This is a genomic window from Corynebacterium occultum (assembly GCF_009734425.1).
GTDB classification, from domain to species: Bacteria; Actinomycetota; Actinomycetes; order Mycobacteriales; family Mycobacteriaceae; genus Corynebacterium; species Corynebacterium occultum.
Genome location: NZ_CP046455.1, coordinates 1 through 57,671, shown reverse-complemented (window position 1 = coordinate 57,671; position 57,671 = coordinate 1). Strand labels below are relative to the sequence as shown.

Here is a 57,671-nt window from a genome sequence, read left to right as displayed (position 1 = left end):
ATAATGCTTTGAATCATCGTGGGTTCCTGGAGATGCAGACTCAGCCGCGGGGTCAGATCACCGCGGGTGGTCAGGTGTTGGCTTCTTCCTGGCAGGATGAGGGTGATATTTTCCACCGCACCTATGATGCGGGCCGCCCTGAGGTGTGGGGTCCGATCGTCGGTTATCTCTCCGATATTTATGGGGCCGCGGGTCTGGAGGCCAGCCAGAATGACATTCTCAATGGCACTGATTCTTCCCTGGCCACTGCACGTTGGTTGGATACTTTGACGGGTGCGGAGAATAAGGGCGCCAATGTGGAGACCACGTTGATTCCGGCGGTGCAGGAGGCGGCCTATGACGCCCTGACCCGTAATGGTTATCAGGGGGCGGTGGTTGCGATGCGGCCCTCCACCGGTGAGATCCTCGGCCTGGCCTCCACCCCGGGTTATGACCCGAATGGGCTGGTTAATCCGGAAACCGCTCAGGACACCTGGTCGGCGTTGAATAATGATCCGGATAATCCGCTGATCAACAATGCCACCCAGGACACCCTGCCGCCGGGTTCGATCTTCAAGATCATCACCACCGCGGCCGGGCTGGAGAATGGTTATGGTCCGGGTTCTCCGCTGACCGGGGCTTCGGCGATCACTCTGCCGGGTACCACCACTCAGTTGACGAACTATGCCGGGCAGAGCTGTGCCGGTGGTGGCCAGGTCACCCTGGAGACAGCTTTCGCACTGTCCTGCAACACCGCTTTCGCTGAAATGTCGGTGGCGGTGGGTGCGGATGAGATGCAGGAGACCGCTGCTGCCTTCGGTGTGGGTGAGCAGTACAACCTGGGTATTCCCACCTCCCCCGGCGCGCTGGGTGAGGTGCCGGATGATGCGGCGTTGGCGCAGACCTCCATCGGTCAGCGTGATGTGACCATGTCGGCGTTGCAGGCCGCGGTGATGGCCTCGGTCGTCGCCAATGATGGGGTGCGGATGGCCCCCTATCTGTTGTCCCGGGTGACGGGTTCGGACCTGCAGGAACTGCGCAGCACTGATCCGGAGGAGATGAACCGGGCGATTGAGGAGGAGACGGCCACCACGCTGAAGAATCTGATGCTCGCCTCGGAGCGGAACACCTCCGGTTATAACGGTCAGGACATCGCCTCTAAGACGGGTACCGCCGAGCATGGTGAGGATGCCGCGCCGCACACCTGGTACGTGGCTTTCGGGCCGAGTGAGGATGCGGATGTCGCGGTCGCGGTCGTCGTCAAGGATGGCGGCGGTCAGGGCAGCAGCGCCACCGGTGGTTCGGTGGCTTCCCCGATCGGTCGCGAGGTTCTCAACGTGGCGTTGAATAACCTGCCCAGGGAGTGATGCTGCGATGACGAATGAGAATAATGGTGAGGACACCACCGGCCGGGAACGTCTCCAGGGTCTGATCGGTGAGGACTACCGTCTGCAGTGGATCATCGGGCATGGTGGCATGTCGACGGTCTGGTTGGCGGATGACATGGTCCATGAGCGGGAGGTCGCCATCAAGGTGCTCCGCCCGGAATTTTCCGATAACCGGGAGTTTCTCGATCGTTTCCGCAATGAGGCGATCGCGGCGGAGTCCATCGACTCCGAGAATGTGGTCCGCACCTATGATTTCCGGGAGATCCCGGACCCGGCCGGCCACACCTTCTGTTTCATCGCGATGGAATATGTCCGCGGTGAGTCCCTGGCGGATCTGCTGGCCCGGGAGGGTGGTCTCCATGAGGCATTGGCCCTGGATGTGATGGAGCAGGCGGCGCACGGTCTGGCGGTGATCCACCGGATGGGTCTGGTGCACCGTGACATCAAGCCGGGCAACATGATGGTCACCCAGAACGGTCAGGTGAAGATCACCGATTTCGGTATCGCCAAAGCGGCGGCCGCGGTGCCGCTGACCCGGACCGGCATGGTCGTCGGCACCGCCCAGTACGTGTCCCCGGAGCAGGCGCAGGGACAGACGGTGAGTGCCTCTTCGGATGTGTACTCCCTCGGCGTGGTCGGTTATGAGATGCTCTCCGGAAAGCGCCCCTTCACCGGTGATTCTTCGGTGTCGGTGGTCATCGCCCACATCAACCAGGCCCCGCCGGCGCTGCCCACCTCGGTCAGCGCGCAGGCCCGGGAGCTGATCGGTATTTCACTGCGCAAGGATCCCGGCACCCGTTTCGCGGATGGTAATGAACTGGCGTTGGCGGTGGCGGCGGTGCGTAATGGCAGCCGGCCGCCGCAGCCGAAGTCGGCGGCGATGGCCCGGCGCGCCCCGGAGCCTTCCCCTTCCGCCTCGACGGTGGCCTTGGGCAATGTCGCCCAGCCGACGATGCTGGGGATCCGCGCCGCGCAGGGCCCGGTGGTGCCGGGTCAGGGTGCTCCCCGGCCGGTGGCCCCGGCGGCGATCGCCCCGGCCCGGCCGATACGGGGTTCGGGGGGCGGGGGTTTCCTCACCGGTCTGTTGATCGCGATGGGTTTGGCGGCTGCCGCGGCGGGTGGGATCTACCTGGCGGCCAATGGTGCCTTCGACCGGGATGAGGAAACCACCTTCCCCCCCTCCCCGGAGGTGGTGACGGAATACATCACCCCCACTGAGGAGCAGCCCGGCACGGTGACTTCCCCGGACTGGGATCCGGTGCCTCAGCCGACCCCCACCCGGGAACCGAGCGAGACGCGGGAGACCCGGCCGGACACCACCCAGCCGCCGACTTCCGCACCCAGTTCGACCAGGGATGTGCCCCCACCAACCCTGGAGACCCTGCCCTCCAGCACCGCGCCGGCTCCCTCCCCCGGGAATGGAACCGGTGGTAACGGAAATGGTGGCGGCGGCGACGGAGATTCGGGTGCCGGAACAACGGAGATGCCGCAGAGCGCCCCGGAGGTTTCCTCCCCTGCGGTTTCCCCCCGGGAACCAGGTGCAGACAACCTCGACCGGGATCTTCCCGGCGGGCTCAATGACATGATGGAAGGCGGTGCGCTGTGAGCATGATGATCGGTGACCGTTATGAACTGCGGGAGAACATCGGCAACGGTGGCATGTCCCAGGTCTACGCGGCGGAGGACACCCTCATCGGGCGTGAAGTGGCGGTGAAGATGCTGCGGGTGGAACTCGCCCGGGACGCCAACTTCCGTGAGCGTTTCCGCCGTGAGGCCCAGAACTCGGGCAGGCTGAACCACCCCTCCATCGTCTCAATCTATGACACCGGCGAATCTGAGATCGACGGTATCGCCATCCCCTATATCGTCATGGAGCGGGTGCACGGCCGCACGCTTCGCGACGTCGTGCGCGAGGACGGTCCGCTCAGTCCGGCCGCCGCCGCCGAGGTGCTGGAGCCGGCCTGTGCCGCCCTACAGGCCTCCCATGAGGCGGGCATCATCCACCGTGACATAAAGCCGGCGAATATCATGATCACCAACACCGGCCGGGTGAAGGTGATGGATTTCGGTATTGCCCGTGCCCTGGATGACAACACCTCGGCGATGACCCAGACTTCCGCGGTGATCGGTACCGCCCAGTATCTCTCCCCGGAACAGGCCCGCGGTAAACCGGCGGATGCCCGTTCCGATATCTACGCCCTGGGTTGTGTGCTCTATGAGATCATCACCGGTCAGCCGCCTTTCGAGGGGGAAACCCCCTTCGCGGTGGCCTATCAGCATGTTCAGGAGGAGGCGACCCCACCTTCGGAGCTGATCAGTGGGCTCAACCCCACCGAATCCGTCAACGTGGATGCGGTGGTGCTGACCGCCATGGCCAAGCACCCCGCCGACCGCTACCAGGATGCCAATGAGATGGGCGCGGACCTGGACCTGCTGGCCCGTAATGCGGTGACCAAGGCGGCACGCACCCACCTCACCCCGGAGGCCGGGGGCGGTGCGGAGGCTGACACCCGGGTGTCCCGGGAGGCGAACCCCACCGCAGTGGTACCCGCCGATGATGCCCCGACCATCGTGGCCGGGGGCGGTTATGGTGCGGCCGGTGCCGGGGTTGCTGCGACACAGGTGCCGGCGGCGACTGGGGGAAACCGCTCCCTGGAAGGCCGACGGCCCACAGGACAGCGTAAAAACCGCTGGCTGGCCACCGTGGCTGCTCTGCTGACCGTGGTGGTGCTCGGCATGGTTGCCGTCTTCGCCTGGGATGCCTTCCGCCCCACCAGTGGCCCCGGTGGCACCCAGACCATTGAGATGGTGACCATTCCGGATGTCATCGACAAGCCGGCAAATGAGGCCGTCTCCGTGCTGGAGGAACTGGGTCTCAATGTGGATACCGCTGAGGAACCCAGCCCCGATATCGAGGAGGGCAATGTCATCCGGGTGGAACCGGTGGTTGGTTCCCAGCTGCAGGCCGGTGCCCGGGTCACGCTCGTGATCTCCACCGGTGAAGAGATGACCAATGTTCCCGACATCACCGGGATGACCACCGAGGCAGCGGCCCAGGCCCTGGCCGAGGCGGGCCTGGAACTGGACTCCACCGTCCGGGAGGAAACGGATGACAATGTGCCGGTCGGCCTGGTCATCGAACAGACCCCAGTGTCCGGCACCGAGCTGGCGAAGGGCTCCCGGGTTTCCATCACCGTCTCCACCGGTGCGGAACAGGTCCTCGTCCCTTCCCTGACCGGAATGCAGTGGTCCCAGGCGGAAAGCACCCTCATTTCCCTGGGTTTCACCCCCCAGGCGGAGTACATCGACTCCCAGGAAGATGAGGACACCGTGCTCAACGTCGACGCGCAGGGCAGCAACCTGCCGCGTGGCTCCGTGGTCACCGTCCAGGTGTCAAATGGCCAGCAGATCCTGATGCCGGACATCACCCGAGTGGACCGCGCGGATGCGCTGCGGGCACTGCGTGATGCCGGGTGGAGTGCACCGGACAGTTCCCTGGTGGCCGGTGACCCGGTGGGCACCGCGGTCCTGATCGACCAGGATCTGATTGCGGTGAGTTCCCCGGAGGAAGGTGCGGTGATCACCAAGGACACGCAGATCAATGTGCGCTACTACCGCTTTGATCTCAGCGTGCTCAACCCCATCGGTGACTTGCCTTGAAGCATTCCTCCCCTTCAGCTTCCGCCTGAACTGCGGTTCTAGCGCTGAAGGATAGAAAGATGTTCGGCCCCGGAGTTTTCTCCGGGGCCGAACATCTTTCAGGTGGCTGGACGGCCGGGGATATGGATGAGCGGCGGGGTGGTGGGTGCCCCTGAGACGGTGAGCTGCGGGACAATCCGACTTCTTAGCTGATTGCTTGAGGCGGTGAGCTGCTAGCATGTTTCTCAGGAAAGCCTGCACTCATCACGAAGGCCGAATTTTTGTGATTCCCTGGTTCCGGCGCTCCGGCAGCTGAGTCTGCGGGGGAATTTCGAGGGAGTGCAGCCAGCACAGAGCGAACCGATCCACGAAGGTGTGAACATGCCCAAGGCAAAAATCTCCAAGAACTCGGCACCCCAGGTTTCGAGTGGTGCAGCCAACCGCACCCCGGTGAAGATCAACACGGGTGGCACCCCGATGTGGTACAAGGTCATCATGTTCGGCCTGATCCTGCTGGGTCTGATCTGGCTGATCGTCAACTATCTCGCGGGCCCCCAGATCCCCTTCATGGCGGAGATCGGCCCCTGGAACTACGGCATTGGCTTCGGTCTCTTCATCATCGGGTTGCTGATGACCATGGGTTGGCGTTAAAGGTTTTGTAATTCCGCTGCCCACCCTGGGTGGCGTGGGCTGTTGTGGCAGGGAAATCCCCGGATCTTTTGTGATTCGGGGATTTTTTCGTGCTGCTTTCGGGGTCTGGGCCTGGGTTGGTGGCGCTGGTGTGGACGTTGCAGGAGGCGCGGGCGCGGGCTGGTGGCGCGGGCAACAAAGTGGCTAAGCGCAGCGGCACCGGGCAATTTATGTCTAAGTTCCGCTGGCTGGTCTCGACATAGGAGAATTCTTGTCATTCACTCTGCCCACTCCCCTGGGCTTCGGATAATTCTTGCGTTGGGGGAAGAACCGCAACTGATGGGAAGACCCGCAACGGCGCAATCTTTTGTCATTCACTCCCCCAGGAATATTGAGCGCGCAACTAAACAGCGCCCCCTCGAATCGACGCTAACCCTCGCTGAGCTGGCCGATCATTCTGACTGCAGCATTGCGGCAGGAGTTAAAAAGGGGGCATCTGAGCAAGCATCATCTTTTGTCATTCTCCCCCTCCCTGTCATGGGAGTTCACGCCGATGGCGGAGCTGTCTCACTTTTGTCATTTGGACCTGACCTCAGGCAGGCCAAGGTGCAGGGCACCTTAAGAGTCGAAGATTCCTGTGATTCATGAGTGGGTTTCACATGGTGTCCTGTTGCCCACCCTGCCCTTCACCATCGGATTGTGTTGTCAGCGATCATGGGTCGCTCTTCTTAGCGGCAGCCCCCACGAACTACCCGGGCACTCCACAGTCTTTTCCTCATCGAGCCACTCAAGGTTGGTGCTACCCAACCCGGCGCGGCTATTGGGCGGAGGGACGAGGCACCCGCGCGGCGTCGATAAGGTCTTGTGCACCGGATTCACGGTCTTCCGAAGACAGTGCGAGCGTCCCGTTGTCTTTGATGGCGACAGTGATGATCCTCGGCCTCAGCGACACCCCGCAAATATGTCGGCCAGCGGAAGAACACCATGAATTTCCGATCCAGGAGAGCCGCAATATGACCACCGTGACATCCATCCCCGCAGAACTCCACACCGCCACCACAACTCGTCTCAGCCAGAATATTGGAGCACTGATTGAGGGGATCCACATTTCCGGTGATATCTCCGATGCCGAAGTTGAGTACATCCACACCGCGCTGGCGACCCACAAGGTGGTTGCCTTCCGCAATCAGCACCATGTCGATGATGAGGTGCAGTACGCCTTCGCCCAGCGCTTGGGGGTCCCCACGATTGCCCATCCGACCGTGACTTCCCGGGGCAGAGACCATCTGTCCATCGAGGGGGCCGCCAATTCCTGGCACACCGATGTCTCCTTCATTGACCGGATCCCCAAGGCCTCGATCCTGCGTTCACCGGTGATCCCCTCCTACGGTGGCGCCACCCAATGGGCGAATACCGTGGCGGCCTATAACAAGCTCCCTAAACCGCTGCGTGTTCTCGCCGATAACCTCTGGGCGGTCCACTCCAATGAGTATGACTACGCCTCCGCCGGCATCGAACGTGGTGTTCGCGGTGAGACCTATCACGAGAAATTCATCAGCACGTACTACGAAACCGAGCACCCCGTCGTTCATGTCCACCCGGAGACCGGGGAACGTTCCCTGCTGCTCGGGCACTTCGTGAAGAACTTCGTTGGCCTGCGCTCTTATGAATCCACTGATCTTTTCCGGATCTTCCAGGAGCGCATCCTCAAGCCGGGCAACACCTTCCGCTGGCAGTGGTCCGAGGGGGATCTGGTCATCTGGGATAACCACGCCACCCAGCACTATGGTTTCGCCGACTTCGGTGAGCAGGAACGGGTGGTCCGCCGGGTCACCCTGGCCGGCGCCGTCCCGACCTCCGTCGCCGGGGAGAAGTCCCGGATCATCGTCGGCGATGCCTCCCACTACTCCCCCATTGAGGAGCCTCACCCCATCCAGTACTTCGAAGGTGATATCGCCTCACGTCCCGCCACCGACTAATTTAGCCTCAACCCCCACCCGCAGCCCGCGCTTCCCCACTCTGGGCGCATCCTCATTTTTGATTGGCACATTTAGTGCCATTTTTCTTGAGGTGAACCCCTCCCCGCCCTTTTCGACCGCAACCAAAACACCCCCTTCTGCCCCGACCTCTGACCCAAGGATGAGGGGGTGCTTTTTCCTTTTTCTACGATAGGGCGAGCGGGTTCTTATTGAGGGTGGACCCTTGACAGGCTCGGTGATGACAAGTCTGTTCCGCTCGGAGCAGGATGCATCAGCAGCCAATGGGGATTCTTCTCGCCGGTGGTGGTCGTCAATATCAGAAAGTGCGTGCAGGCCCTGCCCTGGCACATAGCTATATGAAATCAGCTATTGACTACTACTTTCACCCCTCGTACGGTCTGGGCGGAAATCATCAGAAGCCCTGTTCACAACGTTTCGACAATCCCGATGAAGCACACCTAGCGCGTGCCACGGGCCCCGATCGCTTGCCTGCGAAACTCGGTGGGAGTGCATCCTTCGATTCGCTTGAACACCTGCCCGAAGTGCGATGGGTTCTGCACGCCCCACCGCTGAAGGAGCTTTTCGACTGGCACCATGGCGAACTCTTCCAGCGCCAGATCTGCTCTCACTCTCTCCATGCGCCGCAACCGGATGTAGCTGGCGCAGGTCATCCCTGACTGCTTGAAGATCTGATGCAGGTAACGAACAGAAATGTGAGCGGAGTCCGCCACCATCTGGGGGTTGAGTTGAGGATCCGACAAGTTCGCCTCAATGAAGATGAGGCACTGCTCCAGCAACTCCGCTGCAGGAGATTGAAGAGAATCTTCCTCGGACGGGTGCAGATCCCCCAGCATTGCCTCAATGAGACCGACAAGGTGGTTTGCTACCGCCGCCCGAGCCGACGATGTAAGCGTGGGTTCCGTGGGGTACAGCCCCGTCAGAAAGTTCAATATCGGTGGTGCCAGACCCTGATTGCCGTCAAAGGTCAGTGCCCCGAGCCCTTCCCACCGTTTTGACCTGGTGTTGAGGCGGTCAAGGGGAATGCGGACGCTATGGCTTTGGTAGTCGCCGTAGCACTCGAGCTGGGCCGGTTTGCTGGACAAATACAACCCGATCTGGCCGGGAGTCAGCTGAACTTGTTTGCCGTGCTGGGTGAGCTTCAGCATGCCGCCAACCTGGAAGGTGACGATGACATACTCGTCATCCTCGTTCCTGACGTGCTCGACAGTGCGTTCGGCGGTGTGATCCCTAGTCGCCATGGAGAAAATGCTGGCGCTGAGGAATTTTGCGGCTTGAAAGTCACCCTGAAAGGCGTTGTCGTCCTGGACCGCAAACCGGAACGGCATGACATCGTTGCCGACCCTTTCGCCCCAGGCCTCGAGATTTTGTCGGCGGCCACTCGATTCAATGCCCACCCCACCCAACCACGATTCATGCTTCATGACACATAAACCTAGCACTGTGCCGAAAATCATAAAGATGCACGGAATCGAGAGGGGTGCTCACGCAATCGATAGGGCAAAGCTTGTGACTCCGCTTACATTATGGGAACACCGCTACACCGAGAGACAAGGAAGACCATGACTACGACCTTAGGAACCTCGAACCGCACCGGCCTCAACCCGGGACACGAGTTTGAAGCGCTCATGGACCGCCTCGACGGAATCACCGACCTTTTGAGGGCCAACGGTGAGAAGAACGAGGAACTTGGACACCTGACCGATGAGAGCTTTCAGGCGCTTAAAGACGTCGGCGCTTTCAAGATCGGTATTCCGGAAAAACTCGGTGGCTACGAGCTAAAGCCCACCCAGACGATCGCGGTCCTGGAAAAGGTATCTCGGGCAGATCCGGCCTCCGGCTGGGTGCTCATGGTGCTGCAGATGATTTCCGGGACCACCGCCGCCTACCTGCCGGAGGAGGCGCAGCGCGAGCTGTTCCCCGAAGACGGCGAACACGCGCTCGTCGCCGGCCAGGGCACCCGGTTCGGCAAAGCCGAGCGTGTCGACGGCGGTTACAAGGTCAGCGGCAACTGGTTCTTCGGCTCGGGTATGCCCCACGCAAACTGGATTCATACCGGCGCCATCGACGAGGAAAACGGCCGCGTCATGATGGTGCACTTCCCCCGGGAGAAGGCCAGTCTTAACGGCAACTGGGACGTGCTCGGCCTGCGCGCGACCGGCAGCATCGATTACTCATGCGAAGACGTGTTTGTTCCGGATGCTTACGTCTACGAGCCCAACACGACCAACCCCCTGGCCGGTGGTGCCCTGTACAAAACCGGCTTGGCACTGATGTCAGGGATCTGTCACACCGGGTGGGCGCTCGGCGTCGGTCGCCGCTTCCTCGACGAGATGCAGGAGCACGCCGCCAAGAAGAAGAACCAGCCCGGTGCATCCACCAACACCGATCAATTCCACGCCGAATACGCCAAGGCCGAGGCTCGGATGCGCTCCGCACGCGCATGGGCGATGGAGGTGTGGACGGACAACGAGCGCATCCTTGACGCCGGTGAAAAGTTGACCATGCAGCAGGAGACACTGACCCGCCTCGTTCTCAATAACAGCACCTGGGCGGCCCACGACGTCAGTCAGACCGTTCACCTGTGGACCGCTACCGCCCTTGCCCGCCGTGGTGACCTCCAGCGCACGTTCCGCGACATGCACGTCGGCACCGGTCACGTCACCAGCGGACCCGTTGTCTTGCAGCAGGTCGGCAAGTACCTCGCAGGTTTGACCACCCCTGATTCCCACTGGAACTTCTTCAACCTCGAAGAACCCACCCCGTTCGAGTAACAGCCTAGGACGAAAGAGAATACCCATGACTACGATGACTGCGGTCCCTACCCAGACCCGCTCCGCGGAAATGTCTCAGGATTTCCGCAACGCCTTTCGAACGCACCCCGCCGGTGTCGCCATCGTCACCGCGGATCCTGGAACCGGCCCGGTCGGCCTGACCGCCACCAGCGTCAGCAGTGTCTCCGCCGATCCTCCGACGATCGCCCTCAACCTTTCCGCCCTTTCTCGTTCCGCCCAAAAGATCCGCACTGCAGAGCATGTGGTCGTCCACCTTCTCGGCAGGGAGCAACTCGACCTGGCTCAGCTGTTTGCCACACCCGGTGCCGATCGCTTCGGTGATACGTCCCTGTGGGATCGACTTCCGTCGGGCGAGCCGTACCTGCTGAATTCCCGTGTATGGATGCGTGGCAAGATCGTCGGTTCCATCGATGTCAACGGGTCCACGCTGGCAGCTATCGAACTGGTGGAAACTCATGTCGATACATCGGCAGAACCCACCCCACTGGTCTATTGCAGCCGAACATGGCACAAGCTGTCGGAAATGAGTTCCGTGTCTCCGACTGCGTGACATCAGTACGGCATTTTTCCACCCCTCAATTGCGTGAATCCAGGAGACCCACATGTCATTTGATGAAGCGACGAGCAGCTTTCTTACCGCCGCAGCGGAAAACGCCGGCGATCGCCCGCTCTGGGAGATGTCCGCCCCCGAAGCACGCGAAGCCACATCCGGTCTGGATGAGTTGTACGGCCCCGGCCCAGAAATGGACAAGGCGCGTGACTATCAGGTCACGGGTGAGGACGGCGGGGAATTTACCGTTCGCGTCCTACTTCCTTCCCCTTCCCCCACCGCCGTAGTTGTTTACTACCACGGTGGAGGATGGGTACTGGAAAATCTCACGGGTTACGACACCCTCGGACGGCAACTCGCCGAGAAGTCCGGTGCGGCTGTGGTGTTGGTGGAGTACCGCAAGGCCCCAGAACACCCTTTCCCCATCCCCGTTGGAGATGCGTGGGCTGGCTTGAAATGGGCGGAGGAAAATGTCGCGAAACAGGGCGGGCAGTTCCTTCCTCTCATGGTCGCCGGCGACAGTGCCGGAGCAAACCTAGCCGCTGTCGTTGCTCAGCGAGCTCGTGATGAAGACTCGTCCATGCTGCAGGCACAGATTCTGGTCTGCCCGGTCACCGACGCTGATTTCACCCGCGGCTCCTACCTCGCCGCGGAAAACCAGACGCTGGTCTCCCTCGACGCAATGCAGTGGTTCTGGGATCAGTACGCTCCGGATGTCACTGATCGAAGTAACCCGGCAGCGACCCCGCTCAACGCCCAGTCGTTGGCCGGTCTTCCCCCAGCATTAGTCATCACTGCTGAACACGATGTGCTTCGTGACGAGGGTGAAGCCTACGCGGATGCCCTGCAGGAAGCCGGCGTCGAGGTGGAACATCACCGGTGGGAAGGCCAAATGCACACCTTCTTTTCCATGGTTAACGTCCTACCGGGCAGCGCCGAAGCCATTGATCTGGTCACGAAGCGAATTAAAAACTTTGCAGGAAATGCTGCTGCAAAGCCGGTCCGGGTGACTATCGCGACCTAAAAGAAGTGATGAGCGAGCGAATCGAATCCACTTCACACCATGATTGGTCGATGGCGCAACCCACATCATTTCCATGATGGGTGCGCGGAAAGAACAGGGCAATGAGCTCCTTAAGTTTTACTCACGACACCCTCTCCCAACGAGTGGTGCTCGACAGTGGTCGGGTCATTGAGCGAGTCCTCAGCGAGGCAGCGCAGCTGGGAATGAGCAGGCCGATGCTCATCTCCACCGAAGGCACCCACGAGGTGGCCGACAAACTGGCGGCCGTCCTCTCTCCCGCCGAGCACTGGCGGGATGCCGTGCAGCACGTACCGCGTTCAGTCGCGGACGCCGCCACCACGGTAGCCCGGAACTCCGGGGTGGACGGATTAATAAGCATCGGCGGAGGCTCAGCCACCGGCCTGGCCAAGGCCATCGCCCTGGACACTTCCTTACCCATCATCGCGGTGCCAACAACCTACGCTGCTTCTGAAGCCACCCCAGTGTGGGGCATCACGGAGGAGCGCACCAAGACCACCGGGGTGAACCCGGTTGTCCTGCCTGCGGTGGTGATCTACGACGCCGATCTGGTGGCCACCCTGCCACCGGGCATGGCCATCGCCTCCGGGCTCAATGCCCTGGCCCACAGCATCGACTCCCTCTGGGCGCCGCAGGCGGACCCAATCAACCGGGCACTGGGACTCGAATCGGCTCGCGCCCTGGCGTCAGCTCTGCGGGCTCTGTCCGCAGACAGCGGACAGCAGGCCCGGGAGCAGGCGCTCTACGGCTGTTATCTCTCCGGGGTAGCGTTCGCCTCCGCTGGTTCCGGGCTGCACCACAAGATCTGCCACGTGTTGGGAGGGACCTTTAACCTGCCGCACGCCGAGACCCATGCGGTGGTTCTGCGCTACGTCGCCGCCCTCAATCTTCCCGCGATCCCAGAGATCTCCGAGGCCCTGGCCCAGGCACTGGGAGGCGACGACGCAATCACCGAACTCAACGGCCTCTACCAGGAAATCGGTGCCTCGGGGTCCCTGTCCGAACTGGGCATGCCAGAAAGCGGCATCACCGAGGCGGTGGACCGGGTGCTAGCTGCGGCACCGACCGGCAACCCCAGGAAAGTCACACATGACAACATCACCGCGCTGATCACCGCTGCCTTCCACGGCGATGATCCGGCCCGCATCAACGAATTCGTCGAAGGAAGAACCCGATGACCCAGACACTTCACACCCCCCACATCTCCGATGCTCAGCGTCAGGTGGAGGACGACCTCGTCGACCGAGTCGTCGCCTCCTTCGACCACTGCGAGAACCCGCGCCTGAAGCTGCTCATGCAGCGCCTGACGGTGCACCTGCATGATTTCATCCGGGATGTGCGCCTGACCGAGGAGGAATGGAACCAGGCCATCGAGTTCCTCACCGCCGTCGGACACATCACCGACGACAAACGCCAGGAGTTCGTCTTGCTGTCGGACACTCTGGGGGCCTCGATGCAGACCATCGCCGTCAACAACGAAGCCTATGAGGATGCCACCGAGGCCACCGTCTTCGGCCCCTTCTTCCTCGACGACGCCCCCGAGGTCACCCACGGCGGCGACATCGCCGGCGGCGCCCAAGGCCAGCCCGCGTGGGTAGAGGGAACCATCACCGACACCGACGGCAATCCCATCCCGAATGCCCGCATCGAGGTGTGGGAGTGCGACGAGGACGGCCTCTACGACGTGCAGTACGACGATAACCGCATGGCAGGCCGGGCCTATCTCCACACCGACGAGCAGGGCAACTACCGGTTCTGGGGCCTGACCCCGGTGCCGTACCCGATCCCCCACGACGGCCCGGTGGGCCAGATGCTGCAGTCCGTGGGCCGCTCACCGGTACGTGCCGCACACCTGCACTTCATGGTCACCGCCCCGGAGTACCGCACCCTGGTCACCCACATCTTCGTTGACGGTGACCCCCAGTTGGAGATCGGTGACTCCGTCTTCGGGGTCAAGGACTCGTTGATCAAGACCTTCGAGCAGCAACCCGCCGGCACCCCGACCCCGGACGGACGAGATGTGTCGGGGATGGGCGACGGGACCTGGGCGAAGACCCGTTTCGATATCGTGCTGGCCCCCGTCACCACATAGACAACTTTAGGAGAACTGATCATCATGACCACCACCACTTCCGCAGATTTCAGCACCGACGTTTTCATCGTGGGTTCCGGCCCCGCGGGCTCCTCAGCAGCCCTCTTCCTGTCCACATACGGCATCAACTGCGTCGTGGCCAGTAAATACGCCAACACCGCCAACACCCCACGAGCGCACATCACCAACCAGCGCACCGTGGAGCTCATGCGGGATATGGGTATCGAAGACCAAATCAAGGCCGAAGAAGTCCCCCACTCCATGATCGGGGAAACAGTGTTCTGCACCGCCATCAACGGCGAGGAATTCGGCCGCGTCCACTCCTGGGGTACCGGCCCGGACCGGGAGGGCGAATACGTTGCCGCCTCCCCGACGTTGAACTGCGATCTTCCCCAGACCCACTTCGAGCCGATCCTGGTGCGTAATGCCATGGCCCGCGGGGCGGTGTTCCGCTGGAAGACCGAATACGTCTCCCACACCCAAGATGCTGACGGCGTGCACACGACTGTCCGTGACCGGTTGACCGGTCACACCTACACTGTCCACTCGAAGTACCTCATCGGCGCTGATGGTGGGCGCTCTCAGATCGCCGCAGACCTCGAGCTACCCATGGATGGGGAAATGGGGGTCGGTGGGTCCATGAACATCCACTGTGACATGGACCTGAGCGAGTACTGCCAGGACCGCCAGTCCTCGCTGTACTGGGTCCTCCAGCCCGGGGCCTCTGTCGGCGGTATCGGCCTCGGCCTGGTGCGTATGGTCCGGCCCTGGAACGAGTGGCTGGTCACCTGGGGTTACGACATCAACCAGCCCCCGCCGGAAATGGACGATTCCAAGGCCGCAGACATCGTGCGTAACTTAGTCGGCATCCCTGATCTGGAGGTCAAGGTCCACCACTGGTCGCTGTGGACGGTCAACGACATCTACGCCACGCAGAACATGAAGGGACGCGTGCTCTGTGTTGGCGATGCCGTCCATCGTCACCCGCCGAGCAACGGCCTGGGGTCGAACACTTCCATCCAGGATTCCTACAACATCGCCTGGAAGCTGGCCATGATCCTCAACGGTAAGGCCGGTGAGGAGCTCATCGACTCCTACCAGGATGAGCGGGTACCGGTCGCCCGGCAGATCGTGCGCCGAGCCAACAAGTCCATCACTGAATTCGACCATGTTCTCGGTGCCCTCGGTATCGATCCGGCAGATGATGCCGAGGCCATGCAAGCGGCGATGGATGTCCGCAAGCAGCCAACCGAGGAAGGCGAACGTCGCCGTCAGGCCCTCCACAACGCTCTGAAGATCAAGAACTACGAGTTCAATGCCCTGGGTGTGGAGATGGGACAGCGTTACGAATCTACGGCCGTGGTTGCTGACGGCACCCCGTGGCCGGCCCAGGAAACCGATCCAGAGCTGCACTACCAGCCGACGACGCACCCAGGTGCGCGCCTGCCGCACGCCTGGCTCAGCTCGCCCAACCCCGCGGCACCAAAGATCTCTACTCTCGACATCTGCGGTGGGGGACACTTCACGGTGCTCACCGGCACCAACGGACAGGCCTGGGTGGACGCCGCCCAGACCCTTTCCGAGGAGCTCGGAATCGAGATCCCTGCGTACCAGATCGGCCCCGACCAGGACTACACCGACACCTACGGCGACTGGTTCCGACTCCGTGAGATCGCCGACGACGGATGTCTGCTGGTTCGCCCGGACAACCACGTCGGCTACCGCGAGATGCGCCTGGTTGTGGACCCCACGGCCGTGCTTCGCGACGCCCTCGGTACCATCCTGCACCGTAAGAACAGCGAAAACACAGAGCAGCTCATCGAAGACGGTGAGAGCCTGCGCCTTGCCCACCACGAGCTACAGACGGTGGACGCGCAGTAACCGGTCGTAGCTTTCCTTCATCACCGTGCGAGGGTGTGGGCAAGGCGCACAGCGGGTTCCGGATTCACCAGCACCTGGTGGAGCAACCATTTTCTACCAGGACGCGTGGATGTCGAACAAGCAAGCAACAACACCTAAACCCAACAACGCCACAACCGGCCTGGTTGTGGCGTTGTTTTCTTCGCCTGTTGTCACCAGTGTTGAGACGGTTCCGGCCCTTGCTGAGCCGATCAACGCCTGGGCCACCGGTTGGGCCCCTATTTCCGTGAACATGCCGCTGGTATCGCTGGTGTAACGCCTCCCCTGCCCCTGACTGGAGACATGGCCGCGTGGGCCAGCCAACACATGATCAATCGGGGATAGGTCCCAAAGGGCAGGCCGTAGGCCGAGGACATGCTGACCGAGAGATTACCGTTTTCAGCGATACAGATCGGTTGATGCTGTTTGCGGTAGGGAAAAGATACCTGAGGACCCGACCCCCAGATAGCGAGCTCTACAACAGAACGCAGATGCACGCGTTAGCTGCTGACACCGAACGCCTTAGCAATGGTCGAGTCATCTGCCACAACTTCCAATATGAAAGCAGCCAGATCACCCCGGGGAATGGTTCCGCCCTACATTTCCCCATCAGAGACCTCATATGCCCGCCACGTGCCATGAGCAGGAGCATCCTTCAGTCCGGTCGGGCGAACAATGGTCCAATTGAGTCCAGACTCCCGCACTGCATTCTTGGTTTCACGGCGCCCACCAAACAGGGGTCAGGTCCAAAGACCGCTGATTAATAACGACATCTAGCAGCTTTAGATCAGGCGCCGCTCCCGGGCGATGTTGATCGCTGCCGTCCGGTTTTCCACCCCGAGCTTCTGATAGATGTGCACCAGGTGGGTTTTCACCGTTGCCTCTGAAATAAACAGCGACTTGGCCAGTTTCTTATTCGATGCTCCGGTGGATAATGCCTGGAGAATCTCGATCTCTCGGACCGAGAGCATCTGCTGTGGCTTACCCACCCGCTCCATGAGCGCTGCGGCCACCTCCGGGGAAAGCGTGCGACGGCCATCGGCGGTGGCGATCACGGCATCGTGAAGCATGTGCTCGGGCGCGTCTTTGAGCAGATAGCCCAGGGCACCTGCTTCGATGGCGGCCACGATGTCGGCCTCCGTGTCATAGGTGGTCAAGATCAACACCGGCGGGCCACCGGCCTCGCTGAGTTTTCGGGCGGCGGTGATGCCGTCCATGCCGGGCATCTGGATGTCCATCACCACCACATCCACCTCCTCGGCTGGGGCCAGCGCTGCTTGGCCGGTAGCGCCCTCGGCCACCACGGTGATGTCAGCGAAGTCGTCCAGGATCGTGCGCAACCCAGCGCGAACCACCGGGTGGTCATCAATGAGCATCACGCGGATCATCAGATCTCCTTCTGGGACGAGCGGGCAGAGGTCAACGGAATCTGCACTGCCAGCACGGTGCCCTCTCCCGGTTCGGACTCGATCGCGAGATTACCGCTGAGCGCGGTTAAGCGTCGAGACAATCCATCCAGGCCGTAGCTATCCGCCCCCACGGCAGTCGGGTCGAAGCCAGTGCCGTCATCGAAGACATCCAAGGTCAGTTCTAGGTCCCATACGGCCAGGGTGACCACCACGGTGTCCGCGGCAGCATGCTTGACCACGTTCGTGAGTGCTTCCTGGCACACCCGTACTACTGCGGTGGCGACTGTCTCCGGCAGCTCCCGGCGGGCGTCGCCGGCCAGCTGCAGCGAGATCGCCAGGGGCCGACCCAACGCCTGCTGCCGATCCTCGACCCGCCGGATGACCTCCCGCAGCGCAGTCGGCAGATCAGTGCCCAGGGAAGGGGCGGCTAGATTGCGGACGAAGCGGCGAGCCTCCGCGAGATTATCGCCCGCCGCTTCTTCGATCGTCTTCAGCTGTTGGGAAGTGGCTGCCGTATCACCCTGGCGCAGGCTGTTACCGGCGGCTCGGGAAACCAGCAGAATCGAAGATAACCCCTGGGCCACGGTGTCATGGATCTCCCGGGATAACCGCTCGCGTTCCTCCAACCGACCAGCCTGGTGTTCACTTAACGCCAGTTCCTCGCGGGTGGTGCGCAGTTGCTCAGCCACCTGCTGGTGGTGACGGACCTCTGAATGCAGGGCCCGGTAGGTGTAATAGACGGCCACCGCGAAGACGACGCCGATCAACGGCCCGATGGCCGAGGAGATCCCCCAGTCCGCTGGATGCAGGAGCACCGACCCAAAGGCAGCGACCGCCCACAGCACCATCACCGCGATCAGTCCCATGACTCGCGGTAGCAGGTGCAGGAAGAGGAAGACCAGCGGAAAGAGCAGCCAGACGAAATCCTGGCTGTGGAGGACCAACCCGATCCACAGTGCCGTCACCGCCGCCAGCCACCATGGTGCGCCATACGATGGGTTGAACGGAGCACGTCCCCGAGCAAACCGATCCTCCCACATGGTGCCGAGCAGATATATGACCGCCAGTGTGCAGGCCAGCGGCAACACCGGAGTGGTGTGTGCGCGGTCCAGATCGCCAGCGAGGTAGCGCAGGAGTCCGAAGACCAGCAGAAACGCGAACATCATATGCAGGGCCACCCGCAGCAGTAACAACACGTGCACCAGGGGGCGGGCGGTGCTGTCGCGTGCGCTGGTGTGCATGGAATCGGCGCCTGACGCTGGGGTGGTGGTGGGGACAGGGGTGCTCACAGCACCTCAGGCTAGTCCACCAACGGGATGAACCGAATCAACCAGATGGTTGACCCAGGGTTCAACGAGATACCCGATGTATGTGCTGACCTGGCCGAACACAATGGAAACCAGCACGTAACCAGCTGTTGCATCAAGGAAGGCACCTCATATGTTTCTCGGTCTGCGCGACCTCGTCCACGCTAAGGGGAGGTTCACTCTCATCGGCGCGGTCGTGGGGCTGATCACCCTCCTGTTGGTCATGCTCACCGGTTTGACCGGTGGACTTGGTCAGCAGAACACCTCCGCTCTGGAAGAACTGGATCCGGATCGCTACGTATTCACCGCCACCAACCCGGACGCGGAGGACGCAGACGTCTCCTTCACCGATAGCCAGGTCAACAGTGAACTGGTTGAGCAGTGGCAGGGCATGGTTGGAGTTGACACAGTCGTGCCACTCGGTGCCACCCAGACCCGTCTGGAGGCCACCGGGGCGTCGTCAGTCGCGGTGCTCGGCCTGCCCACCGGTACACAGTTGCCCGGCGGCGATCAGCTCGGCGAGGGTATCGTACTCTCGGAGTCGATTACGAAGGAACAGGACGTCGCAGTCGGTGACACCGTCACCCTGGGTGGTAGGGACGTGGCAGTTACTGGGATCACTGCCGACGAATTCTACTCCCACAGCCCCGTGGTCTGGGCGGATACCGAAACCTGGACTGATGTGGCACATGTCAGCGACGGCATTATCGGTACGGTGCTGATGGTTGACGGCTCCTTGGACAAGGATGCCTGGGATGCCGCGGCAGCCACCACCGGCACCGAGGCCGTGGTCACCGGCGGGGCGTTTGCCGGTCTGCCCGCCTATAGCTCAGAGCAGGGCTCGCTGGTGGCCATGCAGGGCTTCCTCTACGCCATTTCCGCGCTGGTCACGGTCTCCTTCCTCACCGTGTGGACCATCCAACGCACCCGCGACCTGTCCATCCTGCGTGCCCTCGGCGCCTCTGGGCGCTATCTGCTGCGCGATGCCCTCGGTCAATCCGCCGTCATCCTCGCCATCGGCGCGATTGCTGGTGCGCTCCTGGGCTGGGGCCTGGGCACCCTAGCTGGCCAGGCCGTCCCATTTGAGCTGACTGCGGTCACTGTGGTCGGCCCCGCGGTGGGTATCTGGCTGCTCGGGATCCTCGGCGCCTTCTTCGCCACCCGCAAGGTCTCTCAAGTTGACCCCATGATCGCACTCGGAGGTAACGCGTAAATGTCTCTCACCACCACCCTCAAAACCCAGCTCAAAATCACCGACGCCCGGGTGGTCTACCCGGATGGCACCGGAACCGTCACCGCACTGAACGGGGTGTCCATGACCGCCCAGGCCGGTGAGATGACCGCGATCATCGGTGAGTCCGGTTCCGGCAAGTCAACCCTGCTCTCCGTCGCAGCGGCGCTGGTGTCCCCCGACTCCGGCACGGTGACCGTGGCAGGCGAGGGGGTAGGCGGCCGCGATGAGACCGAACGGGCTCGTATCCGTCGCGAGCACATCGGTTTCATCTTCCAGCAGCCCAACCTTGTCGCCTCACTCAATGCCCGCGATCAGCTCCTGTTGACCGACCACATCCGCGGCGTGCGCGGCAAGGCACTGCGAAGCCGCAGCCAGCATGCTGATGACCTTCTCGCCTGCGTCGGACTGGGTGGGTTCGGCAACCGCCGAATGCATCAGCTCTCCGGCGGCCAACGCCAGCGTGTCAACATTGCCCGGGCGTTGATGGGAGAGCCCGAACTCCTGCTCGCCGATGAACCCACCTCCGCGCTGGATCATCAGCTTTCCCGCGAGATCGTGGAACTGTTGCGCTCCCTGACACTGGACCTCGGCTTCGCCACTGTCATGGTCACGCACGACCGCGGCCTGCTGCCTGCCATGGACCATGTAGTGGAAATCCGCGATGGTCGTGTACTGGACTAAGCGGCACACTAGTGGACCGTCGCTTTTAACAGTCGGGGTAGAGGTGACGGAGTGTGATGGCTCTTCACTATGGAGATGTGAGGCCGTTGGCTTGGAGTCCTCCGGAGCGAATCAGTGACTACCAAGATGTAGTATAGCTCTCTCAAATCAAAAGCTTCACCCACCAGGTCAGATCCGGTAGGAAAAAGTTGATGACGCAATAAACGTCTCAAACCCAACCACGGTGTCCTCAAAGTGCAATCGCTGGCGGTTGCTGATCGCTGCTTTCGCCTCGTTCCACACCTTCTCAATCGGATTATGATCCGGTGCATAGGGTGGCAACCACACCAGGTGCACGTTGGCCAATACATTGCCTTCACCCAGGTGCTCGCGGAGCTTCTTTGACCTGTGCCACCTCGCGTTATCCCACACCACGGTGATCTTCTTGCCCGGATGCCTGTCCACCAAGGTGGTCAGTGCCCGGGTGATGGTCTCGGTGTTCTGCCACGTCAACCGCAGTAAATCCACCTCGCCGGTGGTCTGTGACAGGAACCCGATGTAGGACTGTGCCCGACGGATGCGATCCACACTTAACGTTGTGGGATGACCCTTGTGTATCCAGGCTTTACGTACTTCTGCTTCATGCTCAACACGGACTTCATCAGCAGCAAAAACCACCTGGCCTGGATCTTTAAGTGCATCTGCGATCTCGTCACGGATCTGGGCCATCCGGGCATCAATGTCTGCGTCACTGCCGCGGCGTTTATCAAAGACCTGTGGGTATTTAAAGCTCAGGCCCGCATGCCGAAGCAGCAGGTGGTAGGTGGTATCAGAGTCGTAGACGACATCAAACTGGCTGGCTATCCAGTCTTTTACCTGTGGCACGGTCCAGAACTGGGCTGGGATGCCCCTAGCGGACGGCGGCTGGGATAGGGCCGTGGCTATCTCTGCGCGTTGTGCCGGGGTGAGTTTTGAGGCGTTGGTATTGGCTGCGTGGCCGGTGAAAAGGCTGGCGATCCGTAGTCGGTTGAACTCCAGAATCCAGGTGGTAATGGTGGAGGGTTGCCGCTCGACGAACCGGGCGATGATGTCCGGGGTCACGCCGTCATCAAGAAGCAGGAGTGCTTCGGCTTTGTGTTGGACGAGGCTGAATCGGGAGCGTTTATAGGTTTTGAGGATGGTGATTTCCTCACCCGTGAGGGCGGTGGTCAAGGTTGCGGCCATGGTTAGAAAGTCAACAACCCTGGTGAAGCGGATCAGCGCTCAAACACGCTTATCAGGAAGCTTTTGTTTTGAGAGAGCTATAGCATCACAGGGGTCCGGCGCAGGGGTGGCGGATTACCCGAGCTGAGGCTTGGCCCTGGTCGCGGCAATCGCGGAGATCGCACCAATAGGTAAAAGCAGAAAGCCAAGATTAATTATTGGGAGTGCTGAACCTGCTTGATATTCCTCAAACCAACCAGCGACGCTGGTGCCCCAACCGACGACCAAGCAGAGGGCCCCGATCACGAATAAAATCGAATTTCCTCTTTTTCCCTCATCCTCAATTGCGCGACGTGCAAACCAAAAAGCAATCAGACAACCCACCGAGGAAATCACCGCCAAGCATCCGATTATCACGCTAGACAGCACGGAGGCCTTAAACGATACGGCGGATAACACCAGCGCGAAGACAATCCACGCGATAATGGACGCGATTGAAAGGCCCGCATGGGCTCGGATGACACGCAATTCAGACACCCGCCGATACTAACCCAGGCCCACAAGGGTCATGGTTGCGGTTGTGTCCGTTAGCTGAGAGAACCGGACCTCACGGCCCGGTGTCGTCGGGGTCTGAAGCGCTTGAAGCCTGGCGGGAGGAGGCGCAGACAAGGAGTCTGTGGTGGTCGACGCCGCCATGGCCGATCATCACCGTCACCCGCTAGCTCATCGACATTCCTGATGCGGATATCTCGCTCCAGCCATATTTGAGAAGCGAGATCCTGTTATTTCGAAATCTGTTTCCTGATCAAATCACCGCGTCCACTATCCGGGGATCGGGTCCCCGGCCCTACCCGGCGAGCATGATCGCTTCATCATCTGGTCGGGACGCTCACCAGGACAGTCTCTGCGTCGGCCACATCATTCGACACCTTTTTCTTGCGGGTGAAAATCTTCCACAAGAACCCCACCGCGACGACGACCCAGACGATCTCAGTGAGCAACAGGCCAGGGTTGAAAGGCGAGACAGCGGTATACGCGAAACCGAGCGCACCCAGGACATTCAACGCCTGGTACATCGGGGAATTCGTGGTCAGCACACCGAAGTTCATCAGCCCGTACGCCACGACCAGAAAAATACCGGCGATGATGCCGATCTCATGGGAAAATATCAAAGGTTCCATGATTCACACTCTTTTTGTGTTCCGCTACGCGGCTGCGAGGTACGGGATTGGGGCGGGCGAGGGGGCCGGAGACGTCGATACGGTCTTCTGGGCGCGACGTTTCATCCAGATCGTGATGATGCCGTAGAGGCCCAGCAGCGACCAGATCAGTTCGGCCCAGAAGACACCGGCGTTCATCGGGTTGGCCGCGGAGGCAGCCAGGAAACCGGCGCCGGCGAAGTTGAGGATTTGATATGTGTAATGGTCTGGGGTGAGTTTGCCCATGTTAAGAAGGGCAAACGCGACCAAGAGGGCCGCTGAAGCGATAAGACCTAGGAGCACCATTGCTGACATAGCGGGCGCCCTTCCTGTTCGAGGACTGTGTTGACTGAGCGTGAAGGGGTCGCTGACTGCAGCGTTCCCCTTGTTTTTAAATGAGGTGCCCCCGCTAGGACAGCACCGTGGATTCTCTGAGGTATCGGCCATGGCATGGCTCCATAGCCGACGGTATGAGACACACGCATCTTAAAAAGCATGATCTCAAACCCCCGCTCCTGCTGTTCACCCCAAGGAGAGTTGATCTTCATTGAGGTGATGGTGCATATGCACATCGAAAAGTCAGACTTACTCTTCATGGATGAGCATGCAGCCCGGAGATAAGGAGTGATTCCACTAGTCCGGACCGCGGCGGGAGTCTGCACAGTATCTTCTGGGGAACGTGGGCCCGCAACTCACGGGGGTGGGGGGTCAATGAAAAGTTCTAGGAATGCTTTTTCCCACTCAGCACTTTGACGGTGCGGTGTCAAAGTTCGGGTGGAAAATGAGTGTGAACTACCCGCCAGCACATCATCGAGATGGGTTCCGGGACACCTGCCCGCCCCACCATCGATGACCTGCCCTTCGGTACCCCGGGGATGGAATCAGTTTCGCTCGTGGCCCCCAGTGATGCCGTCCTGAGGGGAACACCTCAGTCCTCTGTAGGGCATCACTGTCTTGCAGAACATCGCCAAGATCACCGCGCTGAGGAAAAGTATGCGGCCTTCATCTGGATCATCATGAACGGCGGGCTTTCTCCAGGGTGAAGCCACCCCGAGACCACCACCCCTTAGCCCATGAAAGGCGTGTGGATGTCAATGAAACCAGGGGACATTTTCTGTTGCTCAGCGCCGGGGGGAATCTAAAGTTTTCGGCAGACCTCATTGGGGTGTTCGCCGTCGCCACCCTCTGGCTTTTCATTCCCTCGGGACGGGGTTCGTGGGTGTGAGCTTCGATGGCGGTGATGATCCGACCGTTGATACTGCCGATCTCACCTCGCTCAGACATCCCGAAGGTAATCCTTTACCGATTCTCTGCCTCAGAGAGGAGGAATGGGGGCACCCTTTTCCACACTCTCAGGCTCGAGGGAAGTGAGGAATGCGAACTTCCCGGGTCATGTGAATTCTTGATATTCCCGGTGATTCACCCTGTTGCCACCCAATCCCACTCTCTTTCCACCCGTTCCCAAGGAATCCCACTCTTTTCCACACCGAGAAAAGGAAAGTTATCCACAGGCTGTGGAGAATTATGTGAATGGTTTCGACATTTCCACACTTTCCACAGTTTCCACAGGCTGTGGATAAACCTGTGCACAACTTTTGCAATTAGCACTAGCGTGCCATTTTTTCTACATAATTACTGTAAATTACAATTATTCTCGAACATACCGGGAAAGTTTTCGGTAAATTACAACTTTGTAATTATCCACAGTGTGGATAAGTCCTGTGGATAACTCGGCTCCGCCTCTCCTCGGGAAAAACAGTGGATAACACGCCGAAGTTATCCCCAGGCCCCAGCATCATGTGAGGTAGGACACAAAAAAGCCGGGTTCACACCCGGCCCATGTAAATCCTGTAAAGAAGTTATTTTCATCCCAGCACGAGGAGCAGCGCTCCCAGATTCAGCTTCCAACTGAAAAGAAGAACCATCATCAACAGGAGCACGCCCATGATTCCTGCCAGCTGAACTCGTGGGGAGCGGTGCAACAGAATAATCGCCATCATCACCCCCGTAAGCAGGCCGCCAGCATGCCCCCAGAAGGACACTCCGGCGGCGATGAAGGTGTAGAGCACGTTGATGAGGATGAGGACGATGGGACCCCGCAGGTCCACCTGCCTTCGGATACATACCGCGACGAAGACCGCCATCAGGGCGAATGCGACTCCAGAGGCCCCTGCGGTGGGGGCGAGCGGATCCATCCAGAGGATCGCCGCGGCAGAGCCGATACCCCCAGCCAGAACGATGAGGGCATAACGGAGACTGCCGAAAAAGCCCTCCACTTCCCTGCCCATGAGCAGGATGATGAAGAGATTGACCGCCAGGTGTCCCAGGTCCAGGTGAAGAAAGTTGAATCCCAGCGCCCGCAGCACACCGAAATCCTCGGCGATCACCGCTGGGCCCCAGAGCACCAGGGCATCGCCAAATGAGGAGCCGTGGAGGCTGTTGGTGAGCGACCTGGACTGCAGCAGGGTGACTGCATAAAACGCCAGGGCGGTCAGCATGAATATGGCGTTCACGGGGGCCTGCCGGTAATAGCGGGCCAACCAGTCGCTCACGTCGGGGTGCGTCCTTTCAGCGGATATGAAAATAGCCCGCGTCCCCCTGGGCAGGAAGTCACAAAGGACTGTGCCAGGGGGGCCCGCGGGCCGAAATTACAAGGGGTGGAGAACTACTCCGAGATGGTCACGGACTCGATGACGACCGGCTCGGTCGGACGGTCCATGCGGTCGGTCGGGGTGGTGGAGATGGCATCGACAACCTTGCGGGACTCCGCGTCAACGACCTCACCGAAGATGGTGTGGTGGTTGTTCAGGTGCGGGGTCGGGCCGGTGGTGATGAAGAACTGAGAGCCGTTGGTGCCCGGGCCGGCGTTAGCCATGGCCAGCAGGTAGGAACGGTCGAAACGCAGCTCGGGGTGGAACTCATCAGCGAACATGTAGCCGGGGCCGCCACGACCGGTGCCGGTCGGGTCGCCGCCCTGGATCATGAAGCCGTCGATGACGCGGTGGAAGACCGCACCGTCGTAGAAGGGGCCGGTGTTGCCACCCTTGGCGTTCTCGGTCTTGTACTCCTTGGAGCCGTCAGCCAGGCCGACGAAGTTCTCAACGGTCTGGGGTGCGTGGTTGCCGAAGAGCTCGATGATGATGTCACCACGGTTGGTGTGCAGAGTTGCAGTAGCGGTCTTCAAAGTCATGGCTTCCATACTAGTGAAGGCAGCCCAGCTGTGGGGCACTACATGCAATCCCGTGGGGGAAGAATGCCCCCAGGGTTCATATTCTGACAGCCATGGGCCCCTGCGGGGCGTCGAAAAGCGGTGTCGGGAAACACCGCAAGGGGGTGCCGGAACCTTTTCTCAGGTTCCGGCACCCCCCTTGGCAACTTCAATTCCAGCGCCTCCCTATATATAAGGAGTGTTAGTTGCGCACGGTCTCCTTGAGCGGGACATTCTCCACGACGTGGTCACGGGCGATGACCATGTTGCGCAGGGAAGCTTCCGTCTCCTCGTAGCCACGGGTCTTCAGGCCACAGTCCGGGTTGACCCAGAGTCGCTCAGCCGGGACATGCTTGGCGGCGGCGGTCAGCAGCTCGACCAGCTCAGCGACCTCCGGTACGCGCGGGGAGTGGATGTCATAGATACCGGGGCCGATGCCGGAGGTGAACTTCTCCTCGATGTCACCGAGCAGCTCCATGCGGGAACGTGCTGCCTCGATGGAGGTGACGTCGGCATCCAGGTCATTGATGGCCTCGATGATCTGGCCGAACTCGGAGTAGCACAGGTGGGTGTGGATCTGGGTCTCCGGCTGGGCCTCAGCGGCGACCAGGCGGAAGGAACGGACCGCCCAGTCCAGGTAGGACCGGCGGTTCTCGGCACGCAGGGGAAGCAGCTCACGCAGGGCGGGCTCATCGATCTGGATGATCTTGATGCCGGCTTCCTCCAGGTCACGGACCTCGTCTGCCAGGGCGACGCCGATCTGGTCGGCGGAGACGGACAGCGGGACGTCATCACGCACAAAGGACCAGGCCAGGATGGTGACCGGACCGGTCAGCATGCCCTTGACGTGCTTCTCGGACAGGGACTGGGCGTACCGGGCCCACTCGACGGTCATGGCCTTCGGGCGGGAGACATCACCGACGACCACCGGGGGGCGGGTGCAGCGGGAGCCGTAGGACTGGACCCAGCCGTTCTCGGTGACGATGAAACCGTCGAGCAGCTCAGCGAAGTACTGGACCATGTCATTGCGCTCCGGCTCACCGTGGACCAGGACGTCAATGCCCAGGCGTTCCTGCAGCTCGATGACGGACTTGACCTCATCCTTGAGCGCCTCGGTGTACTGCGCGTCATTGAGGACACCATCGCGGTGGTCGGCGCGGGCCTTGCGGATCTCGGCGGTCTGCGGGAAGGAACCGATGGTGGTGGTCGGTAACTTCGGCAGGTTCAGCACCTTCTGTGCCTCAACGCGCTCCGGGTAAGCCGGCTGGCGGGTGACCTGGCCGTTCGGCAGGTTCGCAACGCGAGCCTGCACAGCCTCGTTGTGGGTGCGGGCGGATTCATTGCGGGTGCGCACCGCGCGGTCGGAACGGGCGAAGGCCTCGCCCACGGCGGTGGTGCCCTGACGCAGCGCGGTGTTCAGCGCAGCGACCTCACCGACCTTCTCATCGGCGAAGGAGAGCCAGCCGGCGACATCCACCGGGAGCTTGGTTTCGACGGCCACGGTGTGCGGCACGTGCAGCAGGGAGACGGAGGAGGAGACGGAGACCTCGTGGTCGGCGTTGCTGATCTGCTCTAGGACGGAGAGACGTTCACGCAGGTCAGCGGCCCAGATATTACGGCCATCGACGACACCGGCGACGATGCGGGTGCCCGGCTGGACGGCACCGATGATGCGCTCCACGTAGTCCGGGGCATCCTTCAGGGTCTGCGGCGCCAGGTCCACGCCCAGAGCCTCGGGGCGGACATCAGCCAGGGCCTGCAGGCCGGCGTTGAGGGAACCGTAGGGTGCGGAGAGGAATACGGCGGGGCGGGCGGCGTCCTCGGCCAGCAGGGTGGTGTAGGTCTGGCGGGCCAGCTGTGCCAGTTCCTCATCGGAGGCGACACCGAGGTCGGCAACCAGGGCCGGCTCCTCGATCTGGACCCACTCGATACCGGCCTCAGCCAGTGACTTGAGGATCTCGGCGTAGACCTTGGTCAGGGCCGGGAGGTGATCCAGCGGCTGGGTGGTGGCACCCTCGGCCTGCTTGGACAGGGCGAGCAGGGTGACCGGTCCAACCAGGAAGGGGCGGACCTTCTGGCCGGCTTCAGCAGCCTCGTTGAACAGATCCAGCAACCGCTGGGGGCGGGCGAGATAGTCCTCGTCATCGCCGACCTCGGGCACCAGGTAGTGGTAGTTGGTGTCGAACCACTTGGTCATCTCCAGCGGGGCGCGCTCGGCGTTCCCACGGGCCAGGGTGAAGAACTCATCCAGCTCAACCTCGGCGTGGTCCCCACCGAGCAGGCCGACGGTGACAGCGGTCTCGAGCACATGGTCGTAGAGGGCGGCATCCGCGGGGATGGCGTAATCCTCCTTCAGTCCCAGCTCAGCCAGTCGGCCCCAGTTGTTGATGCGCAGGCTGTGTGCTGCGGAGCGGAAGGCCTCGGTATCGATGCGGCCCTTCCAGAAGGACTCCAGGGCCTTCTTCAGCTCACGGTTGGGCCCTACGCGGGGGTAGCCCTCGATGGTGGCGTTCGGGAATGGGACGTGCTTGATGGCGGTCATGGCAGGTGTGCCCTCTTTCGCAAAAGTTTAGGTTCCGTCCGGCTGTATTAGTACAGCCGTGACAAATGTCGGTTTAGGACGTGTGTCTTGGTGGGACGTGAACTGCTTTTCGCGGGGGCTCCCGGTACTTGGTTCAGCTTCGCTGGCGGCGCTTGGTGCGCGGCGCGATTCCAATCCTGTCGAGCAGTTCTACTGTGACGTCTGGTCGGTTGAAGGTGTAGAGATGCAGGCTCTCGGTATCTGCGGAAAGCAGCGTCCGAGCCAGATCAGCGGTTGCCTGCATGCCGATTTCGTACTGGCCCTCCGGGGTATCGGCTGCCTCGAGGCGACGTATCAGTCGCTCGGGGACCTGCAGTCCGGAGAGCCCGCCCATTCGGCGCAGCCGCTGCACACTCGTGATCGGGATGATTCCCGGGATGAGTGGGATGCTCACCCCGGCCAACCGGGCCCGCTCACGGAAGCGGATGAAGTCCTCGGCGTCGAAGAAGAGCTGGGTGATGGCGAAGTCGGCGCCACAACGCTGCTTGGCCAACAACACATCAATGTCTTCATCATGGCTCTGGGATTCGGCATGCCCCGAGGGGTATGCCGCCACTCCCACCGCCAGGCGGCCGGCCCCGAAGCGGGCTGCCTGGCGCTTCTCCACGTCGCGGATCAGGCGGATCAGGTCAGTGGCATAGGGCAGGTGACCGAGATCGGGCCCGGTCTGACCCTCCGGATAATCACCCCGGAGGGCCAGGAATCCCCGGACCCCGGAGTCGACCAGCCGGTTGATCCAGCCGATCAGTTCCTCGGTGGGACCTGCGGTGCAGGTCAGGTGCGCCAGGGGGCGCATCCGGGTGTTCTGGTCGATCTGTGCGATGAAGTTGGAGGTGCCTTCCAGCCAGCCCGAACGCAGGGAGCTGGTGACGGCCAGGTAGTCTGGGCCATAGGACTCCAGGGTGGCCAGCAGGTTCTCGATCTTGGTTTCATCGGTGTCATGACGCGGGGGCATGACCTCGAAGGAGAGTGAGGTGCGGTGCCGGGCACCGGGTGCCCAGCCCAGCAGGTCGGTGGGGTCGAGTGCCGGGGTGGATTTCTCGCTGTCGATGCCGCTGAAGATGTCATCATCCAGCGGGGCGGAGGCGGAGACACGGGTGGTGCGGGTGAAGCGATGCTTTTCGCCGCTCAGCATGCTGTGCCGCCTCTGGTGTGCATTGGCATTCAGCATATCGGCATGGCTGCTCATGGGTGCCTCCTCAAGGTTTCTTCTCGCGTCTTCTGCTTGCTTCCCGGGATTCCGGGGCAAGGGACTGCAAGGGCGTTGAGGAGGCTTCCTGTGCCGCAGTGGATTGAGATTGAATGTAGCAACCCAGGACCCCGACACCGCAAGGAAATTTAAAAATAGTATCAAATTATTAACCCGCTGAGCTGCGGTTTCAACACTTTTAAAACGTGAATATAATTCCGGGGCAGAGGGTGACAAAGACTCAGATCGCCACCTGAAATGAACCAAGCTGTCCAGCCTGAAAAGTGAATCTTGCAAATCCCGGTGCGAGTTTTTCTTCACTTTATTCCGGCGTCACCCCTCCCCCAGATTCCGCCCAGATGCCGCTGCTCCGCCGGTAACCTGTGGCCTCCCACCAGAGCTTCCCGGCAATTCACAAGCAATATCCGGTCAGGATTCAGCTGGGATGGCTAATCTGGAGGGCACGAAGAACATTTCAGATTCACCGACACCCTGAGGGAGAGTCATGAACATCAGCACGCTGCAGGTCGCCCTGTCCGCCGCCCAGACCGCCTATGACCAGTTCAAGAAGTACCGCGATGAGAAGGCACTGGAGACCTACGACCGCCTCTCCACCGCAGCTGAGTCACTCGGCGGAGTCGAGGGCCTCAAGGAGCGCAGCGGTGAGCTGCTCGAGGAATCACGGCGGGAAGCCGGCCAGGTGACCAAGGCCGCCCGCGCCCGCCTGGAGAAGGCGCTTGCCGACGCCCAGGACCGCGGCCAGGAGCTCAGCTCCGACGCCCGCAAGTCCCGCGCCGCTGGCGTGAAGAAGGCCACCAAGGTGGGCAAGAAGGCACAGAAGAAGGCTGATCAGCGTGCCGCCCACATCAAGGCCAAGGCCCAGGGCAAGAAGGCCCGCCGAGGCAACAAGTTCAGCATCTTCGCCCTCTTCGCCCTGATCCTGACCGCGCTCGGCGGTGCCGCCTTCTGGTACCTGCGCAAGGGCAAGGAGACCCCGGGCACCCAGGTTCCGGAGGTCCGGGAGTACGTCCTCAACAACAACCAGGATCAGGCAGCGGAGCAGTCGACGCAGGAAGCGCAGGAGCCGGAATCCACCCTGGTCTACTCCACCGAAACCCCGGAAGGTGAGACTCCGGCCACCGGCAAGCTGATGTCCGAGGAGGAGCTGCTGGCTTCCCTGGATGACCAGCTGGCCAAGCACCGTCGCGACGAGGATGTCGAGGACACCGAGGCTGCCGAAGAGCCCGACGTAGCAGAGGACGCTGCGGACACCAAGGCTGCGGCAACCGAGGAAGCTGAGCCCACCAAGGAAGAAAAGGCAGAGGCTGAGGCACAGGCCAAGGCTGACGCTGAGGCGGCGGACACCATCACTGATGAGGAAGCCGCCGAAGAGGTCGATGAGACCACCAAGAAGGTTCAGGCTGAAGCCAACAAGAAGAGCACCCCCCGGCCCAAGCCGGGCCCGAAGAACTAAGACACTTCGCTCAAACGGGCAGCACCCCCAGGAAGGATTTTTCTTCCTGGGGGTGCTGCTGTGTCTGGGACGTCGATAAGCGCCGGGGGTTATTGCACCGGGACGGGGATGCGGCTCAGTTCTGCGAGCTCCACTTCGCTGAGCTTGGTGGCCTCGTCGCGGCTGAGGATCGTGGAGAGCACTGCGTGGAGCGCCTGCTGGGGATCCTCGGCAAGGCTGTGTGCACGCCAGCCGATGTGCTTGTCGGGGCGGACCAGGATCACGCCGTCCTCGTTGACCTCACGCTGGCGCAGCCAGTCACCGTAGAGGTCCTGGTGTTCCTCACCCTCACCGATGACGAAGGCCTTGAGCTCGATGCCCAGGTCCTTGGCCACCTGTTCGGCGGCTGTTGCCCAGGCGCGACCGTTGATGCCGGTGAAGATGGTGAAACCGGTGCCGGTGGCCAGATCGTGGGTGGATTGCTTGCCGGTGGCGTCCCCGATCCAGGCGTGGGGCAGACGCAGGCCCGGGTAGGTGGACTTCTGGTGGTGCAGCAGGGGATCCTCGTTCAGTGCGGGGCGGCCACCACCATCACAGACCACAGCCTCAGACTGGTAGAACTGGCCGATTTCGGTGCCCTGGGCGTTGAACTCGAAATCCTTGTCATCCAGTGCCTTGCGCAGGGCGGTGCGGCGGGCCGCACCCTCCGCGGTCGGTGCCTTGCGCAGCTTCAGCTTCTCCACGAACTCCTCATCGGTGGTGGCGTCGGTGACACCGAGGGCATCGAAGATCGGCTTGTATTCCCGGCTGGAACCGTTGGCGCGCTTGACGATCTGCTCCGCGATCGGGGCTCGCTCGGTGGAGTAGGTTTCCAGGAGTTCCTCACCGGCCTGGCCCTTGATCACCGCGGCCAGCTTCCAGCTCAGGTTGTAGGCATCCTGGATGGAGGTGTTGGAACCCAGGCCATGGCTCGGCGGGTGACGGTGCGCGGCGTCGCCGGCAATGAAGACGCGGCCCTTCTGCATGTGGGTCGCCCACATCTCATTGTTGCCCCAGAGGGAGTAGCCGGTGATCTCCATCTCCAGGTCGGGGATGCCGACCAGGTTGCGGACGATCGACTTGGCTTCCTCGTCATCAAGGACCGGCTCGGGGCCGTTGATGTCGAAGCCCCAGCAGACCAGCCATTCGTTCCAGGGCTTCACGCAGCGAATCAGGCCTGCGCCCAGGCCACCGATGTTGGAACCGGGGTGGAAGATCCAGTAGAGGATGGAGGGGCGGTGAGCAACCAGGTGTGCCAGATCAGCCTTGAAGGTGATGTTCATCGAACCGCCGATGTCCATCTTGCCTTCGAAGGGGATGTCGATATCCTCGGCGATCTGGGAACGGGCCCCATCCGCGCCCACCAGATACTTTGCCCGGATGGTGTACTCATGGCCGCTGAGTCGGTTGCGGACCTGAACGCTCACGCCTTCCTCATCCTGGGTGTGGGAGAGGTATTCGGTGGAGAACTGGGTCTGGGTGCCGCGCTTGGTGGCGTTTTCCACCATGATCGGCTCCAACAGGGTCTGCGGGATATCGCAGGGCATGGAAGGGGAGGCCAGTTCATAGTCCGCGCGACGATCCGGGCGGAAACCCCAGGTGGGGCGACGGCCGATTTCCTCACCGGCCAGGGACTCGCAGTAGACGGTGTCGCCCATGATGTCATGCGGGGTGGCCTCGGCCAGCACCTGCTCCTCGATCCCGGCGTCGCGCAGGATCTCCATGGTGCGCTGGTTGGTGATGTGTGCCCGCGGGGTGTTCGCGGTCCAGCGGTACTTGGTGATCATGATGTTGCCCACACCATGGTTCGAGAGGAAGAGTGCGGCCGAGGCGCCGGCGGGACCGGAACCCACGATCAGCACATCGGTGCTGACGACCCCGTTGTCCTCCGGGGCTTCGGTGGCGGCGATTCCATCATTGAAAACAGGCATGTCATTCTCCCTTGAGCTGCACTGACCGGCGGAACTTTTCCGCTGGTCAGCGAATGATTTCTAAGAGTTGTGGCCGGTTCCGGTTGGCGTCCCGTTCGGCGTTGACATGAATGTATCGAAGCCCACAACGAGAATGAGGGTCGGATCACATTTTGGTCCGAATGAGACCAGAACCTGTCCCTGTGGGGATAAATCGGGCCCTATTTTGTTCTGAAACGGCCGGACAGTCCCCCATTTCCCGCACTGCGACGACCGCCTGTCTCCCCTTGGCGGGCGGCGGACCGGTATCAACCACCCAGCTGGCTGCGCTGGGCTTCCTTCCGGCACTGCAGCGGGGTCATCCCGTAGTTTTCCCGGAAGGTGCGGCCAAAATGGCTGGGAGAGGCGAAGCCGAAACGCTTGCCGATCTCCCCCACACTGAGTCCGGCCTGTTCGGGGGAGATCAGCGCCTGGTGCGCCAATTCCAATCGTTTCTGCAGCAGGTAGCGCCCCACCGTGGTTCCGGCCTCCGCGAATAGTCGGCTCAACTGTCTTTCACTCACCCCGATGGCCGCGGCCACCTGGGCCGGGTTGAGATTCTTGTCATTGAGGTTGAATTCAATGTGGTGACGGGCGGCGGTGATCAACCCGCCTTCACTGCCGGCGGCACCACCGAGCACCAGCCGTATCAGTTCCAAGGTCTCGTTCTCCACTCCCAGAAGCGGCACCGTGCCATTCTCAGAGGGATCGGGATGCCGTGTTTTACCTGCTGAAATGCTTTCCAAGGTGGTGTGGACCAGGCGTGCCAGAGCCTGCTCCCCCTGTCTCCCGCTGGGGCCGAAATCAAAGACGACGGGCAGCTCGGGGGCCTCGGGCCCCACCATCTCCAGGTAGCGCTCCCTCGGGATGGTCAACACCAGTTCGCGGAAACCGTGGTTGAAGCCACGGAGGAAAGGACGGTCTGCGTCATAGACCACGGCCTGCCCCGGTTTGATGGAGATATGCCCACCCCGGTGGTAGAAAAAAGCTTCTCCCTCCGTGGCGAAGAAGATGGCGATCACCCCGGAGGGGTTCTGACTGATGAAGGACTCGGTGCGTTCCACGATCTGTGAGGAACCGAAAACGGTGGCCATCCGGACCGAGGGCAGGTGCAGATTGGTTTCGGCTGCCTGCATCGGACGTTGATCCAGGGTTCGGATGTCCAGGGGAATCAGGGCACGTGCATTGTGTCCTTCCCACAGCTGCACCCGACTGTTGGGCACGATTCCTTGGGTGGTGAAACGCAGGATCTTCACCGGATCATGGGCAGGTTGCTGAGACATGGTGCCCCCACTCTAGATCACCCCTCCACCCCTGAAACTCACCCTTGGGAGCGGGTGACAAACCTGGCGCTGAAGGAGAAGGTAACTTTATTGAGAAGAGACATCGGTTCCCTGACCCCAAGCGTTACCTGCTCCGCCATCTGAGGTCTCCGATGAACCTCCCGAAGCTTTTAGCCAGAACACGTCTGAAAGCTGCGGGGCCCACCTGGAAAGGACCAGTCCGCATGAGAAGACGGATCCCCGCGTTGCTTGGGGCCAGTCTGCTCCTGGGTGGCTGCGCCACAACCCAGTCCCCCGAGGACCCCTTGAATGGTGCTGAATCCACTTCCACGGCAACGCTTGACGACGCCGGGGGCACGGGCACCGCGGTAACCCTCCCCCTCGGGGAGTGGGCACCGGCACGCTGCCCGGTCGACCAGCCCTGCGATGTGGAATTCCGGATCACCGACATCCAGGTCTCCGAAAAGTGCGAATTCGGCCTCAAACCCGATGCCGAACCCCCGGCCCAGGACACCTGGGTGATCACCATTTACTCCGAGGCGCGCTCCGGGCTCACCGCTGATGGCAAAGCACATATCTTCACCAGCCCCGAGGCGATCGACCAGGCTGGGGAGGTGCAACCGGCCTCCTATGACCAGCCCTGTGCCGATAATCCGGCCAATGCCGACTTTGCGTATCTGCTGACCGGCCTGGATGAGAACTCCGAGGCCCGTTTCGCCGATAACTTCGCTGTGCCGGCAGAATCTCAGGCCCTGCTCTTCGAGGGTTATCGCATCGCCCTGCCCGGAGCGGGAGAATCCAGTGGGGCCGCTCTTCCTGAGGAACCCGCTCAGCAGCCAGCTGGCGACACCCCGGTCCAAGGTGGGGGCGGTGCCAGCTCTGGTACAGGTGTCAGCGGTGCGGTTGCACCCACTGTGGTGGGGTCCTGTGATGCTGAAGGCCAAGCACTATTCAGTGATGGGGTGCGCCGCGTCGTAGCGGCCTGTGCTGATCAGGGTGGGGAGCCTGATCCGGAGCTGCCCTACCGTTGTGCCGGCACCGGGGAGCAGGTGGCGGATCCTTCAGACTGTGTCACTGCCACCACTCCCAAGCCGAAACCCACCCAACCCCCTGTCGCAACGGGGACGACGACTGTGACGGCCCCGCCGCCGACCCGGGTCGTGCATCCGAATCCAGCTGGTTTCGCCAATGATTATGAGCGGGAACTCTGGACCGCCTGTGCCAACAGAGAGGTCATTGACCGTCTGGTCTGTACGACGATGTACGAACTCTACGGGCGTCCCTGAGGGAGTTCAGCCCCCAGGGCAAGTTCTTCGATCTCTTCCGGGGTGCCCGCTATGATCACGGCGGCATGCTCGCTGATCTTCTCCACCGGCCATTCCCACCAGCTGGCATCAAGTAACCTTTGAATGTCTTCCTGGTTGAATCGGGTGCGGATATGCGCGGCGGGGTTACCTGCGACGATCTCATAGGGTGCGACATTCTTGGTGACCACACTGTGGGCTCCGATCACCGCACCATCCCCGATGGTGATTCCCGCCAGGATGGTGGCCTCCCTCCCGATCCACACATCATTGCCGATGATGGTGTCACCGGGCTGCTCGATCTCCCGGAATTCTTCGAGGGTGTTCTCCGCCCACGTACCGCCGAACATGGTGAAGGGGTAGGTCGAGGGTCCGACCATGGGATGGTTGCCCCCCGGCATGAGAAATGTGCTTCCCGGACCGATGCTGCTGAAACGGCCGATGCGTAACTTCTGTGGCCCATAGAGGTATTTGACGTTCGCCTGCTCGAAGGGTGGCCTGGTTCCCTCATTGTCGTAGTAGGTGTAGTCACCGACCTCAATGAGTGGGGAACTGATCTCATTTTTGAGGAAAATGACATTTTTCAGATCGGCGCGGGTCGTGGGGTTCAGCTGCTCAGAGTTGGGAATTTCGGGCATCTTCGACTCTCCTGGGTTCGGCAGCTCCCGCTGCTGCCCCCGGGGCCAAATCTGGAGGTATCAGGGTTGTGCCTGTGTCGGCTGGCGATAATTAATCCACCACAGTAGTCATTAAGAGCACCCAGGGTCGGTTCCGCTATTAACTCGGGAAAACAAAAAGACCGGATCTGAGATTTTCATCTCGGATCCGGTCTTAACTGTGGAGCATAGGAGAATCGAACTCCTGACCTCCTGCTTGCAAAGCAGGTGCTCTACCAATTGAGCTAATGCCCCATGTTCCTGGTGGGCCTAGCAAGAGTCGAACTTGCGACCTCATCGTTATCAGCGATGCGCTCTAACCAACTGAGCTATAGGCCCCGGGGGAACGAGATAGAATATTACGAGCTATTCGCATTTATGGCAAATCGCCTGGTGAAAGGGTGTTTTAAGAAGTTTTAAAACACCCTTTCCTCCAACCGTTCACCTTCATGGGAAGGATGTGGGAGTTATCCGTTGAAAACCTTCGGCACAGCCACACCCTTTAGTCCCTCAGCTCCGAACTCCAACCCATAACCGGACTGCTTGATGCCGCCAAAGGGGATGCGGGGGTCAGGCACCGCATGACTGTTGATCCATACTGTTCCGGCCTCGACCCGTCGCCCCACGTCCAGGGCACGCTCACGATCTGCAGACCACACCGAGGCCCCAAGCCCCACTTCCAAGGAGTTGGCCCATTCCACAGCTTGGTCGATGCTGCTATAACGGATGACTGGCAGTGCCGGCCCGAACTGCTCTTCCACCACCAGCGCATTATCAGGTTCAATATCAGTGACGATGGTGGCCGGATAGAAGTTACCAGGCGCCTCTACTGGTTCCCCACCGGCGAGTATGTTGGCCCCGCTGTTGCGCGCGGTGTCGACAAGCCTGGCGACGATCTCGTACTGCTGGCGGTTCTGCAGAGGACCGAGGAGGTTGTTCTCATCGGTGCCCGGTCCCATGGGAACATTCCTGGCGATCTCTGCAAGCGCTCCGCACATTTCCTCATAGATATTGTCCGCGACATAGAGCCGTTTGATGGCAGCACAGGTTTGACCGGTGTTGATGAAGGCTCCCCAGAAAATGTCCTCCGCAATCTGTTTGGGGTCGCAGTCATCAAGAACGATCGCAGCATCATTGCCACCGAGCTCAAGAGTCAGTCGCTTGAGGCTGTCGGCACTGGCAGCTGCGATGGCACGCCCCGTTCTGATGGATCCGGTGAACATGATCTTTCCGATGTCCGCATGTTCGCTGATCCTCGCCCCTACTTCGCGTCCTCCAGGCACCACCTCCAAGACGCCTGCGGGCAGGACCGAATTGAGGATGTGAACCAGCGACATCACACTCAGAGGGGTGTATTCTGAGGGTTTAACCACCACTGTGTTACCCATCCGGAGCGAAGGAGCGATCTGCCAGATCGTGATCATCAGGGGCCAGTTCCAGGGTCCGATCGCCCCGACCACTCCGATGGGCTCATAGCTGATGGTGGCACGGGTCTTCCCATCGTCGACGAGGACTCCTCCCGGAGTGTCGAAACCTGCGGTTGCCCGCAACCATTCGCTGCTCTGTGCCACCTCCATACGGGCATTAGGTCCGCTGAGGGGTTTTCCATTCTCTCGGCTCAACAGCTGTGCCAGAGCCTCTGCCTGCTCATCGATAGCATCGGCGGCCGCTAGGAGCAGTCGGGAGCGCTCTGCATGCCCCATCCCGGCCCAGGCCTTCTGGGCCTGACGGGCCTTTTCCACTGCAGCGTCAACATCAGCCACGCTCCGCTCCGGGGCATAGGCGATGATCTCCTCGGTGGCTGGATCCAGGATGGCACGGTGGGTGGGATCGGTGGCTCCGATTTCCTCGAGCAGCTGTGAAAACATCTTCTCATCTCCTTGAATCTGGTGCTCGGAAGCGGCGCTGCTCCGAATCTCTCCTAATCCTGACATTCCGGAAGGGGTAGGTAATTGCTTTAGGGCGCGGACATTTTGTCCCTCAGTGTGTATCAAATCACTTATGGTATGAGGATTCTCCCCCATAGTTGTGAGTAGGAGTCCGGCATGGATTTCAGGAAGACATATAATTTCACCGAATGGCGCCGAATGGTTTCGGGCAGCTTCGGTGATGTCCGGGCGGTTTCACCCGCGCCCGATTTCCGCGGCCGAGCCACGCATCGAAGCGTCGGGGAAGTGGAACTCTATGACATGGATTCCGATGCTCACACGGTGATCCATGCGGAAAACACCGATCCCGACCTCCGCAACTCCAGGTGCAAGCTCAGCCTGCAGTTGGAAGGCACCGCTACGCTGCTGCAGGATGGCCGTTCTTGTGAGATGCAGCCGGGTGATCTTGCACTGTATACCGCCGATCGCCCCTACAGCCTGGTGTTCCGGGAGCCGCAACGCAGCCTGGTGGTGTACTTCCCCCGCGCTTTCCTACATCTACGTGATGATCAGCTCGCGCAAATGACCGCCACCCCGATCTCCCGGGATGAGGGGCTGGGTAAGGTGGCAGTGCCGCTATTCGAGCAGCTTGCCCACAACCTCGATGAGTTGCAGGGGGAGCAAGCTCAACCACTGCTGCGCACCTCTCTCGATCTTCTGGTCACGGTGCTTTCGGACCAGATTCAGAGACTAGGGCAAGACTCCCCCGGCTCTTCGATGCTTTTTCGCCAGGCCACCGCTTATATCAACGATCATCTTTATGACCCAGGCCTCTCCCCCAGTTCAATCGCCGATGCCCTCTATGTCTCGGTGCGCAGTCTCCACACCCATTTTGCGGCGATGGGCACTACCGTGGCCTCCTTCATCCGCACCTGTCGTCTCACTGCCATCCATGCGGATCTTGCTGATCCTGCACTGCAGGCTCTCCCGGTTCATGTAATCAGTGCCAGGCATGGGCTTCACGACGCTTCGCATGTGTCCAAGACTTTTCGCGCCGAGTATGGGGAATCTCCCCGGGCCTTCCGTTCGCGTATCTTTACCCCTCATCCCTGACCCGGGGAAGTTCCAATTCAGCACAGTTCCCGTCTCAGCTCCCTGGCGGTGTGCAATCCCTGCTCGATGGCGCCGTCCACACACACTCCACGCCAACCACTGGCCCAATCTGCTCCGGCGAAGTGCAGTCTGGTCCCGGTGTCCCGGAAGTGGTGCCAGCCGTCGGTGAACTGCCCCTTCTTCAGGGTAGCCCAGGCCTGACCTGACCATTTATCTGCGACCCAGTCATGACCCGTGCAGTCAATCACCTCAAGGTCATCACGCCACTGGTTGATGATCTGCTGTCCGCAGGCGGGGTCATCCAGATCCAATTTCTCATGATGGGCTCCGAATCCCACGAGAATGGTTGCGTCATCCTCGGTGAACACCTCGGACTTCAGCACGTTAACGATGGCAGGCTGGGAGGCCATCCCGGTAAAGTTGTGGTGCCCCTTGACCTTGATCCAGATTTTTCCACCGGTGGAATTCCACTTCTGCTTGATGACCCGCCGTACCGGAGCCGGCAGTGGTGGATCAAAATCGATATTTCCCAGCGCTCCAACTGGGACTGTCAGGATCACTGCATCCGCGCTCAGCTTATCTCCATTTTCCAGGGTGACCTCAGCAAAATTTTCACTGTGGCTGATGGCTTTGACCGGGGTGGATAGCCGAATCGGGCACTGCAGGTCGGAGGCAATACCCTCATAAAGCCCCTTCATACCGTTGAGCAGCTTGTACTGCAGAGTCTGTGCATCCACTGCCTCCACCCGATGATCACAGAGAGCCGCCCACTGCTTCGCCATCAGAGCAGAACCCTGATGCGGATCCCCGATATAACCACCGGACCAATAGGCCTCACAGAGTTCGATCTCCTCCTGGGTGAATTCCTCACGGGACAGCTCCTCCAATGGGGAGCGCTGATCTGCGGCAAGGAACTCCTCCCGCAGTTCAGGATCATCAAGCGCGGAGAGCGGCTCATAAGGGTTCGGGAAGAACTTCCGGGAACCATCGTAGATCTTCTCCATCGCCCGGGTCCGACGTCCATCCATCTCAGCCTCGGTACCCCTGCGGACTTTTCCTTCGGTCAGCCAATAAGCTTCCGCAGGTTGCGGACTGGAGTAGATCTTCTGCCCATACCGAGTGATCTCGGCCCAGACATGTGGTTGATGCCAGTGCACCCAGGTCGCACCCATCTCGAGTTTTGCGCCCATTCGCTCATCAGTCCAGGCCCTACCGCCTATGCGTTCGCGAGCCTCGAGGATCTCCACCTCAATTCCGGCGGTTTGTAATTCGCGGGCAGCGATGAGTCCGGCGAATCCTGCTCCAACGATGATGGCCTTCTTGCTCATATCTTTTAACTCCTAGTTCAAGTGGGTGGGTCTTTTAGCGGATGATCAGGGGGTCGTTATCCGCGCAGGGTCGGATTCTCGAACTGGGAGGGAATCATCATCGGCAATGGTGTGGATGTCCGTGTGGCGGTCGAAGCGCAGGGACCAGAGGGCCCCCAGGACACCGGTACCAAGGATGATGCCCGGCATGATGAACACCATCATCCGGGGTGAATCTTCGCCGATCATGATGTCGAAATTTATGAGGATGAGAATAGCCACGATGATCATGGCGACCGCCGCTACCGAGGGTGCAATGATCCGGGTGAACACCCCGAAACCATGATGATCCTTCCGAAACCAGGCGAGCACCGCAATTGAGGTCAGCGCCATGAGGAATACCAGGCCAAAGGCTGCTGCGGTGGAGAACCAGGTGAAGAGGGTTATCACGGGGAAGAGTTCACCCAATTCAGAGTTAATACCCGCTAGGGCAAACACTACGACGGTCCCCGCCCCCACAACAGACTGTGCCAGTGAACCCGCTACCGGGGCACCATTGCGGCCGAGTCTACCTAGGCTGCCTGGCAGGACACGGGAACGGCCCAGGGCAAAGAAATAGCGGGCGGCGGCATTATGGAAAGCCAGCAGCGCGGCGAAGATGCTGGTCACGAAGAGCAAGTGTGCCACATCAGCAAGCAGTGGTGAGTACTGGGATAACCACACAAACACCAGGTCAGGACCATATTGTTGAGCCTCACCGATGATACTGGAAGGGCCGATCCCCATGGCCAGCGCCCAGGTGGAGATCCCATAAAAGACAGCGATGACAGCCACCGCGATATAGGTTGCCCGGGCCACGGTCCGCTTCGGATCCTTGGTTTCCTCGGAGTAGATGGCACCGGACTCGAATCCCATGAAAGCTGCAATCGAGAAGGCCAGCAGGACACCGACCCCCGGAGCCATGAAGTCATTCGGGCGGAGGGTTACGGTGCTCAGCCCCTCTGGGGCATTGAAAAGCGCATAACCCATCACGATGAGGACTACAAGGAATTCCAGGGTCACCAGGACACCGAGAATCTTGGCTGAGAAGTCGACGTTGCTGACACCCAGTAATGCGACCAGTAGCCAACCGATGGCGCCGACCAACCACCAGGGCAGTTGTACTGCCGTCCAGGTGAAGATTGCCGCCGAAAGGGAGAAACCGAAGAGTCCGTAGAGACCGGCCTGCAGCATGTTGTAGGAGACCAGTGCCAACAAAGCTGCGGCAATGCCTTGCCGTGGCCCCAAGCCCTGGGAAATGTAGGCGTAGAAAGCACCGGCGTTATGGATGCGGGAGCTCATTGCCGCATAACCAACCGAGAAAAGGATGAGGATGACACCGAGCACCAGGTAACTGAGTGGCAGGCCCAGCAACCCGGAGACCGCGAAGTTGGTTGGTGCGCCGCCAGCCAGCACCGTCAGGGGTGCTGAAGCAGCGATGATCATGAATACGAGGGCGGTGGTACCGAGTTGCCCACGCTTCAGGGAAGTTCGCTCACTCATGGGAAGACCTCCAGGGAATTGTGGAATCCGAACTGGAATAAAGTATGATCTGCAACACATCCCCTGACTTTGCCTGGAGTGCGGTCAAGTTGGCGCTGGGTGAGAGAATACAATTCACTCCCCTCTCGCCGGGCCCCCGGGGAAAGCAGGAATCCCCCGTCCAGAACATCTGAATGGGGGATTCGGGCTAGGCGAGGTGTACTACTCGTCCACGCCTTCCTGCAGGGTGACGGTGATGCCACCGAAGAGGTCGACCAGAGCGTTGTAGATGATTGCGACCAGGGGTGCCAGCACCGAGATCAGGATGGCGCCGATGGCACCGATCAGGGCGGAGATGGAGATGATCATGCCGAAACCGATGGCCTGTTCCCCACCGACACCCGCGACCACCGAGTTGACCTGGTCCCAGATGCCGAAGGCCTGCATGCCGAAGAAGAGGATGGCAACGCAGAGGAGCCAGGCCACCAGACCCACCAGAGACATGGCCAGGGCAACCCGGAATGCTGACAGTGGGTTGACCCGGGTGACGGCGACTTCTCGTGTTGCCATGTTCTTAGTTCTCCTCGTCCTCTGTGACAGTCTCGTTGGAGTCTAGTTCAGTCGGTGCGCTGTCACCGGTCTTCTTCGCGGCGCGTTCCGTGGGGCCGTCCAGATCGCCCTTGGCAACTGCCTCCGCGGTCTCCTCGCCTTCACCCTCGACGTTCTTGTCGATGGCCAGGACGGTGATGTCCTTTTCGAGGTTGACCAGGCGGACACCCATGGTGGCGCGGGAGGAGGGGCGGATCTGGTTGACCTCGGTGCGGATGACACCGCCGGCGGAGGTCATGGCGAAGATCTCGTCATCATCGTCCACCGCGAGAGCACCGATCAGCTTGCCGCGCTTGGGGGTGTACTTGAAGGTGACCACACCCATGCCGCCACGGCCCTGGGGGTTGTACTCGTCCATGGGGGTGCGCTTGCCGTAGCCACCTGAGGTGGCCACCAGCAGGAATTCTCCGTCGCGGACCACACACATGGCCAGCAGCTGGTCATCCTCGCGGAAGCGCATTCCCTTCACGCCGGCGGTGGCGCGGCCCATCGGGCGGAGCTGGTCATCGCTGGCGGTGAAGCGGATCGACTGGCCCTCCTCCGACACCAGGAGGAGGTCATCATCTTCGCTGCATAGTGCGGCGCCGATGAGACGGTCGCTTTCGTTGAGGTTGATGGCGATCAGACCGGCGGAGCGGGCGGACTCATAGTCGGTGAGGCGGGACTTCTTCACCCGGCCCTGTGCGGTGGCGAGCACCAGGTAGGGGGCATCCTCGTAGGTCTGGAGCTGGATGACCTGGGCGATGCGCTCCTCCGGCTGGAATTCCAGCAGGTTGGCCACGTGCTGGCCGCGTGCGGTGCGGGAGGCCTCGGGGAGTTCATAGGCCTTCAGTCGGTAGACCCGGCCGAAGTTGGTAAAGAAGAGGATCCAGTCGTGGGTGGAGGAGACGAAGAAGTGGCGGACCACATCATCTTGCTTCAGCTCGGCGCCACGCACACCCTTGCCGCCACGTTTCTGGGAGCGGTAGGCGTCAACCTTGGTGCGCTTGGCGTAGCCGGTGGAGGTGATGGTCACGACCACGTTCTCACGGGCGATGAGATCTTCCTCGGAGACATCGCCGACGGCGTGGATCAGCTGGGTGCGACGATCATCGCCATACTTCTCCACGATCACGGAAAGCTCATCGCGGACGATCTTGCGCTGGCGTTCGGGGCGGGCGAGGATGTCCTTGAGATCGGCGATCTCGCGCTCGATCTCGGCGAGCTCATCGACGATCTTCTGACGCTCCAGCGCCGCGAGGCGGCGCAGCTGCATGGCCAGGATCGCATCGGACTGGATTTCATCGACGTCGAGAAGCGACATCAGACCGCTGCGGGCCTCATCCACGGTGGGTGAGCGACGGATCAGGGCGATGACCTCGTCGAGCATGTCCAGGGCCTTGACCAGACCGCGGAGGATATGGGCGCGCTTCTCGGCCTCATCCAGGCGGTACTGGGTGCGTCGGATGATGACGTCGATCTGGTGGGCGGCGTAGTGGCGCAGCATCTGGTCCAGGCGCAGGGTGCGCGGCACCCCGTCAACGATGGAGAGCATGTTGGCACCGAAGTTGGTCTGCAGCTGGGAGTGCTTGTAGAGGTTGTTGAGCACCACGCGCGGCACAGCGTCACGCTTGAGGGTGACCACGATGCGCATGCCGACACGGTCGGAGGACTCGTCCTCGATCTTGGAGATGCCGGCTAGCTTGCCGTTGGTGACCTGCTCCGCGATATTGGCGATGAGGTTATCCGGGTTGACCTGGTAGGGCAGCTCGGTGATGACGATGATCTGGCGGCTGCCCTGCTCCTCGATGGAGGTGACACCGCGCATGCGGATGGAACCGCGGCCGGTGGTGTAGGCATCGCGGATGCCCTGGTCACCGACGATCAGGCCGGCGGTCGGGAAGTCGGGGCCCTTGACGAAGCTCATGCAGGCTTCGAGGGTTTCCTTCTCCTCGGCGTTGGGGTTGTCCAGCAACCAGAAGATGGCGGCCGCCAGTTCGCGCAGGTTATGCGGCGGAATATTGGTGGCCATACCGACGGCGATACCGCTGGAACCATTCATCAGCAGGTTAGGCACGCGGGAGGGCAGGACATCCGGCTCGAGGGTCTTGCCGTCGTAGTTCGGGGAGAAGTCGACGGCGTTCTCGCGGATGTCGCGGACCATCTCCATGGCGATCGGGGTGAGCTTGCACTCCGTGTAACGCATGGCGGCGGGGCCGTCATTACCACGGGAACCGAAGTTACCCTGGCCCTCGATCAGCGGGTAACGCATGTTCCAGGGCTGTGCCAGACGCACCAGGGTGTCATAGATGGCGGCATCGCCGTGGGGGTGGAACTGACCCATGGTGTCGGCCACGGGGCGGGAGCTCTTGACGAAGCTGCGTTCCGGGCGGTAACCGGAGTCGTACATCGCGTAGATGATGCGGCGGTGCACCGGCTTCATGCCGTCCCGGACCTCCGGCAGGGCACGACCCACAATCACCGACATCGCATAGTCGATGTAGCTGGTCTGCATCTCCTCATTGATGTCAATGGGGAAGATGCGGTCGAAATCCTGGCCGGAGCCACCTTCGTTGTTGTCGTCGCTCATGGTCACCTTTTCTGAAAGTTGGAGCAGGTATATCTCTCCCCCATGGTACTCCCCCGCCTCAAAAACGGCCCCTGCAGCCCCGTAGAGGGATCTAAAGGAAATTTTTGATACCAGAGTGATACCATTTATCCATGGCCATGACTTTGAGACTGACTCCGGAACAGGACCGCGCCCTGAGCCTTCTCGCCCAGGCTCAGGGCAGCAGCAAACAGGAGGCCGCCATCCGGGCCATCCTCACCACCGCCACCCGCACGCTTGCCGACGCCGAGGTCGAGGATCTGGCCACCCAGCTCCTGCCCGAGTACGCCGCCGCCCAACGCCGCATCCGCACCTCCCGGGCCCTGTTTCAGGGCCGGGAAGAGCGGTGAATCCCCGGCTGCGCGGTTTCAGCACCACCCAGCTGCTCGGGGTGGCGGATAAGGTCGCCGCAGAATTTGGCACCCAGGTCATCGACCTCGCAGCCCTGGCCGCCGCCGCGGCCACCACCACCGCCGAGATCTCCGGGGTGCGCATCCACGGCAACCTCAGCGAGGCCAGTGAAAGCCTGCGACGGAGCATTCTGCGTCTGGCACCGCTGAGTTCCCACAACACTGAATTGGCGGATGTGTCCTGTCTGATCCTCAGGGAACTAAATCTTGCCGATTAGGCAGGAAGTTCCGAGGGAGTTGGGGGAATGTAGGAGAAACCGGGCCTTTTACATGCATTTCCCTTGGCTGACCCTCCCTTCATTGTGTAACATTTGAGGTTGTTGTGACTGCAGTGAATTAAGTGAGATTGGTTCCTGCGGTGGAAGAGTCACAACCAGACAACCCCATTGTTGAAAACACCTTCTTAGACGGTGTCCCCGACAGTGGGGTTCCTGTTTCAGGGAGCATCCCCGGGGGCGAAAGCGAGCTCAGTACCCGGGCCGTGGCGCTCCACTAGACTGAGAACGGAACCTGGGGTGGGATTCTCCCGCCCCGAGGATTTTTGTGTTTCAAGCTCTGGTGTCCCACCTGATCCGAAAGGCCCACCCATGACTAACCTCTCCTCCGCCCTCACCGGTGCCAACCGCGAAGCCGTGGTCAGGGACCTGACTGATTTCGCCGAGCGCACCATCAGTGAGCAGTCCGGCGTGACCGGCATCGCAGTCAAGGGTGCCTATGCCGGCGTGCAGAAGGTCCGCCCCGACGTTCTCACCACTGCTCTCGACCGCTTCCTGCCGGACCTGGCGGAAGCCCTGCAGCCCCATTGGGATGACTACACCACGGCCGGTGGCGGCCAGGCTGGCACTGCCGGCACCTTCGGGGTCTTCCTGGAGAACCGCCGCGAGGATGTCGCAGATTCCCTGTTGAAGTCTGCGGACCGCAGCGCTGACAAGATCGAAAACGCCACTCTCGTCAAGGCCTACCGCGCCATCCGCGGCCGCGGCGAGAAGATCGTCGCCAAGAACGTCGGCGGCTTGGGCACGGTCGTCGAGAAGCACGCCGTCGCTTAAAGCGGTGGGTTGCATGAACGCGCCATGACCGGGAAGTTGCCGAATCCCTTTCCGGTTCAGCGGCGAAATATGGGGTTTCAGCGCGCTCCGAAGCCCCGCCCCCGAAAGTAGATCATTCTGTCTATATAGGAGTGGGAAATACCTCCATTCCGGATGAAGCCAGGCCCAGACCGCCCCCTGGGAGACTTTTAATTCATCCCCCATAATCCCAGCACAGCGATATTTTATCGGCCCGGCCTGGCTTTTTATTCCAGTCGCTCGCCGGGTCAATAAACCCTTCCGCCATCTCTTCCAATAAATAGACCCATCGGTCTAGGCTTTTCCTCATGGCCTCCCCCCCCTCTTGCCGCGCAACACACTAGCAACACCCTCCACTTCACCCTGCCCGGGTTGCCCGTGGCCAGGGTGCTGCACCAGATCCGCACCCTTCCGGAAGCCACCCGTCCCCTCATCCGCGACACCCTCGGGCACTCCCAACCGAGCATCACCCGACATGTCAGTGCCCTGATGGAGGCAGGTCTGGTGGAACAGACCAATCCCGGCAAGGAAACGGCCCAGGCCGGCCGTCCCCGGGCGGTTCTGCGCCTGGACGGCCGCCACCTGGTGTTCTGGGGCGTGCACGTGGGAGTCCGCAGTACCGTGCTGGTGATCAGCGATGGAGCTGGCAGGGTGATCCGGGAACGCACCATCGCACTGCCGGTGCCGGAGATACCTGCCGCCCAGGCCCTGAGCACGGCTGCCCGGGAACTTGTGCGTCTGGGGCAGGGGCTGCCCTCACCTACCAGGGGTCGGCGCCGCCTTCTCCACCCATATCAACCAGAATGGCTGCATCTCCTCCCCGAACTACCGCTGGGAGGATATTCCCGCCGCAGCGATACTCTCCGCGGAACTGGGCCATCCCGTGGAGGTGGCCACGGGCGTCACCGCCATGGCCGCCATCGAACTGCTCTCCCGTCCCCTGGGGGAAAGTGATGTCGCCATATCAGGCTCCACCCTCTACTTCTACGCCCGTGAGGTGGTGGCCCATGCCTGGATGTTTCACGGTGCGGTGCACCGCCCCCATCAGGGTCGGGATCCACGTCCTTTCCGCCATATCGCCATTTCAGGTGAGTTCCTGAATATCAGTCTCGACCTGCCCGGACATATCCATCCCCTGAGTAATACAGGTGTACTACATGCGGCCCGGGCCCGCGGTGTGGAGGCAGTCGACTTCGGACACCTGGTCCACCAGGCGGCCCAACTCCCCCTGGCCAGGGAAATCTTCGATGCCAGGGCCCGCTTACTCGTTGAGCTGATTCGGCTGGCGGTGGATGTGGTGGGCCCCGATTCCCTGGTCTTTGCCGGCGAGGCCTTCACCCTGGATCCGCAGGAACTGCAGCTGATCATAGCCATGCTGCGGGAGCATCAGGGCGGTCCGGGGGATTTCCGGATCCAGCGCGCGGGCAGGAACATCCTCCGGAATGCAGCCCGCCAGGTCGCGCTGTATCGCCTCTGGCAGGACCCCCTGGCCACCCTGTCTTCCTCACCCAAAGGTCATGGGAGGCCCTGACAGAACTCCCCGAAACGGTCCGCCACAATCTGCGGCTGCCTGGCCCATCGGTTGTGCCCCAGATCCCCGGCCAACTCCTCAACCTCCAGTGCCGCGGCCGGCAGGTGTTGTGCCAACGCCACAGCTGAATCCCGGGGGCAATCCAGATCATTGCCGAAGTAGCACAGTTGTACCGGAAGGGTCACCAGCCTCAGCGCCAAGGGATAGTCCTGATCAGCACCGGTTAGTCCCGCAAAGGTGTTCTCCCGCGCCAGCCGACACCACTCCCTCATATGCGTGCCGGACTGCCGACCATAACCCACCGGATCCCACCCGAACACCTTGCCCGGCCAGAAACCCAGGGCTCCGCCGATCCTGCCGAGGAAAATGGTGCCCAGCCGGAGCCGACGCCGCATCGGGGTGGGAAAGCTCCGCAGATAAGGGGAACCGCTACCCACCCCGAACATGCCCCGAACATTGAGTTCCTGTGATTCCGGCCGGGACAAAAAGAGCGCCCCGATCTGCCCACCCATGGAATGGGCCAGCAATACGGTGGGATGATCCGCCGGCAATCCGAGGTGGGTCTTGGCCACCCGAATGCTCTCCGGATAATCCACTGCGGCCAGATCATGATAGCCCCAGGCCAGGTCACGGCTGGCCCGGGCAGTGCTGGCACCCTGGCCACGGAGTTCCCCGATGGCGACCGGGTATCCCCGTGCCGCCAGCTCCTCCGCAATGGGGCGGTAGTAACGAGCCCCCATTCCGAAACCCGGCCAGACCATCACCAGGGGTTGCGTTGCCTCTGAACCCGGAACGGGTAGCCAGAGGTCTATCGGGCTGGACGCTCCTCCAGGTAGTGTCACCGGCACCTGGAAATTCCTGTCATTCATCAGTTTTCGGCCTCATCTTCCACCACGGGGTCACTGTGTCACAGGATATCCATCATGATCTCCGGAAAGCAGAAACCCGGGCCCCCGACGAAAGAAACGACGGGGTCCCGGGAAGCCTGGCAACACGGTGCCGCAACCAGTACTGGTTCAGCTGTGCCAGAAGCCTAGATATCCAGGAAACGGACATCCTTGGCCTTGCGGGTGATGAAGCTGCGGCGCGCCGCGACATCATCGCCCATGAGGACCGAGAAGAGCTCATCGGCACGCTGTGCGTCGACCAGATCCACGCGACGCAGAATGCGGGTGCTGGGATCCAGGGTGGTTTCCCAGAGCTCGCTGGCGTTCATCTCACCAAGGCCCTTATAACGCTGGATTCCATCATCGGTGTTGATCCTCCAGCCATTCTCCAGGCCCTCCTTGAGCAGCTGATCACGCTCAGCATCAGAGTAGGCGAAGCCCGGATCCCGCTTGGACCACTTCAGCTTGTACAGCGGCGGGTTGGCCAGGTAAACATGCCCCTCGTCGATGAGATCCGGCATGAACCGGAAGAGCAGGGTCAGCAGCAGGGTGGCGATGTGCTGGCCGTCGACATCGGCGTCGGCCATCAGCACGATCTTGTGGTAGCGCAGCTTCTTGAGGTCGAACTCATCGTAGATACCGGTGCCCAGGGCCGTGATGATGGCCTGGACCTCGGCATTCTTCAGGGCCTTGTCGAGACGGACCTTCTCCACGTTGAGGATCTTGCCGCGCAGCGGCAGGATCGCCTGGTACATGGAGTCACGGCCGCCCTTGGCGGAGCCACCTGCGGAGTCACCCTCCACGATGTAAAGCTCGGACTTGCCCGGATCCTTGGAACGGCAGTCGGCGAGCTTGCCAGGCAACCCGCCCATGTCCGTGGCCGACTTGCGTCGCACCAGGTCACGGGCCTTGCGTGCGGCGAGACGTGCCTGTGAGGAGGACACGGCCTTGGAGATGATGGCCTTGGCCTCAGCGGGGTTGGCCTCCAGCCAGTGACCGACATGCTCATAGATCGACTTCTGCACGAAGGAACGGATCTCGGTGTTGCCCAGCTTGGTCTTGGTCTGACCCTCGAACTGCGGGTCACCGACCCGGACCGAGATCACCGCGGAAAGACCCTCACGGCAGTCATCACCGGTGAGGTTGGTGTCCTTCTCTTTGAGCAGCTTGTGGTCACGGGCGTACTTGTTCATCAGGGAGGTCAGAGCCGCACGGAAACCCTCCTCGTGGGTACCTCCCTCGATGGTGTTGATGGTGTTGGCGAAGGTGTGGACCGACTCCTTGTAGCCGCTGTTCCACTGCATCGCGACCTCAACCTCATGATCCTCACCCTTGGTGTCCAGGGAGACGATGGAGGGGTGGATGACCGACTTGGTCTTGTTGAGGTGGTTGACGTAGTCCTCAAGACCATTCGGGTAGTGGTAGACGACCTTCTTCTCGCGCTTCTTCGGCGCCTTGGGAGCCTCAACCGCAGGTGCCTCAGCAACCTCGGTGTCCTCGACATCATCGAAGGAGGGGTTGGCGATGTCCTCGGCGGTGTCGCCCTCTTCGGCGATCGCCTCGAGCTCGAGCTCCTCATCGGTGACGCGCTCATCCTTGACGGTGATGGTCAGGCCCTTGTTGAGGAAGGCCATCTCCTGGAGGCGGCGGGAGATCGTGTCGAAATCGAATCTCACGGTCTCAAAGATCTCTTCATCCGGCCAGAAGCGGATGGTGGTGCCGGTGCCGCGGGCATTGCCACCCTGCACCAGCTCCTCCGGGACGGAAGCATTGAAGTTCTGGATCCAGTGCTTGCCATCCCGCTTGATATCCGCCTCGACCCTGGTGGACAGGGCGTTGACGACGGAGATACCCACACCGTGGAGACCGCCGGAGACAGCGTAGGAATCGGAGTCAAACTTGCCGCCGGCGTGCAGCTGGGTCATCACGACCTGGACGGTGGGGATGCCGGAAGGGTGCATCTCGACGGGGATGCCACGGCCGTCATCGACGACCTGGAGCCCGCCGTCTGCCATCAGGGTGACATCCACCTTGGAGGCATGGCCAGCCATCGCTTCATCAACAGAGTTGTCGACGACCTCCCACACCAGGTGGTGGAGGCCGCGCGCACTGGTCGAACCGATGTACATGCCCGGGCGCTTACGCACCGCCTCGAGGCCCTCAAGGACCGTGATGGATGAGGCATCATAATTATGTTCAGTGGTAGCCACGTGGAACGAGCACTCCTCGCTAAATTCGTGTACAGACTGTTTCATTCTACACGCTTAGTGGCCCCCTACCTACCCGGATGCCAAACCCGCCACAATCGCACTGAGGTACCGAAAACTGAAAATCCCCAGCTCACCTAACGCCATACCTAGCGAAATCTCATAAAAAAATATGAAACATTCCGGCACTCCGCCCTGATTAGCACGTTTGTACTGATCAGGGCCCTCTAGCCCCAGGTGTCCCGGGGTCCCCGGCCCTTCACATGAAGTGGCCCCTTGCGCCAGTTCGGTGCCTTCGGGCCGAAAATCTTCAGCTCTGAAATCACATCCGGCCCAACTTTCGCGGCAATGGCCTGGAGGATCTGACGCTGCATCATCCGCAGATTCGTCGCCCAGGCGGTCGAATCACAGGTTATGAACAGTGCCTTATCCTTCAGCATCTCCACCTTGGTGTGCTGCGCGATCTTCTCACCGACCAGTTCCGGCCAATGGGACTGCACCCAACCGCCGGCCAGTTCCCGGCGCCAACCGCGCCGCACGATCTCACTGCCCAGTACGGTGCCGAAATTATCCAGGTTCGGACGTTTGGGCAGTCGGCGTCCATCCGGCCCGGTGGGCCGCCCCCGAGGTGAGCGCTTGACCACCTCCGGTTCTCCAGACGCGGTACTTTTCCCGGCGGCGGAAAGCCCGGGAACCCCGGGCACCATGCCGCGGTCCACCTGTTTCTGGCGGGGAAGCTGATTCCGGCCCTGTTTGGAAAGGTCGGGGGCCTTGCCGGAACGTTGTTTGGCGGCGGCACGTAGCTGAGCGAAGGCCGCACCCACGGAGTCCCCGGGGGTCTCGGGGGATTGTTCAGGTTTTTTGGGATTCTCCATCGTCACCCTCATCAACCTCCAACTCCGAGAATCTGCCGGTTTCCGTGTTTTTCATGGTGATCCGGTGGCGGTGCACCACACCCTCAAGGTTAGCGGGAAGATCGCCGTCGACCGCAGCGGTGATCAGTATCTGTTCGGCATCGGTGGCGATCGCCACCAGCTGTTCCCGGCGTTTGCGGTCCAGTTCGGCGAAGACATCATCCAGGATCAGAATCGGGTCGGTGCCGTCGGTGCGGAGCAACGCGAATTCCGCCAGCCGGAGAGCGAGGGCGAAGGACCAGGATTCGCCATGGCTGGCAAACCCCTTGGCAGGCTGATCACCGAGGATCAGATCGAGGTCATCTCGGTGGGGGCCGATCAGGGACATGCCGCGTTCGATCTCGCGCTGTCTTTTCTTACCCAGTTCAGCCAGCATCGCCGCCTCGATGATCTGCGGATCCAGTTCATCGGTCGGGTCACCGACCAGCTCTCGGAGGGTGTCATCCACGGTGCTGCGGTAGCTCAGGCGGGCGGGGCGGGATTCCGGTGCCAGACCGGTGTAGGCCTCCTCAAGATGCCGGGACAGCTCCACCAGCAGCTGCTTGCGGGCGGCGATGACCTGGGATCCGAAACCCGCCAATTGGATGTCCCAGATGTCCAGGGTGGACAGGGCGCTGGCACCCTCATCATTGTGGTATCCGCGGCGCAGCGCCAGGGTGGCTGATTTTAGCAGGGCGTTGCGTTGTTTGAGTACCCGGTCGAAGTCTGCCTTGACCCCGGCCAGACGGGGGGTGCGGGTGGCGATGATGTCGTCGAGGTAGCGACGTCTTTCCGCTGGTTCCCCGCGGACCAGAGACAGATCCTCCGGGGCGAAGAGCACCGTCTTGACCACCCCGAGCAGTTCCCGGGGTGAGCTCAGGCGGGTGCGGTTGAGCTGGGCCTGATTTGCCGCATGAGCCTTGATCAGCAGGTGGGTGTTCAGCTCCCGACCCTGGTTGACCGCGATCGTCGAGACGCGGGCGTTGGTTGCGCCGGCACGCACCAGCGGGGCGTCGTGGCTGACGCGATGTGAGGAAAGGTGCGCGGTGTAGCCGATGGCTTCGACGATATTGGTTTTGCCGAAACCATTGCGTCCGACAAAAACCGTGACCCCGGGTTCCAGGTCGAGGTTGAGTTCGGGCCAGGAGCGGAAATCACGGAGCTGTAATTGCCGGATATGCACTAAAACTCACCTGTCCACACACTTCGCTGACCTTGGAAAACACAATTCCTTCCCCCCTGGGGAGATATCCCGCAGGGGGAAGGGCCGAGGTTTAGCCCGGCAGCCGCACCGGCATGAGCAGGTAGGTGAAATTGGTCTCCGGGGTGGGGAAACTGCCGTCAGCTTCGGGTTCCGGCATGCCATTTTCCTTGAAAACGTCCGGTTCCGGCAGCAGGATCGCAGAGCGGGAGGGCTCAGTGAAGCCGAAGACGACCTTCTCGGTGGGGACAACTGCCAGGCCGTCCTTGAGGTAGCCGGGGTTGAAGGCGATGATCAGTTCTTCGCGACCGACGAAATCACATTCGATGGTTTCCTCGGCGTGCCCGGAATCGGTGCCGCCGGCGGAGAGGATGACCTGACCCGGAGCGAACTGCATCCGGATCTGGGCGTTGCGCTCCGTGACCAGACTGACACGGCGGATGGCCTCCTGCAGCGGGGCGATTGGGATGCAGGCCATGGAGGTGTGGACCTTGGGCAGGAGAGGGTGAATGTTCGGGAAGTCAGCATCGAGCATGCGGGTGGTGGTCTCCCGGTTTTCGGTGTGGACGCCGAAGAGTCCCTCCCGGCCGATCTGTTCGCCGGTGCCCACAGCGATCTCCACCGGCTGGGCCTGGTGTTGGTCGAGGGTGCGGGCGTTTTCCAGCAGGGTCTTCGCCGGCAGCAGCAGTCGGGCCTGGATATCCGGGTCGACGGGGTTCCATTCGAAGGTCCGCAGGGCCAGTCGGAAACGGTCGGTGGCGGCCATCTGGACCTGGTTGCCGTTGATCTCGACATTGACGCCGGTCAGCATGGGAAGGGTGTCATCCCGGCCGGCGGCGGTGGCCACCTGGGTGATGGCTTCGGTGAAGAGCTGGGGGTTGATGGTGCCGGTGGTCTCCGGAAGTTCCGGGAGCTGAGGGTAATCATCCAGCGGAATCAGGGGCAGCTCGAAGCGGGAGGAACCACAGGTCAGCAGGACTTTAGAGCCCTCAACCTTCAGCTCGACCGGCTTATTGGGCAGGGTGTTGGTGATTTCTGCGATGAGCTTGCCGGCAACGGCAATCCGGCCGGGTTCGATGACCTCGGCGGAGAGGCGGACCTTGGTGGACACCTCGTAGTCGAAGCCTGCGAGTTCGAGGCCGTTGTCATCGGCGGTGATCAGCATGGCGCGCAGCACCGGCTGGGTCACCTTGCTCGGCAGGTTTCTTGCGACCCAGGCGACTGCGTTGGCCAGGTCATCCTTGGCTACCCGGAATGACACGGCTTGGGACTCCATGGCTGCTCGGCTCCTTGTGTGTTTCTGAAGGCGGAAAATCTTGAACGGAGAAATTCTTGTCATTCCGGGGCGTCCCGGAAGGGCAGGTGAATTACAGGTTTTGGCACGCACCGGAAAAGTGCGGGCCTTTGGGAATTACAAACTCACGGTACCCGTGATTGCTCAGGGCCCGAAACTTGTTATTCAAAGATTTGCTCCCGGAGCACTGCGTTTCCGGGACCTCATCACCAAGTTGTCCCCACTCCCTCTTTCTTCTTTAGTTATATCTAGTTAAAAGACAGTAACAACAGTAAGTCCTGTGCACTCTGTGGATGAAGGGCTGAATCACAAGCTAGTCGATGGAATCCGGGCTGTGCGCGGGGCTGTGGATAGCCTGTGGATAACTCGACTCAATTGTGGATAACTTTAAATCCCGGAAATCTATCCACAATCCTTCCACAGCTCTGAGCAGGGAGTGCACAGCTGGAGGGTGGTTGTGCACAGCTTTTTCGGGCTCGGGAAGCTCCTCCAAAAGTGATGAGGATCACATAATTACAATTGTGTAATTACACAGGTGTGAATAACTTTGTGGATAGTTTTTCTACGCGCCGCACGAAAACCCCCCTCCCCCACTAAAACTGCAGTTCAGCGCAGTGTGTCCGAGGCCGGAGCGGGGATAAGAGGGGCCAGAAATGGCAAAACCTGCGCCCCATCCCATGGGAGCGCAGGTTTTGTGTTTCCTGGGTGGAGCTTAGCCGCGGCTGCGGTTCTTGATCAGCTGGGTCAGGGACTGAATTTCATCGTAGGTGTCGCGCTTTTCCTTCATTTCCTTGCGGATCTTGCGGTCGGCGTACATGACGGTGGTGTGGTCCTTGCCGCCGAACTGGTCACCGATCTTAGGCAGCGACAAGTCCGTCAGCTCCCGGCAGAGGTACATCGCCAGTTGGCGGGCATGAGCCACCGCGCGGGTCTTGCCGGCGCCCCGGAGAGTGTCCAGGGTGATATCGAAGTAGTCGGCGGTGACCTCCATGATCGCCGCTGCGGTGATCTCCACATCGGCATCCTCCGGGAGAATGTCACGCAGCGCAATCTCCGCCATCTTCATGTCAATCGGCTGATTGATCAGGGAAGAGTAGGCCGAGACACGGATCAACGCACCTTCAAGCTCGCGGATGGAGGACTCGAAACGGGAAGCAATCATCTCCAGCACGTCACGGTCCACGAGAGTGCCGTCCGCCTGTGCCTTCTTCATCAGAATGGCAATTCGGGTCTCCAGATCCGGGGGCTGGATATCAGTGATCAATCCACCCTCGAAACGGGTCCGCAGACGATCCTCGAGGGTGGTCAGCTGCTTCGGCGGACGGTCCGAGGAGAGGATGATCTGCTTATCCGCCTGATGCAGGGCGTTGAAGGTGTGGAAGAACTCTTCCTGGGTGCCTTCCTTGCCCTCGAGGAACTGGATGTCATCAACCATCAGGATGTCCAGGTTGCGGTAGCGCCGCTTGAAGGATTCCTGGCGGTCATCACGGACCGAGTTGATGTAGTCGTTGGTGAATTCCTCACTCGAGACATACTTGATCCGCAGGCCCGGCTGCAGCACATGGGCGTAGTTACCGGCCGCATGCAGCAGATGGGTTTTTCCCAGTCCCGAACCACCCCAGATGAACAGCGGGTTATAGGCTTTCGCCGGATTCTCCGCCACTGCGACGGCCGCACCATTGGCGAAGCGGTTGGAGGAGCCGATCACGAAGGACTCGAAGGTGTACTTCGGGTTCAGCGAACGTTCCTTGTTCGGGTTGTGTGCGGGTTTTTCCCGCGGCAGGCGACGATCAAAGTTGGGACTCTGCTGCTGCCGGCCGGAGCCGGCGTCAAACTGCTGAGCCGGGGCGTGGCTGGGACTCCAGCCGCCACCGGAGAACTCCTGGTTGCCGGAAAAGTCCTGGTTCGCACCGTAGTTATTGAAATTCGGGTCCCGGAAATTCTGATTCCGGAAATTCGGGTTCTGGTAAGCCGGATCCTGGAACTGCTGTTCCTGGTAGTTATGGTCCGGATACCCCTGCGGGGGGAACTGCTGTCCCCTCCCAGACTGATGGGGTTGCTGATTCTGGTGCTGCGGCGGCTGATTGGCCACCGTCTGCTGCGGCCCACCCTGGTTCGGCTGTTGCTCCGGGGTGATGTTTTCTTCCCAGAATGTGCCGGGGGCGCGGGGAATCTCCTTGGAGGCCTCTTCCGCCGCCAGGGCGTGGGGCTCGACACTGACTGCCAGGCTGCAGGGGTGACCCATCTGCTTGGACAGCACCTTGGAGATGTATTCGCCGAGATCATTTTCCACGACCTGCTTGGCCATGGTGTGCGGGGTCGCCAAAACGGCATAACCCTGGACGAGGACAATCGGCCGCGCCAGCTTCAGATAGGCCTTCTGCTGGTGGGTCAAGGTCGGGATCTCTGAGTCCGGACGCTCTGACTCATGCAGGAGTTCTGCGACCACCTGTTGCCATGTTTCGGCGAGAGAAGATGGGTTCTCCGTCAC

The 57,671-nt window shown here is 61.1% G+C and carries 47 protein-coding genes, 2 tRNA genes and 1 pseudogene (1 of these 50 running past the window's edge); 22 read left to right on the top strand and 28 right to left on the bottom strand.

Features of this window, described 5'->3' with window-relative positions; all coding sequences use genetic code 11:
- From COCCU_RS00245 to COCCU_RS00225, 5 genes are all read left to right on the top strand, one after another.
- A protein-coding gene (locus COCCU_RS00245) for a penicillin-binding transpeptidase domain-containing protein (RefSeq protein WP_156229633.1) crosses the window boundary here: on the top strand, window positions 1-1,346 show its 3' portion. Its footprint begins 106 nt before the window's first position; 1,346 of the gene's 1,452 nt are visible here — the last part of the coding sequence; its start codon lies beyond the left edge, outside the window; it ends in the stop codon at window positions 1,344-1,346.
- Between the two features lie 7 nt (window positions 1,347-1,353).
- Window positions 1,354-2,973 (top strand): serine/threonine-protein kinase, encoded by a 1,620-nt coding sequence (locus tag COCCU_RS00240; RefSeq protein WP_156229632.1) that lies wholly within the window; start codon window positions 1,354-1,356, stop codon window positions 2,971-2,973.
- The gene (pknB, locus tag COCCU_RS00235; protein WP_156229631.1) at window positions 2,970-5,027 is read left to right on the top strand and encodes a Stk1 family PASTA domain-containing Ser/Thr kinase; all 2,058 of its coding nucleotides are present in this window, start codon (window positions 2,970-2,972) and stop codon (window positions 5,025-5,027) included. The genes COCCU_RS00240 and pknB overlap by 4 nt, the downstream gene beginning before the upstream one ends.
- 360 nt (window positions 5,028-5,387) lie before the next feature.
- On the top strand, window positions 5,388-5,657 hold the full coding sequence (gene crgA / locus COCCU_RS00230) for a cell division protein CrgA (RefSeq protein WP_156229630.1): 270 nt from the start codon (window positions 5,388-5,390) through the stop codon (window positions 5,655-5,657).
- Window positions 5,658-6,649: 992 nt separating this feature from the next.
- Window positions 6,650-7,615, top strand: a complete 966-nt coding sequence (locus COCCU_RS00225) for a TauD/TfdA dioxygenase family protein (RefSeq protein ID WP_156229629.1) — start codon at window positions 6,650-6,652, stop codon at window positions 7,613-7,615.
- 458 nt (window positions 7,616-8,073) lie between these two features.
- Here COCCU_RS00225 and COCCU_RS00220 read toward each other — a convergent pair whose 3' ends face one another.
- Window positions 8,074-9,057, bottom strand: coding sequence for a helix-turn-helix domain-containing protein (locus tag COCCU_RS00220; protein WP_197088388.1), 984 nt, complete (start codon window positions 9,055-9,057; stop codon window positions 8,074-8,076).
- Window positions 9,058-9,195: 138 nt separating this feature from the next.
- On the opposite strand from COCCU_RS00220, the gene COCCU_RS00215 reads away from it, so the two are divergent.
- From COCCU_RS00215 to COCCU_RS00185, 7 genes are all read left to right on the top strand, one after another.
- Window positions 9,196-10,407 (top strand): acyl-CoA dehydrogenase family protein, encoded by a 1,212-nt coding sequence (locus COCCU_RS00215; RefSeq protein WP_156229627.1) that lies wholly within the window; start codon window positions 9,196-9,198, stop codon window positions 10,405-10,407.
- Window positions 10,408-10,432: 25 nt separating this feature from the next.
- Window positions 10,433-10,978: a flavin reductase family protein gene (locus COCCU_RS00210; RefSeq protein ID WP_197088387.1), complete on the top strand. Its 546-nt coding sequence runs from the start codon at window positions 10,433-10,435 to the stop codon at window positions 10,976-10,978.
- A 52-nt stretch (window positions 10,979-11,030) separates the two neighbouring features.
- Window positions 11,031-12,002, top strand: coding sequence for an alpha/beta hydrolase (locus COCCU_RS00205; protein WP_156229626.1), 972 nt, complete (start codon window positions 11,031-11,033; stop codon window positions 12,000-12,002).
- Between the two features lie 101 nt (window positions 12,003-12,103).
- Entirely contained in the window at window positions 12,104-13,198 is a 1,095-nt protein-coding gene (locus tag COCCU_RS00200; protein WP_156229625.1) for a maleylacetate reductase, read from the top strand.
- A complete protein-coding gene (locus tag COCCU_RS00195) occupies window positions 13,195-14,112 on the top strand; it encodes a dioxygenase family protein (RefSeq protein ID WP_156229624.1) in 918 nt (305 codons plus the stop codon). Before COCCU_RS00200 ends, COCCU_RS00195 begins: the two co-directional genes overlap by 4 nt.
- A gap of 24 nt (window positions 14,113-14,136) precedes the next feature.
- Window positions 14,137-15,993 (top strand): FAD-dependent oxidoreductase, encoded by a 1,857-nt coding sequence (locus tag COCCU_RS00190; RefSeq protein ID WP_156229623.1) that lies wholly within the window; start codon window positions 14,137-14,139, stop codon window positions 15,991-15,993.
- 109 nt (window positions 15,994-16,102) lie between these two features.
- A complete protein-coding gene (locus tag COCCU_RS00185) occupies window positions 16,103-16,288 on the top strand; it encodes a hypothetical protein (RefSeq protein ID WP_156229622.1) in 186 nt (61 codons plus the stop codon).
- A gap of 319 nt (window positions 16,289-16,607) precedes the next feature.
- Here COCCU_RS00185 and COCCU_RS14900 read toward each other — a convergent pair whose 3' ends face one another.
- From COCCU_RS14900 to COCCU_RS00170, 3 genes are read right to left on the bottom strand one after another with little or no spacing between them, the layout of a single operon-like run.
- Window positions 16,608-16,748 carry an NAD(P)H-binding protein gene (locus COCCU_RS14900; RefSeq protein WP_156232433.1) on the bottom strand — a complete coding sequence of 47 codons (141 nt, stop codon included), beginning with the start codon at window positions 16,746-16,748 and terminating at the stop codon, window positions 16,608-16,610.
- Window positions 16,749-16,793: 45 nt separating this feature from the next.
- On the bottom strand, window positions 16,794-17,399 hold the full coding sequence (locus tag COCCU_RS00175) for a response regulator (protein ID WP_156229621.1): 606 nt from the start codon (window positions 17,397-17,399) through the stop codon (window positions 16,794-16,796).
- A complete protein-coding gene (locus COCCU_RS00170) occupies window positions 17,399-18,709 on the bottom strand; it encodes a sensor histidine kinase (RefSeq protein ID WP_331457796.1) in 1,311 nt (436 codons plus the stop codon). The genes COCCU_RS00175 and COCCU_RS00170 overlap by 1 nt, the downstream gene beginning before the upstream one ends.
- A gap of 151 nt (window positions 18,710-18,860) precedes the next feature.
- On the opposite strand from COCCU_RS00170, the gene COCCU_RS00165 reads away from it, so the two are divergent.
- Complete coding sequence (locus COCCU_RS00165) at window positions 18,861-19,940, top strand: ABC transporter permease (protein ID WP_156229620.1); 1,080 nt, start codon at window positions 18,861-18,863, stop codon at window positions 19,938-19,940.
- On the top strand, window positions 19,941-20,642 hold the full coding sequence (locus COCCU_RS00160; protein ID WP_156229619.1) for an ABC transporter ATP-binding protein: 702 nt from the start codon (window positions 19,941-19,943) through the stop codon (window positions 20,640-20,642).
- Window positions 20,643-20,810: 168 nt separating this feature from the next.
- Here COCCU_RS00160 and COCCU_RS00155 read toward each other — a convergent pair whose 3' ends face one another.
- The 8 genes from COCCU_RS00155 to COCCU_RS00120 form a co-directional block, all read right to left on the bottom strand.
- Window positions 20,811-21,845: an IS630 family transposase gene (locus COCCU_RS00155; RefSeq protein WP_156229618.1), complete on the bottom strand. Its 1,035-nt coding sequence runs from the start codon at window positions 21,843-21,845 to the stop codon at window positions 20,811-20,813.
- A gap of 114 nt (window positions 21,846-21,959) precedes the next feature.
- Entirely contained in the window at window positions 21,960-22,361 is a 402-nt protein-coding gene (locus COCCU_RS00150) for a hypothetical protein (protein WP_156229617.1), read from the bottom strand.
- A gap of 335 nt (window positions 22,362-22,696) precedes the next feature.
- Window positions 22,697-23,005, bottom strand: a complete 309-nt coding sequence (locus COCCU_RS00145; RefSeq protein WP_156229616.1) for a CBU_0592 family membrane protein — start codon at window positions 23,003-23,005, stop codon at window positions 22,697-22,699.
- A 24-nt stretch (window positions 23,006-23,029) separates the two neighbouring features.
- On the bottom strand, window positions 23,030-23,329 hold the full coding sequence (locus tag COCCU_RS00140) for a CBU_0592 family membrane protein (protein ID WP_456236826.1): 300 nt from the start codon (window positions 23,327-23,329) through the stop codon (window positions 23,030-23,032).
- A gap of 1,559 nt (window positions 23,330-24,888) precedes the next feature.
- Window positions 24,889-25,575, bottom strand: a complete 687-nt coding sequence (locus COCCU_RS00135) for a rhomboid family intramembrane serine protease (RefSeq protein WP_156229614.1) — start codon at window positions 25,573-25,575, stop codon at window positions 24,889-24,891.
- Window positions 25,576-25,688: 113 nt separating this feature from the next.
- A complete protein-coding gene (locus COCCU_RS00130; protein WP_407924147.1) occupies window positions 25,689-26,222 on the bottom strand; it encodes a peptidylprolyl isomerase in 534 nt (177 codons plus the stop codon).
- Between the two features lie 211 nt (window positions 26,223-26,433).
- Window positions 26,434-28,773 carry a 5-methyltetrahydropteroyltriglutamate--homocysteine S-methyltransferase gene (gene metE, locus COCCU_RS00125; RefSeq protein WP_156229612.1) on the bottom strand — a complete coding sequence of 780 codons (2,340 nt, stop codon included), beginning with the start codon at window positions 28,771-28,773 and terminating at the stop codon, window positions 26,434-26,436.
- A gap of 133 nt (window positions 28,774-28,906) precedes the next feature.
- Window positions 28,907-29,947 carry a methylenetetrahydrofolate reductase gene (locus COCCU_RS00120; protein ID WP_156232429.1) on the bottom strand — a complete coding sequence of 347 codons (1,041 nt, stop codon included), beginning with the start codon at window positions 29,945-29,947 and terminating at the stop codon, window positions 28,907-28,909.
- Between the two features lie 559 nt (window positions 29,948-30,506).
- On the opposite strand from COCCU_RS00120, the gene COCCU_RS00115 reads away from it, so the two are divergent.
- Window positions 30,507-31,475 (top strand): hypothetical protein, encoded by a 969-nt coding sequence (locus COCCU_RS00115; protein WP_156229611.1) that lies wholly within the window; start codon window positions 30,507-30,509, stop codon window positions 31,473-31,475.
- 89 nt (window positions 31,476-31,564) lie between these two features.
- On the opposite strand, the gene COCCU_RS00110 is transcribed toward COCCU_RS00115, so the two are convergent.
- Together COCCU_RS00110 and COCCU_RS00105 are read right to left on the bottom strand one after the other, a co-directional pair.
- Complete coding sequence (locus COCCU_RS00110) at window positions 31,565-33,424, bottom strand: FAD-dependent oxidoreductase (protein WP_156229610.1); 1,860 nt, start codon at window positions 33,422-33,424, stop codon at window positions 31,565-31,567.
- 287 nt (window positions 33,425-33,711) lie between these two features.
- Window positions 33,712-34,725: a helix-turn-helix transcriptional regulator gene (locus COCCU_RS00105; RefSeq protein WP_156229609.1), complete on the bottom strand. Its 1,014-nt coding sequence runs from the start codon at window positions 34,723-34,725 to the stop codon at window positions 33,712-33,714.
- A gap of 224 nt (window positions 34,726-34,949) precedes the next feature.
- Between COCCU_RS00105 and COCCU_RS00100 the strand changes: the two genes are divergently transcribed.
- Window positions 34,950-36,011 carry a hypothetical protein gene (locus COCCU_RS00100; RefSeq protein WP_156229608.1) on the top strand — a complete coding sequence of 354 codons (1,062 nt, stop codon included), beginning with the start codon at window positions 34,950-34,952 and terminating at the stop codon, window positions 36,009-36,011.
- A 68-nt stretch (window positions 36,012-36,079) separates the two neighbouring features.
- Here the strand turns inward: COCCU_RS00100 and COCCU_RS14895 are convergent.
- The 4 genes and pseudogenes from COCCU_RS14895 to COCCU_RS00080 form a co-directional block, all read right to left on the bottom strand.
- Window positions 36,080-36,322, bottom strand: a pseudogene (locus COCCU_RS14895) (CatB-related O-acetyltransferase); the annotation flags it as partial.
- Between the two features lie 545 nt (window positions 36,323-36,867).
- Window positions 36,868-36,940 (bottom strand) — tRNA-Ala (locus COCCU_RS00090).
- Between the two features lie 7 nt (window positions 36,941-36,947).
- A tRNA-Ile gene (locus COCCU_RS00085) sits at window positions 36,948-37,024 on the bottom strand.
- 128 nt (window positions 37,025-37,152) lie between these two features.
- Window positions 37,153-38,553, bottom strand: a complete 1,401-nt coding sequence (locus tag COCCU_RS00080; protein WP_156229606.1) for an aldehyde dehydrogenase family protein — start codon at window positions 38,551-38,553, stop codon at window positions 37,153-37,155.
- 177 nt (window positions 38,554-38,730) lie between these two features.
- Between COCCU_RS00080 and COCCU_RS00075 the strand changes: the two genes are divergently transcribed.
- A complete protein-coding gene (locus COCCU_RS00075) occupies window positions 38,731-39,666 on the top strand; it encodes an AraC-like ligand-binding domain-containing protein (RefSeq protein ID WP_156229605.1) in 936 nt (311 codons plus the stop codon).
- A gap of 17 nt (window positions 39,667-39,683) precedes the next feature.
- On the opposite strand, the gene COCCU_RS00070 is transcribed toward COCCU_RS00075, so the two are convergent.
- From COCCU_RS00070 to gyrA, 4 genes are all read right to left on the bottom strand, one after another.
- Window positions 39,684-40,994: a flavin monoamine oxidase family protein gene (locus COCCU_RS00070; RefSeq protein WP_156229604.1), complete on the bottom strand. Its 1,311-nt coding sequence runs from the start codon at window positions 40,992-40,994 to the stop codon at window positions 39,684-39,686.
- A gap of 45 nt (window positions 40,995-41,039) precedes the next feature.
- Entirely contained in the window at window positions 41,040-42,515 is a 1,476-nt protein-coding gene (locus COCCU_RS00065; RefSeq protein ID WP_156229603.1) for an APC family permease, read from the bottom strand.
- A gap of 201 nt (window positions 42,516-42,716) precedes the next feature.
- Window positions 42,717-43,064, bottom strand: a complete 348-nt coding sequence (locus COCCU_RS00060; protein ID WP_156229602.1) for a DUF3566 domain-containing protein — start codon at window positions 43,062-43,064, stop codon at window positions 42,717-42,719.
- A 4-nt stretch (window positions 43,065-43,068) separates the two neighbouring features.
- Window positions 43,069-45,672 carry a DNA gyrase subunit A gene (gene gyrA, locus COCCU_RS00055; RefSeq protein ID WP_156229601.1) on the bottom strand — a complete coding sequence of 868 codons (2,604 nt, stop codon included), beginning with the start codon at window positions 45,670-45,672 and terminating at the stop codon, window positions 43,069-43,071.
- A 131-nt stretch (window positions 45,673-45,803) separates the two neighbouring features.
- Between gyrA and COCCU_RS00050 the strand changes: the two genes are divergently transcribed.
- The 5 genes from COCCU_RS00050 to COCCU_RS14505 all read left to right on the top strand — a co-directional run bounded on the left by COCCU_RS00050 (window position 45,804) and on the right by COCCU_RS14505 (window position 48,698).
- Window positions 45,804-46,040 (top strand): CopG family transcriptional regulator, encoded by a 237-nt coding sequence (locus COCCU_RS00050; protein ID WP_156229600.1) that lies wholly within the window; start codon window positions 45,804-45,806, stop codon window positions 46,038-46,040.
- Complete coding sequence (locus tag COCCU_RS00045; RefSeq protein ID WP_156229599.1) at window positions 46,037-46,318, top strand: TetR family transcriptional regulator; 282 nt, start codon at window positions 46,037-46,039, stop codon at window positions 46,316-46,318. The genes COCCU_RS00050 and COCCU_RS00045 overlap by 4 nt, the downstream gene beginning before the upstream one ends.
- A 369-nt stretch (window positions 46,319-46,687) precedes the next feature.
- Entirely contained in the window at window positions 46,688-47,149 is a 462-nt protein-coding gene (locus COCCU_RS00040) for a DUF6918 family protein (protein ID WP_156229598.1), read from the top strand.
- A 396-nt stretch (window positions 47,150-47,545) separates the two neighbouring features.
- Window positions 47,546-48,121 carry a MarR family transcriptional regulator gene (locus tag COCCU_RS00035; RefSeq protein WP_231598954.1) on the top strand — a complete coding sequence of 192 codons (576 nt, stop codon included), beginning with the start codon at window positions 47,546-47,548 and terminating at the stop codon, window positions 48,119-48,121.
- Window positions 48,057-48,698: a hypothetical protein gene (locus COCCU_RS14505; RefSeq protein WP_197088383.1), complete on the top strand. Its 642-nt coding sequence runs from the start codon at window positions 48,057-48,059 to the stop codon at window positions 48,696-48,698. The genes COCCU_RS00035 and COCCU_RS14505 overlap by 65 nt, the downstream gene beginning before the upstream one ends.
- Here COCCU_RS14505 and COCCU_RS00030 read toward each other — a convergent pair.
- The 6 genes from COCCU_RS00030 to dnaA all read right to left on the bottom strand — a co-directional run bounded on the left by COCCU_RS00030 (window position 48,683) and on the right by dnaA (window position 57,575).
- The gene (locus COCCU_RS00030; RefSeq protein WP_156229597.1) at window positions 48,683-49,567 is read right to left on the bottom strand and encodes an alpha/beta fold hydrolase; all 885 of its coding nucleotides are present in this window, start codon (window positions 49,565-49,567) and stop codon (window positions 48,683-48,685) included. The two genes, COCCU_RS14505 and COCCU_RS00030, sit on opposite strands and share 16 nt — an antisense overlap.
- Window positions 49,568-49,731: 164 nt before the next feature.
- Window positions 49,732-51,795, bottom strand: coding sequence for a DNA topoisomerase (ATP-hydrolyzing) subunit B (gene gyrB, locus COCCU_RS00025; protein WP_156229596.1), 2,064 nt, complete (start codon window positions 51,793-51,795; stop codon window positions 49,732-49,734).
- A 224-nt stretch (window positions 51,796-52,019) separates the two neighbouring features.
- The gene (locus COCCU_RS00020; RefSeq protein WP_156229595.1) at window positions 52,020-52,667 is read right to left on the bottom strand and encodes a DciA family protein; all 648 of its coding nucleotides are present in this window, start codon (window positions 52,665-52,667) and stop codon (window positions 52,020-52,022) included.
- On the bottom strand, window positions 52,645-53,868 hold the full coding sequence (gene recF, locus COCCU_RS00015; protein WP_156229594.1) for a DNA replication/repair protein RecF: 1,224 nt from the start codon (window positions 53,866-53,868) through the stop codon (window positions 52,645-52,647). Before recF ends, COCCU_RS00020 begins: the two co-directional genes overlap by 23 nt.
- 91 nt (window positions 53,869-53,959) lie before the next feature.
- Complete coding sequence (gene dnaN, locus COCCU_RS00010) at window positions 53,960-55,162, bottom strand: DNA polymerase III subunit beta (protein WP_156229593.1); 1,203 nt, start codon at window positions 55,160-55,162, stop codon at window positions 53,960-53,962.
- A gap of 730 nt (window positions 55,163-55,892) precedes the next feature.
- Window positions 55,893-57,575, bottom strand: a complete 1,683-nt coding sequence (gene dnaA, locus COCCU_RS00005) for a chromosomal replication initiator protein DnaA (RefSeq protein WP_407924178.1) — start codon at window positions 57,573-57,575, stop codon at window positions 55,893-55,895.
- Between the last annotated feature and the right edge of the window lie 96 nt (window positions 57,576-57,671).

Bases quoted from the DNA above. Each gene is read 5' to 3' on its own strand.
- COCCU_RS00175 (WP_156229621.1), bottom strand. From the start codon at position 17,399: ATGATCCGCGTGATGCTCATTGATGACCACCCGGTGGTTCGCGCTGGG.
- COCCU_RS00060 (WP_156229602.1), bottom strand. From the start codon at position 43,064: ATGGCAACACGAGAAGTCGCCGTCACCCGGGTCAACCCACTGTCAGCA.
- COCCU_RS00185 (WP_156229622.1), top strand. From the start codon at position 16,103: ATGTCGAACAAGCAAGCAACAACACCTAAACCCAACAACGCCACAACC.
- COCCU_RS00205 (WP_156229626.1), top strand. From the start codon at position 11,031: ATGTCATTTGATGAAGCGACGAGCAGCTTTCTTACCGCCGCAGCGGAA.
- COCCU_RS00220 (WP_197088388.1), bottom strand. From the start codon at position 9,057: ATGAAGCATGAATCGTGGTTGGGTGGGGTGGGCATTGAATCGAGTGGC.
- COCCU_RS00075 (WP_156229605.1), top strand. From the start codon at position 38,731: ATGGATTTCAGGAAGACATATAATTTCACCGAATGGCGCCGAATGGTT.
- COCCU_RS00145 (WP_156229616.1), bottom strand. From the start codon at position 23,005: ATGGAACCTTTGATATTTTCCCATGAGATCGGCATCATCGCCGGTATT.
- crgA (WP_156229630.1), top strand. From the start codon at position 5,388: ATGCCCAAGGCAAAAATCTCCAAGAACTCGGCACCCCAGGTTTCGAGT.
- COCCU_RS00070 (WP_156229604.1), bottom strand. From the start codon at position 40,994: ATGAGCAAGAAGGCCATCATCGTTGGAGCAGGATTCGCCGGACTCATC.
- COCCU_RS00155 (WP_156229618.1), bottom strand. From the start codon at position 21,845: ATGGCCGCAACCTTGACCACCGCCCTCACGGGTGAGGAAATCACCATC.
- metE (WP_156229612.1), bottom strand. From the start codon at position 28,773: ATGACCGCCATCAAGCACGTCCCATTCCCGAACGCCACCATCGAGGGC.
- COCCU_RS00240 (WP_156229632.1), top strand. From the start codon at position 1,354: ATGACGAATGAGAATAATGGTGAGGACACCACCGGCCGGGAACGTCTC.
- COCCU_RS00115 (WP_156229611.1), top strand. From the start codon at position 30,507: ATGAACATCAGCACGCTGCAGGTCGCCCTGTCCGCCGCCCAGACCGCC.
- COCCU_RS00105 (WP_156229609.1), bottom strand. From the start codon at position 34,725: ATGTCTCAGCAACCTGCCCATGATCCGGTGAAGATCCTGCGTTTCACC.
- COCCU_RS00030 (WP_156229597.1), bottom strand. From the start codon at position 49,567: ATGAATGACAGGAATTTCCAGGTGCCGGTGACACTACCTGGAGGAGCG.
- COCCU_RS00190 (WP_156229623.1), top strand. From the start codon at position 14,137: ATGACCACCACCACTTCCGCAGATTTCAGCACCGACGTTTTCATCGTG.
- COCCU_RS00120 (WP_156232429.1), bottom strand. From the start codon at position 29,947: ATGCTGAGCGGCGAAAAGCATCGCTTCACCCGCACCACCCGTGTCTCC.
- COCCU_RS00140 (WP_456236826.1), bottom strand. From the start codon at position 23,329: ATGGTGCTCCTAGGTCTTATCGCTTCAGCGGCCCTCTTGGTCGCGTTT.
- dnaN (WP_156229593.1), bottom strand. From the start codon at position 55,162: ATGGAGTCCCAAGCCGTGTCATTCCGGGTAGCCAAGGATGACCTGGCC.
- COCCU_RS00020 (WP_156229595.1), bottom strand. From the start codon at position 52,667: ATGGAGAATCCCAAAAAACCTGAACAATCCCCCGAGACCCCCGGGGAC.
- COCCU_RS00165 (WP_156229620.1), top strand. From the start codon at position 18,861: ATGTTTCTCGGTCTGCGCGACCTCGTCCACGCTAAGGGGAGGTTCACT.
- COCCU_RS00215 (WP_156229627.1), top strand. From the start codon at position 9,196: ATGACTACGACCTTAGGAACCTCGAACCGCACCGGCCTCAACCCGGGA.
- COCCU_RS00225 (WP_156229629.1), top strand. From the start codon at position 6,650: ATGACCACCGTGACATCCATCCCCGCAGAACTCCACACCGCCACCACA.
- COCCU_RS00130 (WP_407924147.1), bottom strand. From the start codon at position 26,222: ATGGAAGCCATGACTTTGAAGACCGCTACTGCAACTCTGCACACCAAC.
- COCCU_RS00050 (WP_156229600.1), top strand. From the start codon at position 45,804: ATGGCCATGACTTTGAGACTGACTCCGGAACAGGACCGCGCCCTGAGC.
- COCCU_RS00110 (WP_156229610.1), bottom strand. From the start codon at position 33,424: ATGCCTGTTTTCAATGATGGAATCGCCGCCACCGAAGCCCCGGAGGAC.
- COCCU_RS00100 (WP_156229608.1), top strand. From the start codon at position 34,950: ATGAGAAGACGGATCCCCGCGTTGCTTGGGGCCAGTCTGCTCCTGGGT.
- COCCU_RS00065 (WP_156229603.1), bottom strand. From the start codon at position 42,515: ATGAGTGAGCGAACTTCCCTGAAGCGTGGGCAACTCGGTACCACCGCC.
- COCCU_RS00040 (WP_156229598.1), top strand. From the start codon at position 46,688: ATGACTAACCTCTCCTCCGCCCTCACCGGTGCCAACCGCGAAGCCGTG.
- COCCU_RS00080 (WP_156229606.1), bottom strand. From the start codon at position 38,553: ATGTTTTCACAGCTGCTCGAGGAAATCGGAGCCACCGATCCCACCCAC.
- gyrA (WP_156229601.1), bottom strand. From the start codon at position 45,672: ATGAGCGACGACAACAACGAAGGTGGCTCCGGCCAGGATTTCGACCGC.
- COCCU_RS00195 (WP_156229624.1), top strand. From the start codon at position 13,195: ATGACCCAGACACTTCACACCCCCCACATCTCCGATGCTCAGCGTCAG.
- COCCU_RS00210 (WP_197088387.1), top strand. From the start codon at position 10,433: ATGACTACGATGACTGCGGTCCCTACCCAGACCCGCTCCGCGGAAATG.
- COCCU_RS00200 (WP_156229625.1), top strand. From the start codon at position 12,104: ATGAGCTCCTTAAGTTTTACTCACGACACCCTCTCCCAACGAGTGGTG.
- COCCU_RS00160 (WP_156229619.1), top strand. From the start codon at position 19,941: ATGTCTCTCACCACCACCCTCAAAACCCAGCTCAAAATCACCGACGCC.